Consider the following 56,227-nt stretch of genomic DNA (forward strand, 5'->3'; position numbering starts at 1 on the left):
ATCGTGGTGCTGTGCGCCATCGCGCCCGTGATGGCGCTGCTTCCGCCCCTGGCCATCCTGATCGTGGCGAATCTGATCCTGCTGCTCATCCTGGTCTGGGAGACGCTGCCCGCACACGCGCGGCTGGCCCGGGCCGCCGTGCCGACCGGGTGAGGGTCACTCGAGCGCCGGTGGCATCGGCGTACGGGCGTGCAGGTGGGTGCTCACCAGGTTCGCCGCAGCGATCAGAGCCAGGATGGTCATGGCGAGTAGCGCGACCACGACCGGCGGCAGCAAATCCGCAACCGGTGCCACGCCAGCCAGCAGGACCAGCCCGGCCAGCCGGGACCGGGAGATCCGACCGAACACCGTGTAGTCCAGCACTCCGCGACCGACCAGGAACATCGCCGGTCCGCCGAGGGTGACGGCAGCCCAGGCGGGCGGGGTCTCGCCAAGGGGACGCATCACGACGAGCCGGCTGGTGACCGCCATGCCGCCGATGCCGGCCACCATGATCAGATGGGTCACCGCGGCGGACTGGGTGAGCAGCGCCGGGTTCGTCGACCGCGCGATGGCGTCGGTCAGCAACTCGCCGGCGCGGTAGATGTAGATCCGCCAGGCCAGCACCACGATCGTGAACATCACCAGCAGCGCCCAGGCCCGGTCGATCGTGTACTCGCTCAGGCTGAAGGTCGTCCCGGTCACGAAGAGGGCCGCGCCGAGCGCGACGATGACGAACTGCCGGTACCGCTCGGCCACCCGCTCGCCGACCAGCTGCCACTCCTGCGGCTGTGACCGCCCCAGCCTCGGCGCCGGCCAGCCGAGCGAGGCGGCGACGTACTCCACGGCGATCGTCACCGCCCAGATCATCAGGCGGGCAGGGCCGGCAGCCAGCCCGCCACCGATCCAGCCGACCGCGGCGATGGCGTACCAGAAGACGATTCGGCCGCTGCGGCGCGGCTCGGACGCATCCCGCAGGAGCAGAAGATAGTAGATGCTCGACCCGAGGTGGACGGCCAGGTAGGTGCCCGCGAAGAGCAGGCCGCGCCCGCCGTACGCGTCCGGCGCCGCGGCGGCCAGCAGCAGGCTGGCGGCCGCCACCCCGATGAACTGCACCTGGACCGCGGGCCGGGCCAGGTCGAGGGTGTCGGCAGCCCACGTGGTCAGCGCCCAGACCAGGGTGAACGCGAGCAGCAGGACCAGCGTCTCCGCGACGCCGGTCCAGCTCAGATCGGCGGCGAGCGTCTTGACCAGGGAAACCAGCGCGAATACGTAGACCAGGTCGAAGAAGAGTTCCAGGAACGCCGGCCGCCCCGGGGGCCGCTGCACCGGGGCCGCCGCACCGGCACCGCCTTCCGTTACCATCGGCCTCCTCCGGGACCGTCGCACCGTCCTCGCCAGACGACATTACGGGCACCGGTACGGCGACAGCCGCACATCTCCTGCATGCCCCGCCATAGCGGGACCTTTCAGATCACGGCCTGAGTCACGGCACCGGCGGATCCGGGTGTTCGGCCCGGGCACCCTCCGCTGCTTCCTCGGCGATGAGGCGGTTGTCCGCCAGGAAGTCGATCGCACGCCGCAGCGCCCGAGCCTGGTGAAAGCCCTGCCAGACCGAAACGAGGTGCGGGTACTCCTCGTACAGCTCATTCCGGAACCGCCGGAAGGCGCCCCTGCCCTCGATCGCTCGGCGCAGCCTGCGGCCTGCCCGCTCGTCGCCGAGTCGATCGGCGAAGTCGGCCATGTCCCCGTGCCAGACATGGGACGGCACCGGATCGATGGGCACCAGGTCGAGTTCCTCGAGGTCGACGGGCGTCTGACCGTCGATACCCCCATCGACAGTCCAGAGCAGCACCTCTGCGGTGGCCGGGTCGATCAACCACCGATGCTCGTACGCGCTCTGGTCCTCCAGCGCAGTGGCAATCGCCTCGAGATCGAAGTCGTCTGGATCGCGCACCCGTCCCGCCTCGCCAGTGGTATGCCCTTCCCGGGCCATCGAGGATACGCCGCGCTCTCGGCGACCGGCCGACGTGCTGCCGGGCACGAAACTGGTACACCACGCAGAGCCACCGGTTGGTAACGTGGCGACGACATTCGCCGATCGGTGGCCTCTGGGGAGGGTGGCGCATGTGGTCGGACGAGGCTGCGCTGGACGCGGCGGCACGCCGGCTCGACGACTGGGAGTCGTCGATCAACGAGCGCGCGGCACAGGCCAAGGTGCTGTCGGCGCAGGTCCAGCAGCTGACCGGGACGGCGCAGAGCCCGGATCGGGCAGTGGAGGTGACAGTCGATTCCTCCAGCATGCTGGTCGGTCTGCGGCTGGACGAACGAACCCGCCGGCACGCCGCGGCGCAGACCGCCCAGCAGATCCTGGCGACCACCCGGGCCGCGCACGCCGACCTGCTGCGGCAGGTAACCGAGGCGACCACCCGGGCCCTCGGTGGCGACGATCCGACCGCCACCGCCGTCGTCGACTCGTACCGCCGCCGGCTGGACCCGGACCAGGGCGCGCCGGATGCCCACCGGTGACGGCATCCAGGTCGACCCCGACGACCTGACCCACCACGCCGGACGTCTCGACCGCAGCGCCGACAGCCTCGACACCGCCCGACAGGCCGGACAGCATGTCCGGCTGGGAGCTGACGCGTACGGGCAGCTGTGCGCCGTCATGCCGATGCTGCTCGACGGGCTGCAGCGCACCGTCGTGGACGGCATCGACGGTGCCGCCCGCTCGATCCGCGACACGGCCGGGAAGCTGCGCACCAGCGCCGACCGCTACCGGGCAACCGACACTCACGCCGAGCGGCTGCTCCGGCAGGCACGGGACGGCCGGTGACCGCAAACCCGCTCGTCGCCAACCCCGCCGACGACCCGCCGAGCGCGTGGGCTGGCCTCTGGATCTGCGAGGACATCGAACTCATCGCCCAGGGGGTGCACAACGGCAGCTGGATCGACGGCAGCCTCGGCGTGGTCAGCGCCGGCCTGGACGCCCTCGCGTTCGTCTCCGACCCGGTCAGTGCGCTGCTCCAGTACGGCATCGCCTGGCTCATCGAGCACGTCAAGCCGCTCAGCGAAGCACTGGACTGGCTCGCCGGCGACCCGGCCCAGATCACCGCCCACGCACAAACCTGGCGCAACGTCGCCGCCTCGCTCCGCGACGAGGCCGCCACGCTGTCGCGCGCCGTCCGCGCCGACGTGGCCGGGTGGGGCGGCACCGCCGGCCCCGCCTACCGGCGGTGGGCGAACGAGCAGCAGCAGGCCATCATGGGGCTCGCCCGGGGCGCCGACACCCTCGCCGCCGTCACCGAGGGCGCCGCCGCGCTGGTCGCCGCCGTCCGGCTGCTCGTCCGCGACGCCGTCGCCGCCTGCGTCTCCCGCCTGATCGTGTACGCGGGCGAACTCGTCCTCACCGCCGGGCTGGCCACGCCCCTGGTCGTCGAGCAGGTCACCACGACGGTGGCGGCGTGGGCCGCCCGGATCGCGCGACTGCTGCGCGGGCTGCTGGCGAGCCTGCGGCGGCTGATGCCGGAGATCCGCCGACTCGGCGACCTGATCGAGAAGCTGAAGCAGGCGCTGACGCGGTTGCACCGGCAAGCACCCGAGCCCTCGTCGTCGCGCGGCACAGAACCACCGCAGGTCCCGCGTGATCCGAACGCGCCCGATTTCAGCAACCCTGACATCGACTCTCGGAAGATCACGGCGTACGCCATGAACCCCGAGCATCCCGTGGGCAAGAACAAGTACCGCGTCATCAATGCCGCCACCGGCCTCGGGCCGGACGACGCCGCCACGATCGAGCAGCAGATCCGCGAGGGCGTGCGACAGGGTTCGCCGCTCCTCGGCAAGGCCGACCAGTACGGCCAGCGCTGGTCGGTCGACGTGCCGCTGACCGGACCCGCTGGAACTATCATGGTCCGTACCGCGTGGATGCTCGAAGAAGGTGCCGCCACTCCCCGCCTGGTCACTATCTCCTTCCCACCGAAACAAGGATGACCGTTGGACCTGTACGACCTGGTCGAACTCCGAGAGGCCTTGCCAGAGGAAAACCTCCCTGCGGGGGCGGTCGGCACCATCGTGCACGTGTTCCACCGCCCGGAACTCGCCTACGAAATCGAGTTCACCGACGAGGACGGTCGTACGCTCAGCAGCGTTGCCCTGACCCCCGACAGAATCCGTCGCGTCTGGACTGATCGCTCGTGACAAAGTCTCTGCCAGCACGGGCTGGTGAGTGATCGGATTGGATCGGGCCGCCATGGGAATGATGGTCGTCGCCCGTCGGATCCTGGAACTCCCCGGACGAGGTGCGATACGAGTTCGGGTTCGAGGATCGATTCGACCGGGTGCTGACCATCGATTCACGCACCCTTGAAGCGCGAGTCGAGGACGGCGACTTCAACGCCGCAGCGAGCGCCATCACCGCAAAGATCGTCAACGCATGGCGCTTCGCTGGAGGCTTCCCCGAGCGAATGATGTTTGCAAGTTAGGGAACGCAGACAACCGACCGAGGCGAGTCGATCTGGACCGCCCTCATGTTCGGCGAGGACACCGGCCCACCGCACGTGGACTTCTACACGCTCGCCCACCGGCTGCGCTCCGAGTACGAGAACATCGACGACGAGGCGCTATGGCAGAAGGAGGGCGAACGCCGCTACGCCGCCGCACGCTAATCGCACCTGCGTCAGCGCGCGTTGGCGAACGCCAGGAACGGGCTTGGCTGCGCGCTCCAGGACACGTGCAGCGCCTCCCGTGCCCGCGTACTCGCCACGAACAGCAGGCACCGCTCCCGGAGCAGGTCGCTCTCATGCTGCATCGGATCCACTTCGGCCGGCGTGACCTCCTTGGCGAACGGCACCGACCGCGCCGTGACACCGACCACGGCCACGCACCGGAACTCCAGCCCCTTCATCGCGTGCATCGTGGCGAGCCGCACCCCGTCGACGTCCGCGCCCGGCTGGTCCCGCACCCGCACAGCCGGGATCCCAGCCGCAGCCAACGCCTCCTGCACGGCGCTCAGAGTGGTGTTGAACCGGGCGCACACCGCGATCTCGCTCGCCGCCACGCCCTGCTCCCGCCACTCCCCCACCCGCTTCACGAGCGCCGCGATCTCGGCCTGGCTCGTCGGGTACCCGGCGGCGTGCGGCCGCTTGCCGTGCAGCAGTGACCGGTAGCCGGCGAGGCTGTCGTCGCCGTCGCCGCCGAGGTCCTCGATCCGCGTCCCGACCAGCACTCCGGTGGACCAGGACAGGATCTCCTCGGTGCTGCGGTAGTTGACCCGCAGCCGGCTGCTGCGCCCGGCGACGGCGATGCCGAGGGCGTTCAACGAGACGCGGGAGTCGTAGATCCGCTGGTGCGGGTCGCCGGTGATGAAGAGGTCATCGGGGCCGGGCGCCACCGCGGCCCGTAGCACCCGCCACTGCGCGGGATGCAGGTCCTGCGCCTCGTCGACCACGACGTGGTCGTACCCGTGCTCGGTGCGGTCGGCGAATTCGAGCAACTGTGCCGCCCGCGCGCAGATCTGCAGGTGGGTGGCGGTGCCGGCGGCCGAAAGCTCCTTCTGGAACATGTCCACGGCGTCCCACACCCGGTCGCGCTGCCGCGGGCCGAGCGCCGACCCTCTCCCCCGCCGGCTGGCCGCGCGGTACTCCTCCGGGCTCTGCACGTTGTGGGCGAGGATCACGTGCCGGAACTCCTGGGCGAGGAACTGCTCGGTCCAGGGCAGGTTCAGCCTGCGGCACACCCGCCGCCAGACCTGCCGCTCGTCCACGTCGCCGATCGGGGTCGGCACGCGCCCAGCGAGGGCCCGCACGGTGCGGTGCGCGAAGGCGTTCACCGTGGTGACCTCGACCCGCGCCAGCCGCTCCTCGTCGTCGAGGAGCAGCGCGAGGTTCTCCCGCAAGGTTGCGGCCAGGGCATTGGTGTACGTGGTGAGCAGCACCCGGCTGTCGGGCGTACGCGATAGCAGGTGCTTGACCCGGTGCAGCGCCACCACGGTCTTCCCGGTGCCAGGCCCACCCGTCACCTGGGCCGGCCCGTGGTAGGAGACCCGATACGCGACCCGCCGCTGCGACGGGTGCAGGAACACCCGCCAGGCGGCGAAGGGCTTGTCGAGGATCTCGGCGAGCTCATCCGGCCGGGTCACCAGGGTGATGCGGTTGGCGGTGTTGGCGATGGCCACGGCCAGGCTCTCGCTCGGCTCCGGCGTCGCGTCCACCGGACGGCGCTCGGCGACGAGGTCGCGGTAGACCTCGTCCGGCGAGAAGCCTTCGGCGAGGTACTGCAGCACCTCGAACTGGTCCTCGGGCAGCAGCGTGCCGAACGCCTCCAGCTGGCGCTTGTCGGTGATCGTCCGTACCGCCCGCAGCACCTGATCGTCGATGCCGAGGTGCCGCAGTGCCGTGTCGGAGTGGCGGGCGAACAGCAGGCTCGGCGCCTCCGCAGCCGCCTTCTCCAGCGCCGGGGTGAGCTGCTCAATGGCGACGACATTGCGGACCTCCAGCGCCCGGGTCGCCGTGTTGACCGTGTAGAGCCGCTTCGCGGCCCAGGTGTACGCGTCGTCGTGCGGCACGACGTTGAGCAGCAGGAAGGTGTCGCTGCCGTCGTCGGGCGCCAGCACCACGCCGCGCCAGAAGTCCGTGATCCGGATGGTCCGCATCCGGAGGTCCCGCGCGTTGTTCACCGACTCCAGATGCAGGCCCTTGTCGGCGTGCAGCTCGGCGATGCTGAGCCGCTGGAACTTGTCCATCGCCTTGCGCACGCCGGCCTTGATTGGCTTCTCCAGGACGTCGTAGCTCTGCCAGAAGCTGTTGGCCAGTGCGAGCTGAGGCACGTGGTGACCTTCCGGATGGGATGAGGGGCTATACCGTGGCGAGGGTGTCCTCGTCGGGTGCATGTGCCTGGTCGTAGAACCAGGCCAGGTGGTCGAGGAGCGCCTCCCTGTCGTCCGCGTCGGCAAGGACTGTCAGCGGGAAACCGGGCCGCAGGGCAATCTTCGCAGGCGCGATGTCGACATCCCGCAGCTGGTTGAGCCGCTGCCGCAGTTCCTCCCGCAGGGCGACGTCGGTGAACGGCGTACGCACGCTCAGGTGCTGGAAGACCACCTCGAACTTGCCACTCGGATAGATCACCGCCGGCCAGATGCTGCCGAGCACATGCTCCCTGCGGCGGGCCATGAGGAAGCAGGAGGTCTCCCCGCCGGTGCCATAGGACAGCGTGCCGCCCAACGTGGTCCATGCTTCGAGCAGGACGAATGTGGCCGTGGCGACCGTCGGGCCCTGTCGGGCCGTGAGCTGCTCGATGAACCTCTCGGCGTAGGTGCCGGCCTTGCCTGCCCGCTGTCGCGGCACCCGCTCCGGCACCTCCTCTGGCGTCAGGCCGGCGAGCTGCGCCAACTCCTCGGTGCTGATCCGTTGGGCCTGGTCCGCCCGCCCTTGCTCGTCGAACTTGACGCCCTCGGCGATCAGCAGGTCGCGCGGGTCGTCCTTCCGGTCGGGTTCGAGCCAGCGGAAGCCGGGCGCGATCTTGCCATCGACCTGCAGAACGCGGTGGGCGTTCGGCACCGGGTGGTTGGCGAGTCGGACGCCGAGCGGCATCGCCGCGGTGCCGATGAGGGCGGCCAGGTCGCCGTACGTGGTCCAGGAGCCTGCGGGCAGCTCGGCCAGTGCCTTGGTCATGATGTCCCACGGCACCTCGGATTGGTTGCCGGCCTGTTCCGTGGGGCCGGGCCAGGTGGCGAGAATCCGGTCGGCGAGGGAATCGGCCCGGGCGTAGATCTCCGGACGTCCCCACCGGTCCCGCGACGTGATCTCCCGGCTCAGCCGGACACCGCTCTTCTCCAGTCTGGCGCGCTTCGCCGCGAACGGCTTGTTGCCCAACTCCGGGTTGTAACCGGTGAGGGTAAGGTTACCCAGGGTGTGCAGCAGCGATTCGTGCAACTCATCGAGGTTTTCGTCCGGCCCGAGGTCGGCGGCGAGCATCTGCCTCCACTCGTCGGTGAGCGTCTGCGGCAGCACATGCTCGATGGTCGCCTTCTCCAGGGACACCGGCTCCTTGCTGTCATACGACTGCTCAAGCCACCGCAGGACCAGGGTGCGTTGGGATGCCCGGCCGTGGAGGTAGAACGGGGTGGACCGCACCGCGGAGCGCACGGCGGCGTCGGTGGCGTAGTGCTTGCGCCCGGTGGACAGGTAGGCCCGGACCGCCTCGTCCACCGGCAGTTCCGTGCTCATTTCGGTGACGACGGAGAGCAGGATGCGGTTGATGTTCATCGTGCTCCGCCCGATCACCAGGCGGCGGACGAAGAAGCTCTCCACGTACAGCATCGCCTGGGCGACCTGCTCGGACGTGGCCGTGCCGCGCTGACGGCGGTCGAGCAGGTGCAGAGCCAGCGGGTAGACGGTGGTGGTGCCCCAGGCGCTGAGCCGCTCCAGCCGCTGTCGCACGCCCGGGTCGTTCTCCTCGTCGGGGTGGAGGATGACCCGCAGCAGCGCGCCGAGGCGGGCGAAGCGCCGCACCTCCGCCTCGATCTCGTCCTCCGCGCGAAGCGCCTCGAGGCGCGTCTGCTGGCTCGCGTAGATGTCGGTCTGTTTGACGCGCGGATCGCGGTGGACCAGGTCGAGCCAGAAGAGCAGTTCAAGCTCCGCTGGTGCGAGCTGTTCTTGAAGCGGCCGCCAGAGGACGTCATACACGGTCGACCCCTGGGTGGGCAGCCGCATGAAGAGGTAGTTGCGCAGCAGGTCGGCCTGGGTGAGCTTGAGCCCGGTGTTGTTGAGCGACTCGAAGATCCGGTAGACGTTGTCTCCGGGTTGAGCGGTGACGGCCACCAGCCCCAGACCGGTGATGACCGCGCTTTCGATCCGTGCGATGTCCAGCGGGTTCTCCGGGTCGTCGACGGCCAGCGCGTCGACGAAGAACCGGTACGCCACACTCACCGCGTCGGTGGAGTCGGCCTTCATCGTCGACTTCACGCAGCCGACGTACGCGTCCCGGTCGTGCTGGGTGGGGACGAGTTTCAGCCAGCGTTCTTCCTCGAAGGGGTTGGTCAGATACTGGTGGTCGAGCCGGACGCGATGGTTGGCTCCCTCGTGTTTGGCGCGGTGATCGCGGATCGCGCAGAGCAGGATGGACAGGCTGGTAAGCCGCTGCTGCCCGTCCACCACCAGATATTCTGCGACGCCCGCCGGGCTGATCTTCGGGCTGGGCGCGAGCACGAGAGAGCCGATGAAGTGCGTGGCGGTGGGATTGTCCACCCGGTCCTCGGCGAGCTTGCGCACGTCGTCCCAGAGTCGCGCGAGCTGGATCTTGCTCCACGAGTAGGTGCGCTGATAGAGCGGCACCTGGTATTGCTTCGCGCCCTCCAGCAAGCGTTGCAGAGTGGTTTCTTCCGCCGCGACCATGCCCGAACCCCGTCCCTGATGGACCCGCACTTGAACGGGCAACACAACCAGACCACGGATAGCGGGAGCAACCTGGGAAGGGCGGAGAGGGACCGGTCGCCCTGTCGGTTTCCTGACAGGACGACCGATGCCTCACCGCGCGCCGGTCAGGTCAACGCGGCCCGGCGACGGCGTGCCAGGACCGAAACCGCTCAAGTGCCGTCAGCGCTACCGCCGCAGCGCACGGACGAAGCCGACCCAGGAGTCGGGGGTGAACGCGAGGACCGGCCCGCTGCGGTTCTTGCTGTCGCGTACGGCGACGACGCCGGGCAGGTTGTCGGCGACCTCGACGCAGTTGCCGCCGTTGTCGCCACTGCGGGTGCTCTTGCGCCAGTGAGCGCCGGTCAGGTCAGCCATGGTGGACCTCCTCGGAAATCTTGATGATCAACTGTCGGGACTGCCCCTCATCCAGGGCCAACGACTCGAGGCTCGCCCAGATCCGCTCGTAGGCGGCCAACTCCTCCTTCCGGTCGAGGTACAGCGCGCCGGTCAACGACTCGCTGTAGACGACCGACGGCTCGGGCTCGACGCGGCTGCCGAGCGGGAAGTCGAGGATCACGAAGGACCCGGCGACGGCACCGAAGTGCAGGCCGGCGGCCAGCGGCACGACCCGGATGGAGACGTGGGGCAGCCGGCCGATCTCCGCCAGGTGCCGTAGCTGTTCCGCCATCTCCGCTGGGCCGCCGACGACCCGCAGCAGCACCGCCTCGGAGAGCATGACGTCGAGCCGGGGCGGCGGGGGCAGCCGCCGCCGCAGGAGCATCTGGCGTCGCCGCCGCACCTCGGCCAGGCGCTCCCACTCGTCGTCGGTCATGCCGGACCGGTGCTGGTAGACGCCGGACGCGTAGCCAGGGGTTTGCAGGAGTCCGGGAATCAGCGTGTCGTCGTGCTCCCGTAGCCGGCCGGCGGCCGCCTCCAGGCCGACGTACAGCTCGAACCAGTCGGGGATGGTGTCGCCGTACGCGTGCCACCAGCCCTTCGCCTTCGTCTCGCGAGCCAGGCCGGTCAGCGCGGCGGTCAGCTCGGGGTTCGCGCCGTACAGCTCGCACATGGCCCGCACGTCGAGCCCGCGCACCGCGCCGATGCCCGTCTCGATCCGCCACATCTTCTGCCGGCTGCACTGCAACGCCTCCGCCGCGCCGTCCAACGTCATCCGCGCCTGGGTCCGCAACTCCCGCAGCGCCCGCCCGAGCTGCCGGCGCGGCACCGTCGACCCCATGTCTTCAGCCATCCGCTCCCCGCCCCTCGACCGGGCCGCTCCCCCGGCACTGCCCGGCGGTCCGCTCGCCGGACGGCCGCGGGTCGTAACGGTCCGCGCGCCCGTTCCGCGTCGGAGCCGCCCGCCACCGCTCGGGCCGCTCGTAGACGACCGCGCCGTCGCACCGCGAGGTCACCCGCCCATCGGGTACGCCGTCAGGTGCGCCCGGCCGACCGCCACGCCCCCGCACGTCGCCATCCGGTACGACCTGCCCGACCAGGTCAACTGCGACCTTCCCCGCCCGCAAAAACCACTTCCATCGCCTGCCCATATCGCCTCCCCGGCTGCCGTCCCGGTCGAGGCGAGCGTAGCAGACCTATAAAGCCTGTAAAGATAGGAAGGGGTTCCTTTACATGACCTCAGGACTGGCTGCTTCCCTGATCACATGCCGTACGCCCAGCCGCTTTGGCGCCAGATCAGGGAGGATCTCCGCGCCAAGATACGGGCTGGCATCTACCCCCCGGGAAGCAAGCTTCCCTCCGCGCGGCTCCTCGCCGAGGAGTACGACACGAGCCACGTGACGGTTCGACGCGCCCTGGACTCCATGATCGAGCTCGGCGAACTCGTCGGTCGCATGGGTATCGGCGTCTTCGTCGCTGATACCTCAAACCGGGACTCATAGGCGCGAAGCCCGCCCCAGGAAGTCGCTCCTGGGGCGGATCGCAGAGGCTATCCCGCTGTCTTTGCGGTCGAGGTCGCCGCGTGTCGAGGGCCATGCCCCGGCGGCGGGGTGAGAGTCGAGGTGTAGTTCTCTCCGTCAACCAGGGGGTTGGTCAGGCTTACGCCCGCAGCAGCCATCCGGTCATACTCGACGAGGATCAACGCCTTGGTTCGGTAGATGCCGTACTTCGCCTCGTCCTTGCGCTTAACAATCGGGAACGTTCCCATGACGTAATCCACGTCATCTCGCGAAATTCCGTAGAGATGGAAAAACAACGCGTCGAGTTCAGCTCGCATCACGACTCGCCGCTCGTCGTCCCAAACGAAGGGAGCGCCTAGGTCCCCTAGATCACTGGCAAAAGGCGCCATATCGTAAGCGGTAAACGAGAGTTCGAGAACCCGTGTCATGATGAAGTTGCCATGGGAGGCAAGATCGCGTGGAACCGGGACTGGCAACTGCTCCAAAATGTAGTCTGACACGTGCAGACCGCCTTGGCGCAGCCGCAGCAGGAAATCGACAGCGAAGGTGTTGAAGAGCGCCAGCAGAAGCGGTGCGTCAGCGGCATTTCCCGGGAACCCGACTCTCAATGTGAAGTCAGTCGCCGCGCGCGGCGCAGCTAAAGCTATCAGAGTTCGCTCATCGCTATTCCGCGCAACATCAGCCCAAAGCAGGAGCCACTGAGCGGACCATAGCTTAGACAGCTTTGCATCTACCTCAGATGCCGAAATAGATCGCCGCCCTCGATTAGCCCACGCCGCCTGCCTGAGTTCTGTTGGTGTTGCGTACCTAGTGGTGTCGGACACCTCGTTTTCGTATGTGGCGAATCGGTGATTATAGGCGTGCGTTAGCTTCGATTCCAACATCATAAGATTGCCCACTCGAGGGCTGATCTCCCTCGGGCACACGGCATCCACTTCAGGAATTCCCATGTTGAAGATTCGACGGATCGTGAGTTTGTAAGGACCGAGGGACTCCGCAGGTCGCAACGGATCGAACCTCCTCGCTGCATGTAGTGATATTTCGGCGTCGCGGCGGGAGCGGAAGACGGGGCAAGTGCCGGTGTTGGGGTTGAGTAGGGTTATCTCTTCGGGCGTAAGAGTGAATGCTTTGTCGACGTCGCCTAGTTCGGCCGGATCATGAAGGAAGAAGGCAAACTTCGCGGCAGGTTCATGCAGTGCCCGCCCAGTCAGAGAAACGATGCTGAACTTGAATGAACGATGGACGCCAGGGAATAGGGGCGCCGCGTTCTCGAAGTCGTAGAGCGCTGCGATCGAGCCGTTGACCACGAGATCCTTGAAGAAGAATTGGGTGGTGGCGTCCGTGGCAATGCCCGTCGGAAGGATCATTCCCATCCGGCCGTACGGGTCGGTCAACTTCCGGCCCTGTTCGGCGAAAACCGGATCCGTCTTGATCCGACCGCGTCCGCAGAGCGGAAAGACGCCCGAGTTGCTGGCAAAGTGGCGCGTTCCGTCGATCTGGCGCTTCGCGGCCTCGTATGCCTCGTGCAGCAACGGGTTATTTATGCGCAACCCGCCAATGAGCTTCTTGCGCCTCGCGCCCGCCGCGTCGGCGATCTCGGGTGCCCGCGCTGAGAAGAACTCCTGCTCCTTGAGCTCAAGGTGCTCCCATGGAGGGTTACCCAGGACGCAGTCGAAGCCGCCGGCCCAGCCCGTCGCCGGGTCGATGCCGGTGTCGTACTCCGGCACCTCGAAGACCTCGGGGAACTCCAAGTGCCAGTGGAAGAAGCGGTATTGCCTGCGCAGCCGGGTGATCTCGTCGTGGGTCGCTTGCGGCGCGGCCGAGGCGTCCGGGTCCTCCAGTGCGCGGAAGACATCGTGGGTAACGGCGGGCGGCGCGTCGGCAGCCTTCTTCCACATAAACGCGGCGCACCACGCGTCGGCGACGTGCAGGGCGCGGGCGTACTCCTCTGAGGTCTTCCAGCTCTGGTACGCGGACGCCTGCCTGCGTACGTCGCCAAGATTATTAGCGGGGGCCGCCGTGATCCGGCGCAGGTCCTGGGCGAAGACAGCGTTGGCGACTTTCGCCCCCTCGTCCAGGTCGAAGAGGCTGCCCTGTCCCTCCCGCTGTTTGACGTTCTGCTTCTCCAGGGCCCTAGCGTACTTCTTGTCGTCACCCTCGATGGGCTTGAACGCCTCGTCGGGGATGCCTTGCTTCAGCAGCGCGGGCGTGGCGCCGATCAGGGCGTTGCCGCACTTGATGTGGGCGTCGAGGAAGCTGAGCGGCTTGCCCGGCTCCAGGGCCTCCATCCAGAGCGACACTTTGGCCAGTTCCACGGCCATCGGGTTGAGGTCGACTCCGTAAATGCAGCGGGCGACGACCTCGTGCAGGGCGTGGCGAACGGCGTCGACGGTCGGCTCGGGGTTGCGTTCGCGGACGGCGGCGACCCGCTTGGCGATCCGGCGGGCCGCAGCGACGAGGAAGTGGCCGGAGCCGCAGGCCGGGTCGCAGACGGTGAGCGACAGCAGTTCGTCAACGATGGCGTCGCTCGGGTCGGGCTGCCCGGCCGCGGTGGCGGCCTGCTCACCGCGCTTGACCGCGTCCTCGATCACCGGGTCGAGCGCCGAGTCGAGCAGGCAGTCGATCAGCGAGGAGGGCGTGTAGTAGGAGCCGGTGGTCTTGCGGGTGTTGCCCGCCAGTTCGACCAGCTCGAAGGTGCGGTCCACCGCGCTGTGCTTCGGCACCAGTTCCAGCAGGGACTCGTAGATCGAGCCCAGCTCCTCCGCGTCCAGATTGCGGTAGTCGACGGACCGCCACCGGCGCGAGCCGGCGTCCCGCACCAGCGACAGGTGCCGGACCGCCGTCAACAGGTGGTCGTTCGACACCGAGAGGCCACGCAGCGGGGCGTCGGCGTCGCTGGCGTCGAAGAGGCCGCCGAGGCCGGGCAGGCCCAGCTCCGGGCGGCCGTTCTCGTCGCCGAGCGCGTCCAGGACGATCCGCAGCGCCTGGTAGAGGTCGGCGTGCGTCGTACCCCGGCGTCGGCGCGCCTGCGCCCGCAGCCGGGCGGACGAGAAGTACGCGGCATACCGGTCGCGGGCCTGCTCGTCGGCGTCGGGGTGGTGCAGCGCGTCGCGGTCCTCGGCGACGAAGAGAAAGAGCAGCCGGTAGACCAGGCGCAGCAGGGCGTTGTGCAGGGCCTGCGGGTCGATGTTCTCCCGCAGCGCGGCGTTGTCGGGGTGGCGCAGGAAGCCGGTGCCGAGCGCGGTGATCGCGTCCTGGACGCCCTTGCGGAGCTGGTCGAGCGCCCGGGTGCCGGCGGTGATCGCCTCGGTGCGCCACTTCTCCAGCCAGCACGTCGACGGCGCTGCCCCTTCGGCGACCTCGAACCGGGAGACGTGCAGCAGCCGATACAGCAGCACGAACTCGCTGAACAGCTCGCCGTCGAAGATCGCCTCCAGGTCAAACTCCACGTACGCGGCGGTGGCGAGCGCGCTGGAGTCGCGCAGCAGCCGCAGCTGCCGGCCGTTGGTGAGAACACCCCACAGGTGCGCCTCGGAGCGGTTCAGCAGCTCCTGCACCAGCGACTGCGGCGGCACGCCGCCCGCCCCGGCCGGCCGCTTGTCCAGCGCCGCGTTCCACGGGGCCAGGTGGATCGGCACGTGGTTCCAGCGGTGGCTGACCGTGAACGTCTTCGCGCCGTCGTCGGACGTGATGCCGGTGTCACCCAGCGCGGTCAGCCGTCCGAAGCCCAGCTCCGCGAAGAGCGGTTCCAGCCACTGGGTGACCGCCAGGCCGGTCGGGTCGGCGGGGGTTTCGGCCTCCGGGGCGACGGGGAGCCGGTCACGCAGCTCCTTCCAGACCGACTTGAGGTAGTCCCAGTGCCGCTCGGCGTCGTCGCGGACCGACCGGGAGCCGATCACCCGGTAGTCGGCGGGCTTTGCGCCACTGACGTCCTTACCCTCGGAAATCCGGACCAGCATGTCGGCGGGGATCAGCCCGCCGATGGTGTGGACGGCGGAGAAGACCTGGTTGCGGGCGGTGGCGGACATCAGGCGTTGCCTCCGGCGGCGGGGGTGGAAGCGGGCAGGTAGACGTAGGCGCCGAGGACGTCGGCGGGCTTCTGCGCGGTGACGGTGAGGCCGCGGACGATCTCACCGGCAGCGCTGCGCACCCGACGGTGCGAGGCGAGCAGGTCGGCGGCCAACTCCTCGCCGTACGCCTCAAGGTGGTCGGTGACCTCGGGCAGCCCGTCGAGGATCCGGCTCATCGTGCGCTCGCCGAAGTCGGGGTCGGTGTTCTCGTCGGCGGTCGCGTCGAGCAGCCGCAGCGCGTCCCCGGTGGGCAGCCAGGTGGCGTTCGCGGGCGCGCCGGCGAAGGCGAGCAGCCGGGCGTCCTCGGCGACGAGCTGCCGCATGCCGGTGCGGGAGGGCAGGGTGAGGTGGAATCGGTAGCGGACCAGCAGCAGGGTGGTGCGGCCGGTGACGGCGCGGGTGCGGATGACGCCGCAGCGGCGGGCCGGGCGCGGGCCGCTGACCTGGTCGTCGAGGGCGGCGTTGAGGACGTACCCGGCGAGGGCCACCACCGCCGGGTCGGTGCGGACCAGGGCGGCCTCGCCGCGCGCGACGGCCGCCGTGGCGCGGAACGGGACCGGGCGGCCCGACCCAACGGTGTCGCCGCCGAGCACGGGGAGGAGGGCGTCGCGGAGCCCGGCCGGGGTGCCGCTCACGTCGGCGGTGAAATCGCCAGAGCCGCCCGGCTCGTCGCGCAGTACGCCGTCGAGCGCGCGCAGCGCCTGGCGTACAAAATCGCGGATCTCGGCGGCCCGGCCGAGGGTGTCGCGGATCGCGGCGACCTCCCGGGCCACCTCGTCCGGTCGGATGGTGTGCTGGGCGAACCGGGACCGGGAGGTCTTCTCCTTCTCGGCGGCGGACTGCCACTCGGTCGCCAGGGCGGCGGCCTTCTTGTCGATGGCGCGGTACTCCTCGACGTCGAAGAGGCTGCCCTGCTCCTGCTCCTGGCCGCGCAGCAGCAGCCACTCGACGATCGCGTCGGTGACGCCCTGCGAGGCGGCGTCGGGGACGGAGACGGAGACGCCGAGATCCTTGCGAATCTGCCGGTGCTTCTTGATCAGGACGTCGAGGACCTTGCCGTCGATGCCGTTGTCGCTGCCCCAGAGGGTGATGACCCGGACCACGTCGCGCTTCTGGCCGTACCGGTCGACCCGGCCCTCCCGCTGGTCGTGGCGGGTGGGGTTCCAGGCGAGGTCGTAGTGGACGACGGCGTCGAAGTGGTGCTGGAGGTTGACGCCCTCGGAGAGGCAGTCGGTGGCGATGAGGACCCGACGGGCGGCGGGGTCGTCGCCGGCGGCTTCGGCGAGTTCCTCGATGCGCTGCAGGCGTTGCTGCGGTGAGAGGGTGCCGGTGACGGCGCGTACCACGGTCTTCTTGCCGAGGGCGCCGTCCAGATGCTCGGCGACGTACTCGGCGGTGGGGATGTAGCGGCAGAAGACGATCGGGTGGTAGCCCGCCTTGAGCAGGTCTTTGAGGTGCTTGACCAGCGCCGCCAGCTTCTTGTCCTCGGCCGGGCCCTCCAGCTCGGCCGCGCGGTTGGCCAGTTCGGCGAGCCGCGCGCCCGTGTCGACCTCCACGCCGCCGGCCTCTGCACCGGGCGCGACATCCAGCCCTTCCAGCGCATCGGTATCGGAGAAGTCGCTGGTCAGCGGGGCACCGAGCCGGTCGGCCTCTTCGGCGGTCACGGCGGTCGCAGTCGCCGAGCGGGTGCGCAGGGTCTGCGCGGCGGCGCGCGGCGAGGACACCAGGGACCGCAGCAGCGCGATCGCCGACCACCAGGCGATCCGGGCCTCCCGCCGGCCCTTGCTGTCCGCGGCGGTCACCCGCTCGCTGGCGTACGCGATGGCGTCGTTCAAGAGCGCCCGATAGGCCGGGGTGAGCTTGTACGTCTCGTCCTTGAACTCCCGGTCGGACGGGAACGCGGTCTCCTCGGCGAGGCTGTCGTTGGCGAGGCCGTCCTCCCTGGTGAGGTACTGCCGCACGTCGGCACGCTTGCGATGCACGAAGTGCTGGGCGAGCATCCTCCGGCCGGCCTCCGAGCCGAGCTCGACGGTGGCGAGTTCGGGCCGGACCAGGCTGAGAAGGTTGCGGAAGGCACTCTCCTTGCCGCTGTGCGGGGTCGCCGTGACCAGCAGCAGGTGGCGTTCGGTGTCGGCGGCGACGCGCTGCAGCAGCTCGAACCGGAGCTGGTTCTGAGTGGAGGTGTTGTCGTCGGCGGCCACGCAGGTGTGGGCCTCGTCGACGATCACCAGGTCCGGGCAGTGGCGGACGAAGTCGTCGCGGTGCCGGGTCGACTTGATGAAGTCCATGGACACGATGACGTGCGGGTGCCGGTCGAAGAGCGACTGGCCCAGGTCCAGCCCGCGCTCCAGCCGGGACACCGTAGAGGCGAGCACCAGCTCGGCGTCGATGCCGAACTTAGTGCGCAGCTCCGCCTGCCACTGCTCGGCCAGGGCCGGCGAGCAGAGCACGGCCAGCTTGGCCGCGCTCCCCTGGGCCAGCAGCTCGCTGGCGATCAGGCCCGCCTCGACGGTCTTGCCGATGCCTACGTCGTCAGAGATGAGCATGCGCACGGTCTTCTGCCGCAGCGCCATCAGCAGCGGCACGAGCTGGTAGGCGCGGGGCTCGACGGCGATCCCGGCGAGCGAGCGGAAGGGGCCGGCGCCGGACCGGAACCCGATGCGCAGCGCCGAGCGGAGCAGGCTCGCCGCGTACGCGTCACCGAGGTCGGAGGGCGTGGGCGGAGCGAACTCCGCGCTCTTGACCTGCTCGAAGGCGGGGAAGACGGCGGCGATGTCGTCGTCGGCGCCGCCCAGCGGTCGCAGGACCAGCATGTCGGGGGCGCTTTCGGGCAGCACGACCCAGTCGCGGCCCCGGGCGGAGACCAGCGTTCCGGCGCTGAAGGTGGTCATGAGGCTGTTCCTCGCGTCGTCGTGGTGAGGTGGCGGTCAGGGGATCAGGCGCCGGTGCCGAAGTAGCGCTTGTTCCTGGTGGCGATCGCGGACCAGTCGGCGTCGTGCGGGAACCGAACGACGTCCCAGCCCATGTCGAACAGTCGCTCCTCCGCCTCGCGGTCGCGATCGGCGACCGACTCGTGCTCGTGGACCGGCCCGTCGACGAACACGGCGACGTTCGCCCCGGGCAGGCGGTAGACGTAGTCCGGGCGGGCCAGCGCCTCGGTGACGAAGACCTGCGCGTCGTCCGGCAGCCGGAAGCCGCGCTCCTTCAACCAGGCGATCAGCTTCCCCTCCAGCTTGGTGTCCGACTGCGCGGTCAGGCGGGCCAACTGCTCCGTCCGGGACTCGCCCTCGCCGCTGGTTCGCGCTGCTGCCTGAGCGAACCGCAGCAGCAGATCGCGGATCGTGTGCCGGTTGATGGAGTGGTGGTTGAGCTGGTTGCCGTAGGTCAGCAGACACTCGTAGCAGCCCCAGGCGCACGGGCGGTCCTTGTGCGGGCCGCCGCGGTCGGTGCCGCCCGGGTCGAAGTGGCAGATGTCCAGCGCCGTGGCCGCGGCGCGGGCCAGCGCCCCCGGCTCCGACTGCATGAGCCGCAGTACGCCGGCGCCGCCCTCGGCCGCCTCGGTGAAGAGCATCCGGTCGCGGGGACCGTCGTCCGGCGGGAGCAGCTCGGTGGTGAGTTCCGAGTCCTCCAGTTCGAAGGCGGCTTCGATGCCGCGTTCGAGCGCATACATCAGGGTGAGCGCCACGTCGTGCTCCAGCGGCTCGTCGAGCTTGAGGACGAGGATGTTGCGGCGGTCCTCGACGTACGGGATGACCCGCTTCTTGCGGCGCTTCTCGTTGCCGTCGGCGTCGACCACCGGCATCTCGCTGGAGTCGCCGGACGCCTCGCCGGCATCGCGTTCGTTCATCCAGCGCCCGTCGGCGGGGTCGAGCCAGAAGCCCTCGGGCTCGTCCTGCTTGGCGCGGACCCGGCCGACGTTGGTGATCCGGACGGTCGCCGAGTCGCCGTAGGAAAGCGTGGCGAGCCGGTCGTCGCCGTCCGACACCACCGCGTCCTGCTGACCGGCCCGGGCGCCGTGGTCCTGGAAACGGTACGACGTCACCAGCCGGAAGCCCGCCCGGCGCCGCTCCTCCTCGTCGGAGGAGATCCGTTCCCGGCGCTTGGTGTAGACCGTGTGCAGGTGCAGCAGGCCGTAGGTGGTGTCGCCGAGCGGCTCGTCGCACATCTCGCAACGGACCGCGCCATTGCGGGCGTCGTGGTGGTATCCGCAACTCGTGCAGCGCCGGGCCTGGCTCGTCACCACCTCACCGGCCGCGTCCGGCGGCAGTTGGATGCGGGTGACCTGGTAGCGGGCACCCTCGTGGTAGATCAGCGCGCCCGGCCCGAACTCCCGGATCGCCAGGAAGCGGGGGCGCTGCAGGTAGTCACCGTCACCGGAGCGGCGGCCGGTGGTGGGCACGTACGCGGCCAGCGGCAGGCGCGGGAACGAGTAGCCCGGCAGGAAGCCCTCGCTGGCCAGGTAGCGGTACGGGTTGAAGTCGGAGAGGACCGACCGGTTCTCCACCGTCTCGTTCTTGAGCAGGTTGAGCTGTGTCTCGGCCTCCTTGCGTCGGCCCACGGCGATCCGCCGGTCACGCTCGGAGAGGGTGTGGTCGAGAACGCGGCGGTTCTGTTCGGCCTGGTCGACGAGCGCCGCCCGGAACAGGTCCCGCCAGCGATCGAACGCGTCGTTGAACCGCTTCGGTGTGGTCCGGACGGTGTCCTCGATCCAGTTGTCGTCCCACCACGTCGACTTCTCGAACTCGGGAACCAGCGCGGCGAACACCCGCTGGGCCGCCGCCACCGCCCGCTGCTGCGCGTGCGCGTCCTGCAACGCCGCAGTTATGTGATCATGCAGCGCTAGCGCCGGGTTCGGATTGCGGCTGTCCTCGAGGTAGCTGATGTCGATCGTCTCGGGGATCGCCCGGCCCAGCTTGAGGCCGGCCTCCGCCAACCAGATGGCGTGCACGTGCGAGCGGACCAGGTCCTCGTTGGCCAGGTCCAGCCGAGGGGGTGCCACCGCCCCGGCCACCATCCGCTCGGAGCGCCGGAAGTAGTACTGGTCGTGGCTGTTCCCGGTGGCGCAGTAGGTGGTGACCAGCGCCGGCTGCCCCGACCGTCCGGCCCGACCGCTGCGCTGGGCGTAGTTCGCCGGTGTCGGCGGGACGTTGCGCATCATGACGGCGTTGAGCTCGGAGATGTCGACGCCGAGCTCCATCGTCGGGGAGCAGTAGAGCAGCTTCAGCTCGGCCTTGCGGAAGGCCTCTTCCCGCCGTTCCCGCTCCATGGGGTCGACCTGCGCCGTGTGTTCCCGGGCGGTCAGGCCGGCGAGGGTTCCGGCCGCCGTCTTGTACAGCTCCCGGAAGAAGGTGTTGACTCGCGGCCCGTCGCCGCTGGCGTAGGTCCGCGTCAGCGGGTCGTGACTGCCGGTCTCACCCGTCCCGGCCCGCCAGATGAGAGCGGCTGCCGAGACCTGGTAGCCGGTGACCGGGGTGCCGGCCGAACGCCGGTACCGGGCGGCGCGTTCCGGAACCTGGATGACCTCGGTGACCTGGCCACCCCGCTTGAGCACCTCGAGCAGGTCGGCGATCAACTCCTGGGCGTCGTTCCACGACAGCTCGGGGAAGTGCACCCGGCGCAGGTACTTGCCGAACTTGCCCCGGCCGGAGAGGAACACGTTCGACCGGTCCAGGCCCCGCCCCGACGGCTGAGGGTAGGCAGCCCCGACCTTCGGCTTGTCGCCGGCGGACAGCACCCAGGGGTCGACGAGGCGTTCCTCGCTGGCCCGCTGAAGCGAGTCGAAGTCGTCGCGGAAGTACTGGACGTCGATCGCCAGCCCGCGGCGCATCTCGTCCAGGAGCGCCCGCATGATCTCCGCCCGCACATCGGGCTCCGCCTCGCGAAGCTTCTCGTGGGTGCCGGACCAGCGGTCCTGCTTCTCGGCGAGCCAGGCCAGGTCCTGATAGTCGATCTTCAGCAGGCCGGTCTGTTCGAGGTTCGGCATGGTGATCCGCCAACCCCGCTCCAGATCGAGGTAGAGCCGGAACGCGACGACGTCCCGGAGGGTCTTCGCCGCCAGGTTGGCCAGCGACGGCGGAAGGTCCGCCTCGCGCGCGTAGTCGCCGAGGCTCAGCCCGAGCGCGGCGGTGACCCGCGCGGCGAGGTTCTCGTGGGTGATGCCGTCGTCGCCCGCCTCGACGGCGGCCCGGTATAGGGCGCCGCGAAGCTGTGTGACCTGCACGAAGTCGTTGAAGTGGCCGGCCTGCAGCGAGGCGTCCTGGCGGTTGTCGACGAAGGTGAGCAGTTTGCGCGCCTTCTTGTTCAGCGCCTCCGGTGGCGCCTGCATCAGCGACCGGACGATCGACGCCGACACCAGCGAGGTCGCCGAGGAGCGGCCCTCCTGGTCCAGCGTGGCGAGCTTGGCGAAGTCCTTCCCCCGGGTCTGCTCGTAACTGACACCGCAGTGCAGGCAGAACAGGAACGGGGACGGAATGAACGCGGCCTTCAGGTCGCCGTGCCCCTCCCAGCCCTGCGCGTTGACCGTGATTGCCTGGGGCAACCGCTGCCGATACGAGCTACGGACCACCTCGCGCCCGCCGGCGTCAACCTCCAGCCACGACTCCGGAATCCGCCGGGCCTCGATCGCCTCTTCCTCTTCGGCTGGCCACGGGCGGTCCGAGTCGATGTAGAGGTAGCCGTCGTCGCCGCGGCCACCGGTCGCAGCGGTGTCTCGGCGCGGCGCGTAGACGACCTTGCCGTCCTTCTCGGACCGCCACACGGTCAGGTACTCCTGACCGCACTCACGACAGAAGGCCAGCGGCAGGAGGATCTTGCCGTCCGAGCCGGGCAGGACGAGCTGATACTCGCGGGTGAGGTGCCGGGTGAGCGCGTCCTCCAGGGTGACGTACACGGTGTCGCCCTTGGAGAGGAACTGGTGCAGCCGGAACGCGAAGAGCGGACGCTCGGTGACCGGATCCCGAGCTTCCGAGCCGGCCTTCAGAGTGGCCCGGATCGCCTGGGCGCAGTCGGCGGCGGTCAGGCCGCTCTGCCGCGCCAACTCCAGCGCGGCATCCTCGATCTTGGCCGGCTTCTGCCGCACGAGCTGGCCGCTGACTGGATCCGTGGCGAGCCCGAACCGGGTCTCGATCCAGCGGGCCAGCGGATCGTTCACCAGATCCGCGTACGCCCGGGGAGCGCCCGGCGCACGGAGCCGCTCCATCGGCACGGTGTCGGGCGCCTCGGCGGTGGCCCGGATCAGCGTCTCGCCGATGACGTTATCGCTGCTGACGTCGGTGCCGAAGAGAGTGGTGGCCACCCGCGCCACCGCATCGCGCTGGTCGTCGAGGGTGCCCTCGGTCGACATCGTGGCGGAGGTGCCGATGCACTGCAGGTCGGTCGCCTGGCAGGCCTCCCGGACCCGGCGGATCAGCAGGGCCACGTCGGCGCCCTGGCGGCCCCGATAGGTGTGCAGCTCGTCGAAGACGAGGAACTCCAGCCCACGGGCCATCTTGATGAGCGACCGGCGGTCGTCCGGCCGGGTCAGCATCAGCTCGAGCATGACGTAGTTGGTGAGCAGGATGTCCGGCGGGTTGTCGCGGATCTCCTTGCGCCGCTCGTCGCTCTCCTGGCCGGTGTACCGGGCGTACGTCACCGGCTCACGGCCCGGCCCGTACCCGTCGCAGAGGTACTTGTCGAGCTCCTTGAGCTGGCTGTTGGCCAGCGCGTTCATCGGGTAGACGATGATCGCCCGGACACGCTTCTGGGCCTTCGGGCCCTCCTGCTCGCGCGCCTTGAGCACCTTGTCCACGATCGGAACGATGTAGGACAGGGACTTGCCGGACCCGGTGCCCGTGGTGAGCACGTAGGAGACACCCGACTGGGCCTTCTCGATAGCCTCCCGCTGGTGCCGGTGCAGGGTGAGTGGTCGCCCGTCGCAGTCCGTGCCGCCCTCGGTCTTGTTCGCCTGGAAAATGCGCGCGCACTCCCGGTGCAGCACGGCCTCGCTGACAAGCTCGAGCATGTTGCCGCCGGAGGCGAAGAACGGGTTCAGCGACAGCCAGGGGTCGGGCCACTGCGACTTGGCGTCGAGGTCGCGCTCGACGAAGTCGGCGATCCGGTCGTCGCGGATGATCGTGCCGCCCTCGGTGAAGGCGCGGTAGTCGGTGAGCAACTGCCGGTGCACCCCGAACACGTCCATCCCCGACGTCGGGCCGGTCATCGCTGTTGGCTCCGAAGCCGTAGGTGGGGCGGTGCCCGCCCCGATGGTGTAGGCCGTGTGGAAACGGCTCACCGGGTTGGAGTCCTCCCAACCCGGGACCTTCTCCTCCCCCTTCACCAGCGGCAGCAGCGCCTCGCGGACGGCCACCGCGTCCGCCGGCCGCTCCGCCGGGTCCTTGGCAAGCAGACGTTCGACGAGCCGCTCCAGGCTCGCCGGAACATCCGAACGCAGCACGCGCACCGGCGGCGGCGGCTCTTCCAGGTGCTTCTGCCCTACCTCGTGCGCGGAGCCGCTGTGGAACGGCGGCACACCGGTCAGCAACTCGAACAGGACACAGCCGAGCGCGTACAGGTCGGCGGCCTGGGTCACCGACGAGGCCCGGAACTGCTCGGGGGCCATGTAGCGGGCGGTCCCCACCGTGACACCGGTGCTGGTGAGGCGCTCCGCCTCGTCGGCGTCGATGATCCGGCCCATGCCGAAGTCGAGAACCTTCACGAGCCCACCGCGCAGCAGCATCACGTTCGACGGCTTGAGGTCGCGGTGGATGACACCGGCGGCGTGCGTTGCGGTGAGGGCGTCGGCGATCTGGGTCCCGATCGCCGCGACCCACGAGATCGGCAGTTGCGGCTGCTCGGAGACTAGGTCGCGCAGCGTCGCGCCGTCGAGAAACTCCATGGCGATGTACGGCAGGCCCGACACGTCGACCCCGCCGGAGATCGACCGTGGCAGGTTCGGATGGCTCAGACGGCGCATCATGCGTGACTCACGCTCGAATCGCTGGACGGCCTTGCTGTCGGCGGTCGAGTCGAGGATCGCACCAGTCCGGCTTCGGAGGATCAGCTTGACCGCGACGACGCGGTCCAACGAGCCCTCCGGCGCCTGCATGTCCTCCGCGCGGTGGACCTCCCCCATGTTGCCCCTGCCCAGCGCACCCAGCAGACGGAACCTGTTCGCCACCAGTTCCACATCCACGGCCACTCCTACGTCCCCCACTACCGCCCTACCCGTACGTCAGAGTTCCTGCAACTCGGTCGATGTCGGCGGCCGCTTGCGCCGGCCACGCCTTCTAGCCGGATTCCTTTCGTTTTCCTTAAGGCACGCAGTATGCCCGCTGCTCTGCATCGTTGTAGTCCCCGCCCCGGCCGACTGGATCAACCAGCTGCCGGCCGGCGACACCCTCCCACCGAGTTCATACTTTGCTAGGCTCCGGAGTATGAGTCGGCGCGTGACGATCTCCGTTCCGGATGATGTGGCCGAGCAGCTGGATGCGCTGCCCGCCCGCCAGGTTTCCGCGTACGTCACCGAGGCGCTGCGCCGTCGTCGGATATCCGACGCCATGCGGGCCGCGTTGCGGGCAGCGGGCCACGGCGAGTTCCCGTACGACCCCGTCCGCTCCGCGCAGCGGCTGGCCGCCCACCAGGTCTCACTGGAGGCGCGTGAGGCAGCGATCGCCCGGACGGCGGAGCTGCTGGGCCGCCCTGCCGACGAGCTGCGGGCGGAGCTGGACCGGCGCTCGGCCGCGTGAGCCGGCCGTACTGGGTCCTCGACACCGGCGCGCTGCTGGCGTACGTGCACGGAGTGCCGGCCGTCGGGGAGGCGCTGGTCGAGGTCGCCGATACCGAAGGCACGGCGGCGCTGCCGCTGGCCTGCCTGCTCGAGGCGTACAGCCTGCTGGAGCCGGACGAGCACGAGCTGCTCCGGATGCTGCGCCGCAATCCCGCAGTCCGTACCGTGCTGCCCATGCTTGACCTGGACAACGATGACGAGGTGCCGACCATCGGCAGCATGGCCCGGCACACGGGTCGACTCGGTGCAGGTCATGCCGCCTGGGTGGCGCTGGTGAACCAGGCCGGCGTCATAACCTCGCGGCCCGACCAGATCCGGGTCGTACTCGGCGAAGGCTGGGAGATCCTGGAGGTCTGAACTCACCGCGACTCCCCCGCGGGGCGGACGACACCCCTAGCCAGCCCGTCGGCGGTGAGCTGCACCAGCTCCGCACCTAACGATGCCGCCTCTCGGATTGCCGACTCAAACGCCTCCAGCCGTCGGAACGCCTCGCCGTGCGCCTGCTGCTCGTCCATCGGCAACCGTCGGACCTGCGCCCGCCGGATGTCGAACCGCAGCGTGCCCGACAGACTCGACGCCTGCCTCTCGTTGGCGGTGGTGCGTAGCTGCCCGGCGAGAAACCACGGATCCAGCGCGGCCGGGTTGGGGCGCAGCAGATACATGTTCGGCCCGAGCAGCGCGTTCTCGTTGGTGATCACACGAGCGGTGAGCTGGCGGGCAGCCATTGGGACCACGACATCTCCCGACGCCAACGGAATCGCCTGACCCAGTGAGTGGTCGCCCCGCGGCGACGGCCCGGTTCCCTCAACCACATCCCGCGCGTACAAGACCGGCATCTCGACAAGACCGTCGACCTCAGCGGTCGAGCGAATCGTCGGCCGGATCGGGCCGAGCAGTTGCAGCGCACCGGCCCGGGCCAACTCCCCCACCGTCAGGAATTCCCCGTCCGGCCCCTCCGGCGCGGGCGTGACCTGCGGCATCAGCCCTGGCAGGTCGCCGACGATGGCGGCGAGCCGCTCCCTGGTGCGTACCAGATGCTCTCCAGTGGCCTCGCCCCCGACGGCGGGTTGGCGGCGCGCGGGCGTGAGGTCGACCTCCTCGTCAAGCAGCTCGATCACCGGGACGGCGCGGGCGAAGCCGGCCTCCTCGACGTCGCCGTCCGGTGCGGCGGTGAAGGCCCGCCAGGTGTCGAGGATCCGCCCGTAGTCGCCGGCGGCGGCGTCGATCAGCAAGGTCCGCGCGGGAGGCGGCGCGTCGGGCGCGGGCCGGCGCAGCACCCACAGGTGCAGCGGTACGCCGTGCGGCGCGGCCACCCCGGGCGGGAGCGCGATGACGGCGCGCAGGGCGCCGCGGCGGAGCAGTTCGGCGCGGATGCGGCGGCCGGCACGGCGGCTGGCCACGGTGGGCGGCATCAGCAGCACGGCGTGGCCGCCGGCGCGCAGGTGGGCGAGGGCGTGCTGGGCCCAGGCCAGCTCCGGTTCGGTACGCGGGGTGGTGCCGACGATCCAGCGGGGGTCGTGGCCGAGTTCCTCGTCACCCCAGTTGGTGGCGCCGAAGGGTGGATGGCAGACGACGGCGTCGAAGGTGCGGCCGGCGAAGGCGTCGGCGCGCAGCGAGTCGCCGGTGCTCACCTCCCCCGGCACCTCGCGCAGGGCCAGCCACAGGCCGGCGAGCCGGGCGAGGTCCTCGTCGATCTCCTGCCCGTACGCGGAGGTGCAGCCGGCGCGGACGGCGGCGCGCAGGGTGGCGCCGGAGCCGGCGGCGGGGTCGAGGACGGAGCCGCCGCCGACGCCGGCGAGCCCGGCCATGAGGTCGGCCAGGTCGTCGGGGGTGGCGAACGGGCGACCGGGGCCGGGGGCGGAGAACCGTTGCCACAGCGAGTCGAAGGCGTCCTGCGGTCCGAGTTCGCCGGCGAGCGCGTCGAGGTCGGGCAGCAGCGGCTTGAGCTGCGGTTCCGCTGATCGGCTGGGGCGTTGGCCGCGTTGCCGGGCGAGGAGCAGGGCGCCGACGGTGGCGAGGCCGGCGGCGGGTGACTGGCTGGCGGCGGCGAGGTGGCGCCAGAGCCGGTCGGCGGTGGCGAGCTCGGGAAGTTTGCCCTGCGCGCGGAGCCATTGCTCGACCTGGATGAGGTCGAACTCGGGGCTGGCCGGGGTGCCGCCTACCGGAGCGGGGAAGTCGGCGTGCCGTTTGCGCCAGTTGCTGACCGCGGCGCGACCGACCCCGGCGAGCCGGGCGATCTCCGCCGCCGTGATTGTCGGTGTCTCCTGCACGTTCGGAGTGTGTCACACCTGTCAAGCATCATGTGTGTTGACAGTGTTCACGGATGATGCTCTCATTGACGCCGCAACGTTCACAGCAGGAGGAAAACGATGCGCAAGACCACCACTCTCGCCCTGATCGCCACCGGCCTCGTCGCGTTGGGCTGCGGCGCCGGCAGCACCGACGAGGGCACCAGCAGCAAGGCCGACGCCGGAAGCGCCAAGGGCGACGACAAGCCGGCGAAGACCGCGAAGATCGGCCAGCCGGCCCGAGACGGGAAGTTCGAGTTCACCGTCAAGTCGTCCAAGTGCGGCGTCGCGAAGGTCGGCACGTCGATGATCGGCGACAAGGCCCAGGGCCAGTTCTGCCTGATCACCATCAACGTCAAGAACATCGGCAAGGAGCCGCAGACCCTCGACGGCAGCAGCCAGAAGGCCTACGCCGCGAACGGCACCGAGTACTCGTCCGACAGCGAGGCCGGCCTCTACGCCAATCAGGAGCAGAGCACCTTCTTCGAGGAGATCAACCCCGGCAACCAGGTGACTGGCGTGTTCGTCTTCGACATCCCCAAGAACGTGAAGCTCACGAAGCTCGAGCTGCACGACTCAATGTTCTCCGGCGGCGTGACCGTCTCCCTCACCTGATTCCACCGCTCGACCCGGGGCGGGCGCCGCCGCCCGCCCCGCACCTTCCCCGCACCCCTGTTCACAGAGGAGACCGCCATGACGGACCCGGCCATGCCGATGCCGCCCGACCAGCCCGCGAACCAGCCCGGCGTACCGCCGCAGCCGGCGCCGATCCCGGCCAGTGCTGCCAGTCCCCCGCCCACCGGGCAGCCTCAGGACGCCACGTTCGCCGGCGCGCCGGCCCCGGTCGTTCCCCCCAAGCGCGCCAACACTCGGGCATTGATCGTCGGCGGCGTCGCCCTCGTCATCGCCCTCTGCTGCGGCGGCGCTGTCATCGGTGCGCTTGGTGACGGCGATGGCAACAAGCCGGAGTCCATCGCCGCGACGTCGGCCGTTTCGAGCAGTTCCGCCCCTACCACCGCCGCTCCGACCACAGCTGCGCCCACCTCGGCCGCCCCTGCCACGACGGAACCGGCGCCGACCACCGCTCCGCCCACGCCCAAACCGAAGGTGATCAACGGTCGCGGTGACGACGTCGTGCGCATCAAGGAGCTGAGCGAGCTGTCGGTCGTGAAGTTCACCTGCAAGTGCTCGAGCAACACGGTGCTGAAGAGTGACGGAGACGGCCTTCTGGTCAACGAGATCGGCTCGTACAGCGGCAAGCACTGGATCAACCTGGAGGACGGCTCGCTGACCACGCAGTTCGAGGTCGAGGCCTCCGGATCCTGGACGCTGACGATCGGCACCGTCGAGCAGCTGGCCACCAAGTTCCCGACCGGCAAAGCGGCGGGCAAGGGCGACGACGTGCTGATGCTGGGTGGCGACGCCGCCGCCGCCAAGATCACCCACCGCCGCGGCGACTCCAACTTCGTCGTCTACGCCTACTCGCTCGACACCGGGGAGGGCGGTCTGCTGATCAACGAGATCGGTGCCTACACCGGAGTTCGCCCGCTGTCGGCGCCCGCGCTCGTACAGATCACCGCCGACGGCAACTGGACCATCGCGCCCGCCTGACCCCGGCCAACTCAAGCGCGCGGCCAGCCTGCCACAACCTATCCAGCCCGCAGAACCCGGTTCTCAACGTCAGGAGGCGCCGTGCGTCCCGATGAGTTCCTCCGCGCCCTGCACCTGCTCCCCGCTCCCCTGCACGCCCGCGCCCTCCCCCTGCGCCGCTACGTCCGCCGCACCACCTGCACGGACTGCCAGCGCATCGGCGACGCCGTGGCCCTGACCCTCACCGCCGTCCACTACGACCAGCTCGCCTCGGCCGAGCAACTCCTGGACACCGCGGAGGGCCTCGCCACCGCCCACGGCACGGCCTGCCGGCAGCAGCCGGACCGGGAGCGCGGCCGGGGTCGGGTCACCCGCTGGGCGGCGGCGGACGCGCCAGTCGTTGCCGCGACCGACGCCAGCTGGAAGGGCCGGGCCGGCGGCATCGCGTACGTGGTCAGCGACGGGCACTACGGCCTGCGCGGCCGGGGCACCGGCCGGCTCGACCCGACCGGCGCGTCCCGGGTGCTGATCAACGAGCTGCGCGCCGTCGACTTCCTGCTCTCGGCGTACGACGAGGCGCCGGCCGGGATGACCGTCCTTGTCGACAGCATGGTGGCGCTGCGCTGGCTGCATCGCTGGCAGGCCGGTGACCTGAGCACGATGCCGGCCGGCTACAGCCTCCGGCAGCGGCGGTGGGCCGCCCAGCCGACCCTGGTGCGCCTCGCCGAGCAGGTGAGCCGCCGGCCGGACCTGGCCTTCGCGCACGTGAAGGGGCACAGCGGGCACGCCCTCAACGAGGCCGCCGACGGGCTGTGCCACATGGCCCGCCGCCGGACCGAGGAGACCTTCGACGTACGGCCGCGGGCGCACGCCCTGGTCGACGCCTTCCTGCGGGACTGGCACGCCAGCCTGACCCGCTGACACCACGCGACTGGAGGCGACGATGACCGGACCGTTCCCTCACCTCACCCGCACCCCCTGGGCCGGCCCGACCGTGCGGCCCGGCACCTGCCGACGCCACCTGGCCGACCCCGCGCGCTGATCCGTCTCCACGCCGGCCCGACCGCCGCGTCACCCGGAAACGCCGCCCGCGCGCTGCCATCGCATCCCCACTGAGCACGACACGCTGCCGTACCCGCCTGAGCGGAGGTCACCTGATGAACCCCACCGAACCCCTGGTCGAGCTGATCTTCGACCGGCTCGCCGCCGACCGCGTACCCGATGACACCGCCGAGGTGGTCCTGGCCGCGCTCACCGGCGAGGCCGACCTGGACGCGGCGCTCTCCGGCGAGCCGACCACGCTGACGCCGCAACGTTCGAGGTCGGACGAGCCGCGGGAGCGGATCTGGCTCTCCTCGGTCACTGTTGCCGGTTTCCGCGGCGTCGGCCCGGAGCGCACCCTCGCCATCGAGCCCGGCCCGGGGCTCACCGTCGTCGTCGGCCGCAACGGCTCCGGCAAGTCCAGCTTCGCCGAGGCGGTGGAGCTGACCCTGACCGGGGACAGCGCCCGCTGGGCCGACCGCACCAGCGTGTGGCGTACCGGGTGGCGCAACCTGCACGCCGGCGACCCGTGCCGGATCGCCGTGGAGCTGCGGGTCGACGGGGTCACCACGCCCACCCGGGTGGGCCGCTCCTGGCGGTCCGGCGCGGAGCTGGGTGCCGCCGAGGTGACGGTCACCAGCGCGCGGGGCAGGCACCAGGATCTCGCCGAGCTGGGGCTGGCCCGCCCGCTGGAGCTGTACCGGCCGTTCCTCACCGCCGCCGAGCTGGGCCGGCTCACCGCCGGCACGCAGAGCCAGCTCTTCGACGCGCTCTCCGCGATCCTCGGCCTGGAGGCGATCACCGACGCCGACCGCCGCCTGATGGTCGCCGCGCGTCCGCTCGACGCCGCCATCAAGGAGGTACGCGCACAGCGCGCCACCCTGGCCGCCAGGCTCGCGGAGCTGCCCGACGACCGGGCGCGGCGGGCGGCGGAGCTGCTGAACGCCACTCGCCCGGACCTGGCGGCGCTGACCGCGATCCTCGACGAGCCGGCGGAGCCGACCGCCGATGAGGCGGTGCTGCTCTGCCGGCGGCTGGTGGCACTGCAGCTGCCCGACGCCGACGAGGTGACCCGGCTCGCCGGGCAGCTGCGGCAGGCCGCCGCCGAGGCGCGCCGGCACGACGGCGGGCGGTCCCGTGCCGCGCTGCGCACCGCCGAGCTGCTCCGCCTCGCCGTCGAGCACCACGACGATCGGGGTGACGGGCCGTGCCCGGTCTGCGCGACCGGCCGCCTCGACGGCGACTGGCGCACCGGTGCGACGGCGTCCCTGGCGGAGCTGCGGGACCGTACGCTCGCCGCGCAGGCGGCCGCGTCCCGGCTGACCGCGCTGCTGCAGCGGGCGCACTACCTGATCGACGACCTGGACGTGCCCGACGGCGACGTCGCCGACGTGCCGGTCGACGGGCTGCGTGCCGCCGTGACCGCGCTGCGGCAGGCGCCGGGCGGGCCGGAGGAGCTCGCCGACCACCTGGCCGCCCGCTACCCGGAGCTGCTCGCGGCGGTCCAGGCCGCGCAGGCGTACGCGTCGGATCTGCTGCGCCGGCGCGACACCGGCTGGCCGGCGGCGGCCGGCGAGCTGCGGGCCTGGCTGGCTCGGGCCGGGACGGTGCCCGAGCGGGAGGGCGGCCTGGCCCGGTTGACGGCCGCGCGGGCCTGGCTGAAGGCGACCGGGGCGGAGCTGCGCAACCAGCGGGTGGCGCCGTTCGCGGCGCACTCGCAGCGGATCTGGGCGCAGCTGCGGCAGGAGAGCAACGTGGAGCTCGGCACGATGACCCTGGCGGGTACGAACACCCGGCGGCGGGTGGTGATCCCGGTGAGCGTGGACGGGGCGGACAACGGCACCGCGCTGGGGGTGATGAGCCAGGGCGAGATGCACGCCCTCGGGCTGGCGACGTTCCTGCCGCGCGGCTGCGCGGCGGAGAGCCCGTTCCGGTTCATCGTGGTTGACGACCCGGTGCAGAGCATGGATCCGGCCAAGGTGGACGGGTTGGCCCGGGTGCTCGCCGAGCTGGCCGAGCAGCGGCAGGTGGTGGTCTTCACCCACGACACCCGGCTGCCGGACGCGCTGGCCCGCCTCGACCTCGGCCGGTCCCGCATCGTCGAGGTGACCCGCGCGGAACGGTCGGTGGTGACGCTGCGGCGCGGCTCCGACCCGGTGCGCCGCTACCTGGACGACGCCCACGCCCTGGCGCGCACCGAGGAGATCGCCGCCGAGGTACGCGGGCCGGTGGTGGCGGAGCTGTGCCGTTCGGCGATCGAGGCGGCCTGCCACCGGATCGTGTGGCAGCGACGGGCCGCGCGCGGCGTGCCGTACGACGAGATCGAGGCGGCCGTGGTGGGCGCGTCGCGCCGGCTGGCCACCACCGTCGCGTTGGCGCTCTTCGACGACGCCGGCCGGGGCGGTGACGTGCCCAGGTATCTGAGCCGTCGGCACGGGTCGCGGGCGGTGGACGCGTACCAGGCGTGCAAGGAGGGGGTGCACGGGGCGTACCTGTCTGATCTGCCGGACCTGGTGGCGGACGCCCGGCATCTCGCGGCGGCGCTGCGGGAGCACGTGGCCGCGGTGCCCGCGCCGCGCAACGGTGCGCAGGTCCGGTCGTGACCGCGCCGACGCCCGCGCGCTGCCTGGCGGCGGCCGACCAGATGCTGCGCGGCGCCGGCCCGCTCGGGGCGGCCGCGGTGACCGCCGGGTGGTGGCCGCGGGCGTGCGCCTGCCTGATCCGGCTCGCGCTCGAAGGCGGCATCGACGCCTACTGGCGGCGGACCCGGCCGGTGGTGGCCGCGTGCCGGCAGGGCCGGGCGAAGCAGCTGATGCTGCGCGGCCGGCTCGGGCCCGGTGGCACCGTGGCCCGGCGGATCGCCTTCGCGTGGGCGACGCTGTCGGCCGCCGCCCACCACCACTGCTACGAGGTGGCGCCGACGGCCGTCGAACTGCGTCGCCTGCACACCGAGGTGAGCGCCCTGCTCACCCACCTCAGCCGAGAAAGAACACCCGAACGATGATGCGGCCGGTGGGACATCCCCGGCCGAACGACCGATTCCGTCAGGACCGGGTCCCCGAACAGCCTGTTACGGCCGCCGCCCTTCGACATCCGTTGTGGACGCGGGGCGACGAAGTGACGCCGCCCGGCCGTACGGTGTGGACGGATTGTCGGACCTGGCGGCGACTCACCTTCCGCGTGACGACCAAGGAGTTCAACGCATGGCGACAGAGGCCCTCGACGGACCGGTTCCGGAGGCAGCCGTACCCGGGCAGCGCATCCTCGACCTGCTGGACAAGGCGATCGCCCTCCAGAGTCCACTGGTGCGCAAGAACATCGCCCGGGCCCGCCAGCGGAACCCCGAGGCGACACCGGCCGAGGCGATCCGCAGCCTGGAACGGATGTACGTCAGCGCCCTGACCGGCACGGGTGCCGCCGTGGGCGGAGCGGCCGCCGCGCCCGGCGTCGGCACGGGCGTCGCGCTGGCACTGTCGGCCGGCGAGGCGCTGTCGTCCCTGGAGCTGAGCGCCCTCTTCGCGCTCTCCCTCGCCGAGGTGCACGGAGTCCGCGTCGACGAGATCGAGCGCCGCCGCACGATCGTCATGGGCATCATGCTCGGCGGCTCCGGCTCCGCCACGATCTCCAAGGTCGCCGAGCGTACCGGGCAGCACTGGGGACGCCAGATCGTCGCCAAGGTGCCGACCGAGACGTTGCGTCAGATCAACAAGGTCCTGGGCAGGCACTTCATCACGAAGTACGGGACGAAGCAGGGCATCATCGTGCTCGGTCGGATAGCACCGTTCGGTATCGGCGCGGTGATCGGTGGTGGCGCCAACGCCGCCCTCGCCACGCTGGCGGTGCGGGCCGGCCGTCGCGCCTTCGGCCCAGCCCCGGCTGAGTGGCCCGGGCTGACCGCGCCAACTCCCGGGGACCCGGACGACTGACTCGCGGTGCCCTCGACGACGTCGCTCACGATCGAGGTGGGCCCAGGGGGTCGCGGAGGTGGTACAGATCCTCTCCGAGGCGGTCCCCCGGCCGGCTGGGAGGCGTTCCTGGACAGCGTCAAGGCGCGGTGAGGCCAACCTCCAAGGATCGCGGTCAGGCGACCATGGGATTCGGGGGATGATCGGATTGGCATCACAAAGGTCCCCGTCCGAACCTCCCGGACGGGGACGCCATCGCCGCTCGGTTCTCGACCACCCGAGCATCTCACTGTAAGTAGGCTGTCCATAATCCGACAGTTATTCATCACCCCTTGGATTCGGCCAGTCACAATATCCACACTGATGTATGGCCCGCTCAGACGGTACGCCCAACGCAAGTCGGAGCCGCCAATCACCACCCCGGCCGCAGGTGCGTGCGCCCGATGGCTTCCCCCCGTCGCTGCAGCCCCTGCTGGCGCGGATCGCCGACCGGCGTGCCGCCCGCAGCGAAGCAGCCCTGCAGGCCGACATCCGCCAGCTTCTGCTGGCGGCCGACGTTGGACTGCACGCGCTCTACTACTGCGCGATCGAAAGTCGTGCGGAAGGCAACTATCTCAGCGCGATCCTGAACAGCCCAGCCCTCACCGCGCTGGTCCGTCCACTGATGTCGTACAGCAAGGACGAGCGGCACATCGACAAGCACCTGTGGAAACTACCCATCCCCCGGTACGACGACGCGGACCCGACCCACCAACGGCTCGCAGAACTCGGCCAGGACCAGTGTCTGTTCGTGGCCGGACTCGACCTCGAGGAGGGGCGACACTTCGTGACATTGCGCCGGCGGGTCCGAGCCGAACTCGCGGCCCACCCGGCAAGGGCCGAGATCGAGGCCATCGTCATAGAGATGCTCGGCTGATGGGCACTTCTCGGGTCGCCGGGTCGGAGGAACGGCCGGTACTGCGCAGGGCACATCGGATCGTGAACGTCGGTGGTGGCGACTACGCCTTCACCGACCTACGCAAGACGGATCTCGGCGGCGTGCAGAGCCGACAGTTCCGCTTCTTCACGCCGGTGCGGCGGGACCGGATGCGCTTGCCCACCTCGTTGCCGGAGTTCGCGGGATTGCGGCATGTGGCCAATCTGTCCGACAGCCCGGTGACGGTCGCGGCGGAACTCGGAGGGCACTGGTCCGAGCACAACCTCGCGGCCATCACACACGTCGCCGCCTGCAACTTCCGCTGCTCCTACTGCTACGTCGACTACCGTCATCTGGCCGGCCGGGATGCCTTCGTCACAAACGCCGACGGTGTGGTCGACGAGTTCCTCGCGCTCAGGCGTACGGCTCAGGCCGCCGGCCGGCAGCTCAGCCTGTTGCGCGTCAGCGGCGGGGAGCCGCTACTCGCACCTTCCCTCGTGATCGAGGTCTATCGCGCGCTGGCGGCGCGCGACCTGCTCGGGTCCGTCGTCCTCAAGGTGGAGTCGAACCTCTCCGCTTTGCCGTACGCCTGGCAGCAGAGCGCCCTTCGGCTTTCCACGATCGAGGGCGAGGCGCTGCGGCGCGTCAAGGTCCACACCACGCTTCACCATCCGCCCGGCAGCGGCGACTGGCCCGCCATCCGCGACGGAATCGTCCTGGCCCTTGAACTTGGCTTCGATCTGTTTCCTGCGGTCGGTGCCCACGACTGGACCGCCGAACAACTCGACATGACTTTCCACGAGTTGTCCCGGATCAGCCCAGGGCTCCCGCGGCGACTCGCGGTGCGCCCGTTCCACCTGGACTATCCCGCACTGGCGAACCGCCGGAGGCTGCCTCGACCGGCAGACTCCGAAGCGCCTTCAGTGACGTGGGAGAAGATTCTGCGACGGCACGCCGATGTCGGGTATCTCGACGAACCCCGACATCTGGTACCGCTCACCTGAGCACCCCTACCGACCGAGCACCTGGAGGATCGATGCCGGAAGTCGAGGCAGTCACGATATGCAGCAGTTCCAAGTTCTACGACACGGCCCAACGTGCCGAGGCAGCGTTCCGCGACCTGGGCATGACCGTCTACACCCCGCGCTACGACTTCAACGAGCAGCATGTGAAGGTAGCCGAGCCGGACAAGATTCGGCTGACCCGCGATTTCCTCACCAAGATCGCGAAATCGGACGCGATCTTCGTCGTCGCCAACGGTGGGTATGCCGGCGTCAGTGTGTGCATCGAGGTCGGCTACGCCGTCGGGCAGGGCAAGCTGGTGTTGTTCTCTGAGCGGCCGGCAGAGTTCGCACTCCGCGCGCTGGTCGACGCGGTAGTCCCGGTCGAGGACATCGGCACCGGGGTGGTATCGATGACCAAGGTCGAAGCGGCGGGCAGGCTGCGGTGATCCTGGCGGTGCCCGGTCCCTCAAGCCGGCTGTACGGCCCAGTCGCGGAGCTCGTCGGCAGCCGCTTCACTGGACTGAGCGAGGCTCACCCGAGGTCGCTGTGGCACCGCCTCGGACCGGACATCGTTGTCGACCCGGTCCTGACCCCCGAGGCGACGGCCCGGGAGTTGACGCATCGCTACCGGGAGACGGTCGCGGAGTTCGCCCGACCGCGCATCGCGGGTCAGATCGCCCAAGAGGTGGTTTGGGACGTCCTGGGCGCCACCGTGCCGTCGACGGTCGTCTTCAAGTACGGCCTCCGCGCCCTTACCTGGCGTAAGGCAGCCCAGCGGGCCAAGCCTTTCCTGTTGTTGATGCATCTCGAACGGGCCGTCAGACGGCAGCCTCCGCACCTCGGGTGAACCACCCGCTCAGCCGACCCGGGCGTCCGTGTGGTCCGGCGGGTCGAACGGCGCGAAGGCGTACTCGATGTCGGCGAGCGCGCGGTGTGCCGAGCGCGGAAGAAGGTGGCGTAGGTGCCACATCGCGACGGACAGGCGGCTCCCGTTCGCCAGACCGTCGTCCCGTGTCCCGGCTGCGGTGAACGACCACACGAGGATCAGGGCCAGGGCGTATCCGGCATCCGGGATGTCGAAGCCCAGGTGGAACCAGCCTTGCGCCTCCTCGGGAATGAGGAACGTGCTGCCGTCCCGGCGGGCCGCGCGGAGGCCGTCGGCGAGCGCCGCTGGCCTCTGGCCCGGTGCGTTGTCCCCGACTTTCCACGTGATATTGAACATCGTGGCGAGTGTCGCCGCCGCCCCGATGATCGCTCGACACTCGCTGGCGTTGAGGTGCCGTCGCGCACGGAGCACCCTCATGCCGCAGGTCCTGCGACGTGTTGCTCCCGCATGAGGGGACCCTCCCATGCGGCTCGGGCTGATTCAAGAACCGCCGGCCCGCCCTGGTCACGGGGCGCGCTGGTGCTTCGGCCCAGGAGGCTCTCTTGACGGAACCGAGCGTCGCCGCCGGTCCGAGCCGGCTCAGGATCGTGGAGTGGGGGCGTCCCGGATGGCGAGGGCGGCCTGCACCAGCGCCGCGTGGGTCAACGTCTGGGGATAGTTGCCCCGGTACTCCCCCGTCGCCGGGTCCACCTCCTCCGGGTAGAGGCCGAGCGGGCCGACGTAGCCGAGCAGGGCCTCGAACAGCTCGACGGCCTCGGCGCGGCGCCCGGTACGGGCGAGGGCCTGCACGAGCCAGAACGAGCAGGGCAGGAACGCGCCCTCGGTGCCGGGGAAGCCGTCGCTGCCGGGCGGGTAGCGGTAGAGCAGCGGGCCGCCGGCCGACAGCCGTTCGCGGACGGCGTCGACGGTGCCGCGCACCCGGGGCGAGTCGGCGTCGTCCAGGTCGAGCAGCGGCAGGACGAGCAGGGCCGCGTCCAGGTGCGGGGAGCCGTAGCTGCGGACGTAGCAGCCGGCCGTGGCGTCGAAGCCGCGGCTGCGTACCTCGGCGGCGATGGCGTCGCGGGCCGTCTGCCAGCGGCGGCGCTGGCGGTCCGGCAGCGGGTGGGTGTCGGCGATGCGCAGCGCGCGGTCCAGAGCGAGCCAGCCCATGAGCTTGGAGTGGACGTGCTGGGCCGGTTCGCGGACCTCCCAGATGCCGGCGTCGGGCTCGGGCCAGCAGCGGGCGACCGTGTCGGCGAAGCCGCGCACCGCCCGCCACGTCTCCCGGTCGAGGCGGTGTCCGGACTGCGCGAACGCCCACGCGGCGTCGACCACCCAGCCGTAGCCGTCGAGCTGGTGCTGGTTGGCCGCGCCGTTGCCGACGCGCACCGGGACGCTGCCGAGGTAGCCGGGCCAGCCGGGCAGGTCCCGTTCCGCCGGCGCCGGACGGCCGTGCAGGGTGAGCAGCGCCGGCAGCCGGGGGCGCTGCAACCGGCTGGCGTGCAGCAGCCAGGCGAGGAAGCCGTGGGCCTCGCGGGACTTGCCGACGGCGAGGAAGGCGCTGACGCCGATGCTGGCGTCGCGGGGCCAGACGTAGCGGTAGTCCCAGTTCCGGATCCCACCGGGATCCTCGGGCAGTGACGTGGTGGGTGCGGCCACCGGCGCCTGGCAGGGCGAGTAGGTCAGCAGCCGGATGGTCAGCAGGCTCCGTACCACGTGCTCGCGGAACGGCAGCGACCGGTCGATCTCGGCGGTCCAGTCCCGCCAGCGGTGCTCGTCGCCGAGCAGCAGCTCCCAGGCGGCGTCCGGCGGGACGTGGATCAGCGGTTCGCCGTGCGCCACGGACAGCACGAGGGTGACCGGCCGGCCGGGCCGGACCGTGGTCACGGTGACCCGGCCGGGCTCGACGGCGAGCGCGGGGGCGGAGTTCAGCGCGACGGCGACCGCGCCCCAGGCGCAGACCAGACCCGCCCGGCGGTGCAGCACCCGGGGCCGGGCGTGCCGTACGCCGAGGCGGGGGTCGAACTCCACGGCGACGTCGACCGCTGCCTGTTCGGCGGAGAGCCGGCGCACCAGCAGGGTCGTCGGCAGCAGGCGGCCACTGACCTCGGTCACCATGCCCTCGGCGAGGGTCAGCCGGCCGCCGCCGACCGCCCAGGTGGTCTCCAGGGTGGCGGTGTGTTCGCGGTAGCGGCGTGCGACGACCGTGGCGGGCCCGGCCGGGCCGACCCGGAACGTGCCCGCGTCCGGGCCGCCGACCAGCCGGCCGAAGATCGGCTCACCGTCGAAGCGCGGCACGCACAGCCAGTCGATCCCGCCGTCGGCGGCGACCAGGGCGGCCGTGCGGGTGTCCCCCAGCAGCCCGTAGTCGCGCAGGGGCGCGGGGGGTCGCCGGGACGCCGGGCCGGATTCAACGGTCATCGAGGATGCTCCGGGACATGTCGCGACCGCGGCTCAGCCGGGCCGCAGGAGCAGCCCGAGGACGATGCCGTAGACGGCGTGGACGGCGACCGCCACCGTGGGGGTCTGCACGCCGTAGTTGAGGCCGAGCAGGCCGGGCGGCTCCAGCACGGCGGTGCGGGCCAGGCCCGCCCGCTCCGAGGCCATCCGCGGGTGGACCCCCGGCAGCAGCGGCAGCAGCACGGTCAGCGCGATCCCGACGTGCAGCAGCCCGAGCAGCCCGCCGATCCACCAGGCGGCCCGGTGCAGCAGGGTGAACGTGGCCGCGTACCCGAGGGCGAAGCCCTGGCCGGCGGCGAGGTGCAGGAAGAATCCGACGACCCGGGCCCGGTCGGGATCCGCGGTGAAGATCGTCCCGAGGACCAGAGGGAAGTCGAGGCGGGTGAGGCCGGCCAGCTGCGCGCTGATCAACGCCGCGGTGAGCGCGGCGGTGGCGACCAGCCCGAACAGGCCCCATCCGGCCCAGTCCATCTCAGGGACGGCCCACGTGGTGCACGTCCGTAGGCGGCACGGCGGGGGTTCGCTCTGTCATGGCCCATCCTCGGCGGGGGAACGTGAAGGCCTTGCGGCTCCGACCGGGGCGCGCCGCGCGCCCGCACGCGCCGGCACGGCCACCCCGGCCCCACCATAAGCCACCCACCCCGGGCCACCGGGCCGCTTGCCCAGGTACGACCGGCCGGAACCGCCGGTCGGGTGGGGCCGGCTCCGTCCGGAGCCGGCCCCACCCGACGCGGGAGATGCGGTCAGCTGACCGACTTGTTGTAGCTGTCGATCGCGCCCTTGACGCTCGCCGCGGCGTCCTTCATGGCCTGGTCGGCGGGCTTGCCGCCGACGATCGCGGCCTCCAGGCCGTCCTCGGACGCCTTGCGGGCCTGCGGCATCACGCCGAGCAGGCAGCCGGCCGAGGCGACCGACGGCGGCAGCGCGTGCAGCTGGTCCACGGCGGTCTTGAACTGCGGGTACTGCGCCACCCAGTCCTTGTCGATCTGCTCGTCGAGCGCCTTGGCGTTGACCGGCACGTACCCGGTGCCGGTGTGCCACTTGGCCTGCTGCTGCGGGCTCGAGGCGAACTTCACGAACTCCCAGGCGGCCCGCTTCTCCTTGTCGCTGTGCCCGACCCCGTCGATCCACAGCGACGCGCCGCCGATGATCGGGCCGCCGGTCGCCGAGCTGCTCGCCTTCGGGTACGGCGCGGTCAGCACGGTGAACTTGCCCTTGGCCGCGTCGATGTAGCCGCGCATGGCGCCGGTGGACTCCAGGTGCATCGCCACCGTGCCGGCCTTGAAGGCGGCCTGGGCGTCGTCGGTCTTGCGGCCGGTGTTCGCCGCGTAGCCGCCCTTCACCAGGTCCGCCCACCACTGCGCGACGCGTACGCCGGTCTCCTGGTCGAACTGCACCTTGGTGGCCAGGCCCTTGCGGCCGTTGCCGTTGTCGCAGTACTCCTTGCCGTCGGTGGCGATCAACTGCTCGATCAGCCAGCCGTAGATGGCGGCGCCGAAGCCGTACCGGACGGTCTTGCCGCCGGCGTCCTTGACGGTCAGCTTCTTCGCCATCTCCCCGATCTCGTCCAGGTTCTTCGGCGGCTTCATCGGGTCGAGGCCGGCCTTCTCGAACGCCTCCTTGTTCAGGTACAGCAGCGGCGTGGAGGTGTTGAACGGCATCGACTGGAGCTTGCCGTCGATCGAGTAGTAGTTGGCGATGTTCGGTTCGATGTCGCCCGCGTTGAACTTGTCCTTGTCGATGAACTTGTACATCGGCACGGTCTGCTTGGAGTCGACCATGAACCGGGAACCGATGTCGTAGATCTGCACCAGCGCGGGGGTGTTCTTCTGCTGCACCGACGCCTTGTACTTGGCGATCGTCTCGTCGTAGTTGCCCTGGTAGACGGGCTTGACCTCGACCTTGCCACCGCTCTGGGCGTTGAAGTCGGCGACCAGCTTGTCGATCGCCGCGGCGTTGGCGCCCTTCATGCCGTGCCAGAACTCGATGGTGGTCTTGTCGGTGGCCTTCTCGAGCACCTCCGCGCCCGGCGCCTCCAGCGCGTCCTTGCCGGAGTCGGTGCCGGACCCGGAACCACCGCACGCCGTCAGCGCGGCGGCGGCGATCAGGGCGACGAAGGCGCTCATGCTCCGGCGGAGCCTAGGTTGTCTCACGGTTTCTCCTCTTTGAGAATTAACGCAGCGCGCCGGCGGTGAGGCCGCGGACGATGTAGCGCTGGCCGAAGAGCACGACGGCCAGGGTGGGCAGCAGGGACAGCGCGACGCCGGCGAGGACGAGGCCCGGCTGGGCCACCTCGGAGTCGTTGAGCTGCGAGATGCCGATCTGCAGCGTCTGGAACTTGGAGTCGCGGATCAGGATCAACGGCCAGAAGTACTGGTTCCACGCGGACAGGAAGACGTAGACCCCGACCGCCGCGATCGACGGCTTGGACAGCGGCACGATGACCCGCCACAGCAGGCGCCAGTGACCGCAGCCGTCGATCACCGCGGCGTCGCGCAGCTCGGTGGGGAACTGCAGGAAGGCCTGACGCAGCAGGAAGGTGCCGAACGCCGAGGCCAGGAAGGGCAGCACGAGACCGAGGTAGGTCAGGCCGCCCCGGGCCAGGCCCCAGCCGGAGATGGCCAGGTAATTGGGGATGATGATGGCTTCCCAGGGCACCATGAGGGTGGCCAGGAACAACCCGAACGTCGCCGCCTTCGCCGGCATGCGCAGGAACGCGAAGGCGTACGCGGCCAGGATGCTGGTGACGACCTGCGCCAGCGTGATGGCCCCGGCCTGGACGGCGGAGTTGACGTAGAAGCGGCCGAGCGGCACGGAGCGGAAGACGTCGCCGAGGTTCTGCCAGTGCAGCTCGTGCGGCACCAGCGCGGGCGGGTAGGTGGCCAGGTCACCGGGGCCCATCACGGCGCCGACGAAGCCGTAGTAGATGGGGAACAGGACGGGGATCGCGGCCAGACCCAGCACGACGTAGACGGCGATCTGCCCGAGGCTGAGTTTCTTCATCGATAGTGGACCCGCCGCTCGAGGATGCCGAACTGGACGGCCGTGCAGCCGAGCATGACGACCAGCAGCACCACGGCCTGCGCGCTGGCTGATCCGAAGTCGGAGGACCCGAAGGCGAACGCCTTCTCGTAGATCGAGTAGACCAGGGTGGTGGTGGCCTGGTCCGGGCCGCCCTTGGTCAGGATGTGGATCTGCCCGAAGCTCTGCAACGCGTGGATGGTGGAGACCACGATGAGGAAGAACAGCTGCGGCGAGAGCAGCGGGATGGTGATCCGGGAGGCCAGCCGCCAGCCGGTCGCGCCGTCCAGCCGGGCCGCCTCGACCACCTCGGGCGAGATCGCCGCGACGCCGGCGGAGAGCACCAGGACGTTGTAGCCGAAGTTCATCCACACCGTCGCGGCGGCCACCGCGGGCAGCGCGATCGACGGGTCGGTGAGCCAGTTGACCCGGTCGATCCCGAAGGAGCCGAGCAGGCCGTTGGCCACGCCGATCGCCGGGTTGTAGATGATCGCGAAGATGACCGAGGCGGTCGCCACGGAGAAGGCGAACGGCAGCGCGAACGCGGTGCGCAGCACGCGTACGCCGCGGATCCGGGCCTCCAGCAGCAGCACCACGACCAGCGCGCCCAGCACGGCCGGCAGCACGGAGAAGAGGGTGAACAGGCCCGTGGTCATCAGCACCCGGCCGAAGTCGGCGGAGAGCATCTCCCGGTAGTGCTCGGCGCCGACGTAGACCGACGGGGCGCCGAACAGGTCGTTGCCGTGCACGGACAGGTAGAGCGTGCGGCCCAGCGGCCAGAAGACGAAGAGCCCGAAGACGACCACGGACGGCAGCAGCAGCAGCCAGCCGAGGCCGGTCTCGATGCGGCGTGAGGAGTCACGCCGGACGGTGGGGCGGACGGAATCGGCGGTGGGGGTGCGGTCGTCAGGTGGGGCATTGACGACGGTCGGAGGGGGTGGCACGGCAGCACAGTACCGAAAGAAATCCTCCCGCGCAGGATCCGGACCTGGAAGTTCTTTCCACCGACGGCGGCGCGTCGCCGGGGCGACCGCCCGCGTTCGTCGTCGGCCGCCGGCGGCCCCGTGACCGCCGGCGGGCGCGACCTGGTCTCAGAAGCCGACGGCCTCGCGTAGCAGCAGCACGACGGCGCGTCCGGGATGCGGTTCGGCGTTGAGCACGAGCAGCCGGTTGATGGCGCTCGGCTGCCCGTACGCCACCTGGGCCCGGGCGCTCTCCAGCGGGAGGGCGTGTTCCTCGACGCGGCGCAGCGCGGTGGCCAGGTCCGGCACCACCTTCTGCGCCCCGACGATCCAGATGGCACGGCCGGCGCCGCCGGCGTAGGCCGGCAGTTGGCTTCCGCTGGCCGAGGCGGCCACCAGGGAGCCGGTTTCGGTGACCGCGTTGACGCTGCCCACGACGACGTCGGGACCCGCGGCCAGCCGCCGGATGTCGTCGGCCGCGGTGGCCCGGTCCATGGCGAGCAGGCGTGGCCGCACCGCGTCGTACCGCCCGCCGTCGTTGATGTCCTGGTCGATGCCGGACCGGCGGAGGGTCTCGCTGGCCGCGGTGAAGACGCTGGCGCCCGCGGGGATCAGGTCCCGGACGCGGGCACGCGCGGCGGCGACGTCGTCGAGGATCTCGACGGTGAAGCCGTGCGCGGCCAGCGCGGCGGCGGCCGACTCGAGGCGCTGCGCGGAGGCCGGTTCGGTGAAAGGTGTGGCCGGAGCCGAGGTGGTCATGGTTCCTCCTGGGTCGAACGGGTGGGTGGCGGTTCGCGGGGTCAGCTGGTGGCGGATCCTTCGGGGGCGGCCTCCCCCGGGCGGGGAGCCGAGCCGGCCAGCGGAGTGGTGTCGAGGTAGCGGACCTCGTAGACCCGCTCGGTGAACCGCCAACCGTCCGGGGTGCGCTGGTAGCGGTCGTGGTAGATGGCGAAGTTCTGCCCCTGGCGGCCGTCGAGGGTGCGGGCCAGCTCGTGCATGTAGGTGCGGCCGGTGGCCGTGTCGCCGTCGAGTTGGATGACGCCGGGGTGGCTGTTCTGCACGAAGAAGTCCCACTGCGCCTGCAGCCGCTCGCCACCGACGCGGATCTCCTCCCGGCCGACCAGCTCGGCGGGGATGTTCGGCATGCGCAGCACACCGTCCGGGGTGAACAGCGAGGCGAGGCGGGCGCGGTCGCGCATCATCGCCGCGTCGGTGAACTCGCCGCGCAGCGCCTCGATCTCGACGCGGTCGGCGATGGCCCGGAAGTCGTTCATCGGTTTCTCCCTTGCATCGGGTGTTCCTCGAGTCGTCCGACGACGCAGCTCCCCGGGGTGTCAGGCGACGTGCCCGCCCTCACACTCCGGTGCGCTGTCTCGTCGGACCCGTGAGGATCAACGCGAGCAAGGGAGCCGACGGCGCGATGACCACCCGACCCGAGCCGGAACAGAGCCGGCCCGATCCGCACCTGGGCGCGATGGTGCGCGAGCGGCGGCAGCTGATCAATCTCGCGTACCGGCTGCTCGGCTCGCTGGCCGAGGCGGAGGACGCGGTTCAGGAGACCTACACCCGCTGGTACGCGCTGTCCGAGGCGCAGCGGGCGACCATCGCCTCCCCCGGCGCCTGGCTCAGCACGGTCGCGAGCCGGGTCTGCCTGGACGTGCTGGGCTCGGCGCGGGCCCGGCGCGAGCGGTACGTGGGCCAGTGGCTCCCGGAGCCGCTGCCCGAGCCGGCCGAGTGGAGCAGCGGCGGCACCGCGGACCCGGCTGACCGGGTCACCCTGGACGAGTCGGTCAGCATGGCCTTCCTGGTGGTGCTGGAGGCGATGACCCCGGCCGAGCGCGTCGCGTTCGTCCTGCACGACGTCTTCCGCTACTCCTTCGCCGAGGTGGCCGGGATCGTCGGGCGCACCCCGGCGGCGTGCCGCCAGCTGGCCTCCTCGGCCCGCCGTCGCCTGCGCGGCGGGCCGCCGGACGCCGCTTTCCCGCCGGCCCGGCAGGCCGCCGTCGTCCGGGACTTCAAGCGCGCCTGGGAGGCCGGGGACATCGGCGCGCTCATCGGTCTGCTCGACCCCGACGTCACGGCGACCGGCGACGGTGGCGGCCTGGTCACCGCCGCGCCGCGCCCGGTCGTGGGCGGCGAGCAGGTCGCGCGTTTCTTCGCCGGTCTGGGCGTCCGGGCGGCCGACGTGACGCTGCTGGAGCGCACCGTCAACGGTCAGCCCGGCCTGGTCGCGCAGCGGGACGGGGCCACCGTGGGGGTGTACGCGTTCCACGTCGTGGGCGAGCGGATCACGCGCATCTGGGCGGTCCTCAATCCCGAGAAGATCCGACCGTGGATCGGATGAGCGCCGGGCGACGTGCCGAGCCGCCGAAGCCGCGCGGTGCGGGACGCGGCGAGGGAGAGCCGGCCCGGCGGCCCGGGGGCCGCCGGGCGGTGCGGCGGCGGCTCAGTCCTGCTTGTCGAGGAAGGCGAGCGTGACCGCGGCGAACAGCGGCGAGTCGGCGATGTCGTAGTGGGTCAGGCCGGGCAGGATGGCCAGGGCGTGGCCGCCCTTCGGCCGGTTCTCCCCCATCCAGCCGCCGTCGCGCAGGCCCCCGTCGAGCAGCTTGAACACCTCGACGTAGTGGCTCGGCGGGGCCATGTCCGCGTCGGCGGCCATGATCAGCGTCGGCACCTGCAGGCCGCGGACCTGCTCGGTGTAGTCGTAGTCCTTCGCCATCGCCACGCCGATCTTGTCCAGCAGCCGCGGGAAGTCCTCCGGGCGCGGGGCCACCCGCTGGTAGAGCTCGTACATCGGGGTGTCCTTCATGAATTCGGCGGCGGCCGCGTTCACCTGGCCCTGCTGCTGGAGCAGCTCGGCGTGGATCGCGTCGCGGCGCACGTGCGCCGACGCCGCGACCAGGCGGCCGACCAGGTGCGGGTACCGGATCCCGACCTGCAGCGCGACGCCGCCGCCGAGGGAGAAGCCGACCACGTCCGGCTTCTGCAGTCCGAGATGTTCGATGAGCGCGGCGACGTCGCCGGCCATCAGGGTGACGTCGAGCGGCCGGTCGATGTCGGCGGTGCGGCCGTGGCCCTGCAGGTCGACCAGGATGACCTGGTGGTGGTCGGCGAAGGCGGGCAGGACCGGCGTGAACATCTCCCCCGCGCCGAGCCCGCCGTGCAGCAGGATCAGCGGCCGGCCGGCGCCGTGGGTCTCGTAGTAGAGGCGGATGCCGTTGACGTCGGCGTACTGCCCGGTGCCGGCGGGTCGCTCGGTCGTGGTCATGGTGGGTTCCTCCGGTCGTCTGGTACGGACGGACGCCGGTGCTGACCAGCCGGGCGCCCGGAACTCATCGGTGCCGGCGGGGCGAGTTTCGTGACCCCCGGTCGGGCGGGGGGTCGATTAGATTGGTGCCGTGGCTGACGTGGCGACCAGCGAATCCGTGGCATCGCAGCTCGAGACGTACCGGTCGGAGCTGACCGGTTACTGCTACCGCATGCTGGGCTCGGTCTTCGAGGCCGAGGACGCCGTGCAGGAGACCTTCATCCGGGCCTGGCGCGGCTTCGACCGGTTCGAGGGGCGGGCCGCGCTGCGGTCCTGGCTCTACCGGATCGCGACCAACGTCTGCCTGACCATGCTCGGCAGCGCCCAGCGGCGGATCCTGCCGATGGATCTCGGCCCCGCCGGCTCCGGCCGCGCCACCGACCCGGGCGAGCCGCGCCCCGAGGAGATCTGGGTCGGCCCGGCGCCCGACGGCCGGATCCTGCCGGAGCGCAGCGACCCCGCCGAGGTGGTCGCCGCACGGGAGTCGGTCCGGCTGGCGTTCGTCGCCGCGCTGCAGCACCTGCCGGCGCGGCAGCGGGCCGTGCTGATCCTGCGCGAGGTGCTGGCCTGGTCGGCCCAGGAGGTCGCCGAACTGCTCGACACCTCGGTGGCGAGCGTCAACAGCGCCCTGCAACGGGCCCGCGCCACCCTCGCGACCGCCGACACCGGCGCGGACGTGTACCAGCCGATGGACGACGAGCAGCAGGCGCTGCTCGCCCGCTACGTGCGGGCCTTCGAGGCGTACGACCTGGCGGCGCTGACCACGCTGCTGCACGAGGACGTGACCCTGTCCATGCCGCCGGTGCCGCTGTGGCTGCGCGGCGCCGACGACATCCTGGCCTGGATGACCGGCACCGGCAGTGGCTGCCGGGGGTCCCGCCTGGTGCCGGTGGCGGCCAACGGCATGCCGGCGTTCGCGCAGTACCGGCCCAGCGCGACCGGCGTCGGACACGAGCCGTGGGGGCTGACCGTGCTGCGGCTGTCAGGCGGGCGGATCGCCGAGATCACCAACTTCCTGGACACCGACCGGCTCTTCCCGCTGTTCGGGCTGCCGGCCCGGCTCGGCTAACACCTCGGCCAGCCCGAGCAGGGCCAGCAGCCGCAGCAGCGGCGGGCCGGCGTCCCGCACGACGAACCGCCAGCCGTGCCGGCGGGCGGTCAACCGGAGCCGAGCCAGCGCCTCGACGGTCACCAGGTCGGGCGACGCCACGGCGGCCACCTCGCACGCGACGGTCCCGGGCGGGCGCCCGCGCAGCAGGTCGGCCAGGTCGGCGCAGAGGACGGGGATGTCGGCGCGGGCCACCGCCGCGCCGACCGTGAAGGAGATCCCGGCAGCCGCCACACCGATAGGACCGGCTGGGCGGGCGGAACTCATCGCCGCCGGCACCGATGAGTCCGCCGAGGGCCGCGGGTCTGACCGGCATGAGCATCCGACAGACGCTGCGCACCAGCGGACCCATCTTCCTGCCCGGCGACGACGGCTACGACGCGTACCGCCGGCCCCTCGACCCGGCCCTCGACCCGCACCCCGCCGTGGTGGTCCGGGCCGCCGACGCCACCGACGTACGCCAGGCGGTGCTGGCCGCACGCCGGCACGACCTGCCGTTCGCCGTCCAGGCCACCGGCCACGGCACCCACCGCGCGCACGACGGCGCGCTGCTGCTGCACACCGGCGCGATGGCCGCGGTCCTGGTCGACCCGGTCCGGCGGGTCGCCCGGGTCGGCCCGGGCGCCCGGTGGGGCGACGTGCTGCGGGCGGCCGCGCCGTTCGGGCTGGCCGGGCTCTCCGGCTCCGCGCCCGACGTGGGCGTGGTCGGCTACACGCTCGGCGGCGGGCTGGGCTGGCTGTCCCGCCGGCACGGCCTGGCCGCCGACAGCGTGCTGCGGGCCCGGGTGGTCACCGCCGACGGCCGGCTGGTGACCGCCGACGCCGACCGCAATCCCGACCTGTTCTGGGCGCTGCGCGGCGGCGGTGGCTCGTACGGCGTGGTCACCGCCCTGGACATCCGCCTGCACCCGGTCTCGACGGTGTACGCCGGCGCGGTCACCTTCGGCCGGGAACGGGCCGCCGAGGCCCTCGCCTACTACCGGCGGTGGATCGAGCGGGTGCCGGACGAGCTCAGCACGGCGGTGCTGCTGACCCGCGACGGTTCGCTCGTGGTCAAGGCCATGTACGCCGGTGACCCCGACCGTGGCCGGGCGCTGCTGGCGCCGCTGTGGCGGGTCGCCGGGCCCGCCGTGGCCGACGGCATGCGGGTCGTCGACTACCCGGACGCGGCCATGGGCGGCGTCTCTCCCCGCACCTTCGACCAGGTCCGCTCCCTCGACGACGACCTCGTCGCCGCCCTGGTGGCCGAGCCGGACGCCACGGTCGAGATCCGGCACTGGGGTGGGCGCATCGCGCGCGACCGCGGGGCCGCCGCGCACCGGGACGCGCCGCTGTCGGTCATCCTCGACACGGTTCCGTCGCCGCGCACCGCGACCGCGCTGGACCGGTGCGGCCTGGGCAGCGCCTTCCTCAACTTCCTGTCCGACCCGGCCCGGACCGCATCGGCGTTCACCGCGGCGAACTGGGCGGCGCTGCGCCGGGTCAAGGCGGCCCACGACCCGGACAACGTCTTCGGCGCCGGCCTCGCCGTGCCGCCCGCCGCCGTGCCGCCCGCCGCCGTGACGGCGTCCGCCTAGTTGCCGGGCAGGGCACCCATGAACTCCTCTTTCAACCAAACGGTTGACGGGCGGCGACACGGGGGCATATGCTGTTTTCAACCATCAGGTTGAAAGGGGGGGCGATGACCACGGACGTGCTGTCCCGAGTCTTCGCCGCCCTCGCGGATCCGACCCGGCGCGACATGGTCGCCCGGCTCTCCGGGGGCGACGCGACCGTCAGCCAGCTGGCCGCGCCGTACGGGATCTCCCTGCAGGCCATCTACAAACACCTGCGGGTGCTCGAGGACGCCGGACTGGTCAGCCGGCCGCGCGGGCCGCAGCCCCGGCGGGTACGCCTCGAGGTCGAGGCCCTGGACCTGATGGACACCTGGATCGAACGCCACCGGGACCGCGTCGAGCAGCGCTACCGCCGCCTCGACGCCGTCCTGGCCGAGATGAAGGGACAAGAGCATGGACAAGACCACGGAGACCGTGATCGAGGCGGACCCGAAGCTGCCGGTCATCCGAATGACGCGTGACTTCGCGGCAACGCCCGAGCAGCTGTTCCGGGCCCACACCGATCCCGGGTTGTTCGCCCGCTGGGTCGGCCCGGACGCCGTGACCACCCGGATCGAGCACTGGGACGCGTCCACCGGCGGCAGCTGGCGGTACGTCTCGGCGCACGACGGCGCGGAGTTCGCGTTCCACGGCTCGTTCCACGAGGTGCGGCCGGACCGGATCGTGCAGACGTTCACCTTCGACGGCGAGCCGGACGGCGTCGCGCTGGAGACCCTGTGGTTCGAGGACCTGGGCGACGGCCGGACCCGGCTGCACGCCCAGTCGCTGGTCGACAGCTTCGAGAGCCGCGACGCGTGGCTGCGCAGCGGCATGGAGGTCGGTGTCGACGAGGGCTACGCGAAGCTGGACAGGATGCTGGCCGATGGCACTGTCTGAGCAGCCGGCCGAGCGGCACCGGCAGGTGGCCGGGCTGTTCGCCGACCGGGTCCGGGGCACCTCCGGGTGGGACGCGCCGGCCCCGGTCGCCGGCTGGACCGCCCGGGACGTCGTGCGTCACCTCGTCGAATGGTCTCACGGGTTCATCGCCGCCGGCGCCGGCATCACGCTGCCCCAGGGGCCGTCGGTGGACGACGACCCGCTCGCCGCGTGGCAGGTGCACCGCGACGGGGTGCAGACGGTGCTGGACGACCCGGCGACGGCGGGCCGGGAATTCACCAACCCGCACCTGGGCAGCCTGCCGCTGGCGGTCGCGATCGACCGGTTCTACACCACCGACGTGTTCATGCACACCTGGGACCTGGCCCGGGCCACCGGCCAGGACGACCGGCTGGACGCCGACTTCTGCGCCGAACTGCTCGGTGGAATGACGCAGATGGAGGAGGTCATCCGCTCCTCCGGCCAGTTCGGCAGCCGGGTCGAGGTGCCCGACGGCGCGGACGCCCAGACCAGACTGCTCGGCTTCATCGGCCGGGACCCGTCCTGGTCGCCGGGGCTCGTCCGTGACCGATGAGTTCGGGCGGCGGATCGGGTCTACCCTGACATGACTCGCATCATCGCGGACATCTCGATGTCTCTCGACGGCTTCGTCACCGGGCCCGACCCGGGTCCGGCCAACGGTCTGGGCACCGGCGGCGAGGCCCTGCACACCTGGGCGTTCTCCGACGACCCCGACGACCGCCGGGTCCTGCGCGAGGGGACCGCCCGCTCGGGCGCCGTCGTCCTCGGCCGCCACCTCTTCGACGTGGTCGACGGGCCGGCAGGCTGGGACGACACCTCCGGCTACGGCGCCGGTGAGGTCGCCAGGCCGGCGTTCGTCGTGGTGACCAGCTCACCGCCGGAATCGGTGCGGACAACCGACCTCGACTGGACGTTCGTCACCACCGGTCTGGCCGACGCCGTCACCGCCGCGCGCGAGCGAGCCGAGGCGGCATCGGCGGAGAGCGGCCGGGACCTCGACGTCATCCTCATGGGCGGCGGCGCCACGATCGCCTCGGCGCTCGACGCCGGGCTGGTCGACGCGCTGACGCTGCACCTCGCGCCGGTCGTGCTGGGCGCCGGGACACCGCTGTTCACCGGCGCGGCGCCGCGCACGCTGGTGCAGCGCAGCGTGGTCCCGACATCGACCGCAACCCACCTGACCTACGACATCGCCCGGTGATCCGATGACCACGATCAACGCCAACGGGACCGTGCTGGGCATCGAGTCGTTCGGTGCCCGGGACGCGCCACTCGTCCTGCTCGCCGGCGGCACGACGATGCTCTCCTGGCCCGACGCGCTCTGTGCCCGCCTCGCCGCCGGTGGACGTCGGGTGGTGCGCTACGACCTGCGCGACAGCGGGGAGTCGACCACGACCGATCCGGAGGCGCCCGCGTACACCCTGCGCAGCCTCGCCGCCGACGCGGCGGCCCTCGTCGACGCGCTCGGCGGGGGCCCCGCGCACCTCGCCGGCATCGGCGTCGGCGGGATGGTCGCCCAGGTGGCCGTGCTCGACCATCCGGGCGCCTTCTCGGCGCTCACCCTGGCCAGCACCCGCGCGGTCGCCCCCGGCCCGCCCGACGACGACCTCCCCGACCATGACCGGGCGACGATGGGCCGGCTGTTCGCGCGTCCGATGCCCGACTGGACCGACCGCGAGGCGGTGGCGGAGTTCGCCGCCGCCGGCGCGGAGATCCTCGGCGACGACCCCGTCGCCGCGCGCGCCGTCGCCGCGCGCGTCTGGGACCGTACCCCCGGCACCACGCCATCGGTGCAGCTGGCCAACCAGCTGGGCCTGGTCTTCTCCCGGCTCGACTGCACACCGCGCTGGCGTGAGCGCCTGCCCGGGATCGCGGTCCCCACGCTCGTCGTGCACGGCCGCCGGAACCGCTTCTTCCCCGTCGGCAACGGCGAGGCGATCGCGCGGGAGATCCCCGGGGCACGGCTGCTCGTGCTGGAGAAGGCGGCCACCGCGATCCCCGATGCGGCGGTCGCCGAGGTCGCCGAGGCGATGCTCGCCCTCGGATAGCGGGCCTCGTCAGCCCAGCTTGGCGGTGCTGGCCCGGATGACCACCTCGCCGCCGAGGCGCACGACGCGCCGCCGCCGGCCGGTGTTCTCGGTGAGCGCCATCCGCATCGCCTGCTCGCCGAGCTGCTGCAGCGGCAGGGCGACCGTGGTCAGCGGCGGGGTGAGGTCGCGGACGATGGGGATGTCGTCGAAGCCGGCGACGGAGACGTCGTCGGGCACGGACAGCCCGTGGTCGCGCAGGGCGGCGCAGGCGCCGATGGCCATCACGTCGGTCAGCGCGAACACGCAGGTGGCGGTGAGCCCCCGCGTGAGCAGCTCGGTCATGGCCTGGTAGCCGCCGTCGCGGGTGAACGGCGCCGCCACGACGTTCGCCGCCGGCAGCGGCACGCCGGCCCGGGTGAGTTCGTCGCGGAAGCCGCCGAGCCGGTCGGTGACGGTGGTCAGGGCGGGCGGCCCGGCCAGCACGGCGAAGCGGCGGTGGCCGAGGTCGAGCAGCGCGCGGGCCATCGCGGCGGCCCCGGCCCGGTTCTCCGGCAGGACGCTGTCCACCTTGAGGCTGCGGTGCCGGCTGACCGCGGCGACCCGCCCGCCGCCGTCCAGGTAGGGCCGCAGCTCCGCCTCCAGGGCCCGCTCCCAGCGGGGGTCCTCGAAGCCGGAGCCGGTGAGCAGGATGGCCGGGGCGCGTTCGGCGCGCAGCATCGACACGTACGCGATCTCCCGCTCCGGGTCGCGGAAGGTGCTGGCCAGCATGACCAGCAGGTCGTTGTCGCCGGCCACCCGCATGACGCCACCGGCGATCGCGGAGAAGTACGGGTCGGTGACGTCGTGGCAGATCACGCCGACGGTGCGGTGCGCGGCGCCGGCCAGCGCCCGGGCGTGCGCGTTCGGGGTGTAGGCCAGCTTCTCGGCGGCAGCGAGGACCCGGTCGCGCAGCTGCGGGGTGACCCGCGTGCCGTTGAGCGCCCGGGAGGCCGTGGCCAGCGAGACGTCCGCGGCCCGCGCCACGTCTTCCAGCGTCACGTGGGGCCGTGGCTGCATGGCTGTCCCCCTGTGGAACGTCTTGACCGGACGAATTCGCCGTGGTTACCGTAACACTCCTGAAAGCGCTTTCTGATAGCGCTTTCAGGAGTGCCGCCGGGTTCACCGGGGCCGACCGGGGAGGGACGGACACGTGGAGCGCACGTCAATCGGGATCATCCTCAACGGGGTGACCGGCCGGATGGGCTACCGGCAGCACCTCGTCCGGTCCCTGCTCGCCATCCGCGAGCAGGGCGGGCTGCCCGCCCGCGACGGCAGCCGGATCTGGCCGGAGCTGACCCTGGTGGGGCGCAACGAGGCCAAGCTCGCCGAGATCGCCACCCGGCACGGGCTGACCTCGTACACGACCGACCTGGACGCCGCGCTCGCCGACGACTCCCACCAGATCTACTTCGACGCCCAGGTCACCGCGCAGCGGGAGAAGGCCATCCGGGCCGCCATCGAGGCCGGCCGGCACGTCTACACCGAGAAGCCGCTCGCCGAAGGGCTCGCCGGCTCGCTGGAGCTGGCCCGGCTCGCCGCCGCCCGGGGCGTCAAGAACGGCGTCGTACAGGACAAGCTCTTCCTGCCCGGCCTGCGCAAGCTCAAGCGGCTGGTCGACGGCGGCTTCTTCGGCCGGATCCTGTCGGTACGCGGCGAGTTCGGCTACTGGGTGTTCGAGGGCGACTGGCAGGACGCCCAACGGCCGAGCTGGAACTACCGGGCCGAGGACGGCGGCGGCATCACCGTCGACATGTTCCCGCACTGGCACTACGTGCTGGAGCAGATCTTCGCCCCGGTCACCGCGGTGACCGCGCACATCGCCACGCACATCCCCGACCGGGTCGACGAGGCCGGGCGGGCCTACCGGGCCACCGCCGACGACGCCGCGTACGGCATCTTCGAACTCGCCGGCGGCATCGTCGCCCAGATCAACTCCTCCTGGGCGGTCCGGGTGTACCGGAACGAGCTGGTCGAGTTCCAGGTCGACGGCACGCACGGCAGCGCGGTTGCCGGGCTGCGCGAGTGCCGCATCCAGCACCGGGGCGCCACCCCGATGCCGGTGTGGAACCCGGACCTGCCGGCCACCGAGGACTTCCGCGGCCAGTGGCAGACCGTGCCGGACAACGAGGACTTCGACAACGGGTTCAAGGTCCAGTGGGAGGCGTTCCTGCGGCACGTCGTCGACGGCGTGCCGTTCCCGTGGGACTTCCTGGCCGGCGCCCGCGGCGTCCAGCTCGCCGAGGCCGGGCTCCGCTCGGCCCGCGAGGGGCGGCGCGTCGAGATCGAGGAGATCACCCGGTGACCGCCCGGATCAGGCTCCCCGGCCCGCACGGCGGCACCGCGACGCTGACGCTGCGCGAACCGCCCGGCTGGCGGCGGCCGACCGCCCCGCCGGCCGCCCGGATCGCGTACGCGGCGGCGCACGTGGTCGCCGACCCGTACGCCGACAACGCGCCCGGCTGCCCGGCGCGCCTGGACTGGGACGCGACGCTGGCGGTGCGGCGCGACCTGTGGTCGTGGGGCCTCGGCGTGGCCGAGGCGATGGACACCGCGCAGCGCGGCATGGGGCTGGACTGGGCGGCCACCCGGGAGCTGATCCGGCGCAGTGCCGCCGAGGCCGCCGCCTGCGGCGGGCGCATCGTCGCCGGTGCGGGCACCGACCAGCTCCCCGGCGTGCCCGGCACGCTCGACGAGGTGGTCGCCGCGTACGCCGAGCAGGTCACGTTCGTGCGGGAGTGCGGCGCCACGCCGGTGCTGATGGCCAGCCGGCACCTCGCCGCGCTCGCCGCCGGGCCCGAGGACTACCTGCGCGTCTACGAGCGGGTGCTGCGCGAGGCCGGCGCGCCGGTGGTGCTGCACTGGCTCGGCGACATGTTCGACCCGGCGCTGTCCGGCTACTGGGGCTCGACCGACCTGGACCAGGCCACCGCCACGTTCGCCGCGCTGGTGCACGCCCACGCCGACCTGGTCGACGGCGTGAAGGTGTCCCTGCTCGACGCCGGCCGGGAGGTACGGCTGCGGGAGCTGCTGCCGCCGACGGTGAAGGTCTACACGGGCGACGACTACCACTATCCAGAGCTGATCGAGGGCGACGGGAAACGGTTCAGCCACGCCCTGCTCGGCGCGTTCGCGGCGATCGCCCCGGCCGCGTCGGCCGCGCTGGCGCGCCTCGACGCGGACGACCCGGCCGGGTTCCGGGCGGTCCTCGACCCGACGGTGCCGCTGTCCCGGCACCTGTTCGCCCCGCCCACGCCGTACTACAAGACCGGCGTCGCGTTCCTGTCCTGGCTGAACGGGCGGCAGCCCGGCTTCACCATGGTCGGCGGTCTGCACGGCGGGCGCGGCGTCCCGCACCTGGTCGAGGCGTTCCGGCTGGCCGACGCCGCCGGGCTGCTCCTCGACCCGGAGCTGGCGGCGCGGCGGATGCGCACGTACCTGGACGTCGCGGGCGTGCCCGGATGACCGCCGACCCGCGGCTGGCGCGGCTGTCGCTCAACCAGCGCACCACGCAACGCTGGTCGGTGGCCGAGGCGGTCGGCGGCTGCGTGCGCGCCGGCATCCCCGCGATCGGGCTGTGGCGCAAGCCGGTGGCCGAGATCGGCGTGGCGGCGGCCGCGCGGCTCGTCGCCGACGCCGGGCTGCGGGTGTCGTCGCTGTGCCGGGGCGGGTTCCTCACCGCCACCGACGACGCCGGCCGGGCCGAGGCGCTGGCGGACAACCGGCGGGCGATCGACGAGGCCGCCACGCTCGGCGCCGCCTGCCTGGTGCTGGTCGTCGGCGGCCTGCCGCCGGGCTCCCGCGACCTGACCGGCGCGCGGCGGCGGGTCGCGGACGCGCTGACCGAGCTGGCGCCGTACGCGGCCGAACGCGGGGTACGGCTCGCGCTGGAGCCGCTGCACCCGATGTACTGCGCCGACCGGGCGGTGCTGTCCACGCTCGGGCAGGCCCTGGACCTGGCCGAGGCGTTCCCGGTCGAGCGGGTCGGCGTCGTGGTGGACACGTTCCACGTCTGGTGGGACCCGGACGTGTGGCGGCAG

The 56,227-nt window shown here is 71.4% G+C and carries 52 protein-coding genes (2 of these 52 only partly in view); 31 read left to right on the forward strand and 21 right to left on the reverse strand.

Going from position 1 to position 56,227, the window contains the following annotated elements; all coding sequences use genetic code 11:
• On the forward strand, window positions 1-153 hold the final stretch of the coding sequence (locus tag AB0I11_RS18465) for a low temperature requirement protein A (RefSeq protein WP_357321352.1). It extends 1,035 nt beyond the left edge of the window; the window shows 153 of its 1,188 coding nt (coding positions 1,036-1,188); its start codon lies beyond the left edge, outside the window; it ends in the stop codon at window positions 151-153.
• Window positions 154-156: 3 nt separating this feature from the next.
• Here the strand turns inward: AB0I11_RS18465 and AB0I11_RS18470 are convergent, their stop codons facing one another.
• Both AB0I11_RS18470 and AB0I11_RS18475 read right to left on the reverse strand, forming a co-directional pair.
• Complete coding sequence (locus tag AB0I11_RS18470; RefSeq protein WP_357321355.1) at window positions 157-1,344, reverse strand: low temperature requirement protein A; 1,188 nt, start codon at window positions 1,342-1,344, stop codon at window positions 157-159.
• Window positions 1,345-1,465: 121 nt separating this feature from the next.
• Complete coding sequence (locus AB0I11_RS18475) at window positions 1,466-1,936, reverse strand: UPF0158 family protein (protein WP_357321358.1); 471 nt, start codon at window positions 1,934-1,936, stop codon at window positions 1,466-1,468.
• Window positions 1,937-2,106: 170 nt separating this feature from the next.
• Here AB0I11_RS18475 and AB0I11_RS18480 point away from each other — a divergent pair, with 170 nt between their 5' ends.
• From AB0I11_RS18480 to AB0I11_RS18505, 6 genes are all read left to right on the forward strand, one after another.
• Complete coding sequence (locus tag AB0I11_RS18480; RefSeq protein ID WP_357321360.1) at window positions 2,107-2,508, forward strand: YbaB/EbfC family nucleoid-associated protein; 402 nt, start codon at window positions 2,107-2,109, stop codon at window positions 2,506-2,508.
• Window positions 2,495-2,815, forward strand: coding sequence for a type VII secretion target (locus AB0I11_RS18485; RefSeq protein WP_357321363.1), 321 nt, complete (start codon window positions 2,495-2,497; stop codon window positions 2,813-2,815). Before AB0I11_RS18480 ends, AB0I11_RS18485 begins: the two co-directional genes overlap by 14 nt.
• Complete coding sequence (locus tag AB0I11_RS18490) at window positions 2,812-3,972, forward strand: WXG100 family type VII secretion target (protein ID WP_357321366.1); 1,161 nt, start codon at window positions 2,812-2,814, stop codon at window positions 3,970-3,972. The genes AB0I11_RS18485 and AB0I11_RS18490 overlap by 4 nt, the downstream gene beginning before the upstream one ends.
• Window positions 3,973-3,975: 3 nt before the next feature.
• Window positions 3,976-4,179, forward strand: a complete 204-nt coding sequence (locus AB0I11_RS18495; RefSeq protein ID WP_357321369.1) for a DUF4926 domain-containing protein — start codon at window positions 3,976-3,978, stop codon at window positions 4,177-4,179.
• Between the two features lie 101 nt (window positions 4,180-4,280).
• Window positions 4,281-4,463: a hypothetical protein gene (locus tag AB0I11_RS18500; RefSeq protein ID WP_357321372.1), complete on the forward strand. Its 183-nt coding sequence runs from the start codon at window positions 4,281-4,283 to the stop codon at window positions 4,461-4,463.
• 45 nt (window positions 4,464-4,508) lie between these two features.
• Window positions 4,509-4,646, forward strand: a complete 138-nt coding sequence (locus AB0I11_RS18505; protein ID WP_357321375.1) for a hypothetical protein — start codon at window positions 4,509-4,511, stop codon at window positions 4,644-4,646.
• Between the two features lie 11 nt (window positions 4,647-4,657).
• On the opposite strand, the gene AB0I11_RS18510 is transcribed toward AB0I11_RS18505, so the two are convergent.
• From AB0I11_RS18510 to AB0I11_RS18525, 4 genes are all read right to left on the reverse strand, one after another.
• Window positions 4,658-6,805, reverse strand: a complete 2,148-nt coding sequence (locus tag AB0I11_RS18510) for a UvrD-helicase domain-containing protein (protein WP_357321378.1) — start codon at window positions 6,803-6,805, stop codon at window positions 4,658-4,660.
• Window positions 6,806-6,833: 28 nt separating this feature from the next.
• Window positions 6,834-9,371: a DUF262 domain-containing protein gene (locus AB0I11_RS18515; RefSeq protein ID WP_357321381.1), complete on the reverse strand. Its 2,538-nt coding sequence runs from the start codon at window positions 9,369-9,371 to the stop codon at window positions 6,834-6,836.
• A gap of 207 nt (window positions 9,372-9,578) precedes the next feature.
• Window positions 9,579-9,767 (reverse strand): DUF397 domain-containing protein, encoded by a 189-nt coding sequence (locus AB0I11_RS18520; RefSeq protein ID WP_357321384.1) that lies wholly within the window; start codon window positions 9,765-9,767, stop codon window positions 9,579-9,581.
• A complete protein-coding gene (locus AB0I11_RS18525; protein WP_357321387.1) occupies window positions 9,760-10,641 on the reverse strand; it encodes a helix-turn-helix transcriptional regulator in 882 nt (293 codons plus the stop codon). The genes AB0I11_RS18520 and AB0I11_RS18525 overlap by 8 nt, the downstream gene beginning before the upstream one ends.
• A 412-nt stretch (window positions 10,642-11,053) precedes the next feature.
• Here AB0I11_RS18525 and AB0I11_RS18530 point away from each other — a divergent pair, with 412 nt between their 5' ends.
• Window positions 11,054-11,290, forward strand: a complete 237-nt coding sequence (locus AB0I11_RS18530) for a GntR family transcriptional regulator (protein ID WP_357321390.1) — start codon at window positions 11,054-11,056, stop codon at window positions 11,288-11,290.
• A gap of 47 nt (window positions 11,291-11,337) precedes the next feature.
• Here the strand turns inward: AB0I11_RS18530 and AB0I11_RS18535 are convergent, their stop codons facing one another.
• The 3 genes from AB0I11_RS18535 to AB0I11_RS18545 are packed head-to-tail and all read right to left on the reverse strand — an operon-like array spanning window position 11,338 to window position 24,547.
• On the reverse strand, window positions 11,338-15,336 hold the full coding sequence (locus AB0I11_RS18535) for a DNA methyltransferase (RefSeq protein WP_357321393.1): 3,999 nt from the start codon (window positions 15,334-15,336) through the stop codon (window positions 11,338-11,340).
• Window positions 15,336-18,269 carry a DEAD/DEAH box helicase gene (locus AB0I11_RS18540; protein ID WP_357321396.1) on the reverse strand — a complete coding sequence of 978 codons (2,934 nt, stop codon included), beginning with the start codon at window positions 18,267-18,269 and terminating at the stop codon, window positions 15,336-15,338. The genes AB0I11_RS18535 and AB0I11_RS18540 overlap by 1 nt, the downstream gene beginning before the upstream one ends.
• A 44-nt stretch (window positions 18,270-18,313) precedes the next feature.
• A complete protein-coding gene (locus tag AB0I11_RS18545) occupies window positions 18,314-24,547 on the reverse strand; it encodes a protein kinase (RefSeq protein ID WP_357321399.1) in 6,234 nt (2,077 codons plus the stop codon).
• Window positions 24,548-24,788: 241 nt separating this feature from the next.
• Between AB0I11_RS18545 and AB0I11_RS18550 the strand changes: the two genes are divergently transcribed.
• The gene (locus AB0I11_RS18550; RefSeq protein WP_357321402.1) at window positions 24,789-25,100 is read left to right on the forward strand and encodes a hypothetical protein; all 312 of its coding nucleotides are present in this window, start codon (window positions 24,789-24,791) and stop codon (window positions 25,098-25,100) included.
• Window positions 25,097-25,498, forward strand: a complete 402-nt coding sequence (locus AB0I11_RS18555; protein WP_357321405.1) for a hypothetical protein — start codon at window positions 25,097-25,099, stop codon at window positions 25,496-25,498. Before AB0I11_RS18550 ends, AB0I11_RS18555 begins: the two co-directional genes overlap by 4 nt.
• Window positions 25,499-25,500: 2 nt before the next feature.
• Here the strand turns inward: AB0I11_RS18555 and AB0I11_RS18560 are convergent, their stop codons facing one another.
• Window positions 25,501-27,411: an N-6 DNA methylase gene (locus AB0I11_RS18560; RefSeq protein ID WP_357321408.1), complete on the reverse strand. Its 1,911-nt coding sequence runs from the start codon at window positions 27,409-27,411 to the stop codon at window positions 25,501-25,503.
• 99 nt (window positions 27,412-27,510) lie between these two features.
• Between AB0I11_RS18560 and AB0I11_RS18565 the strand changes: the two genes are divergently transcribed.
• The 10 genes from AB0I11_RS18565 to AB0I11_RS18610 all read left to right on the forward strand — a co-directional run bounded on the left by AB0I11_RS18565 (window position 27,511) and on the right by AB0I11_RS18610 (window position 36,732).
• Entirely contained in the window at window positions 27,511-28,044 is a 534-nt protein-coding gene (locus tag AB0I11_RS18565; protein WP_357321411.1) for a DUF4352 domain-containing protein, read from the forward strand.
• A 78-nt stretch (window positions 28,045-28,122) separates the two neighbouring features.
• Entirely contained in the window at window positions 28,123-29,040 is a 918-nt protein-coding gene (locus tag AB0I11_RS18570; protein WP_357321414.1) for a hypothetical protein, read from the forward strand.
• 81 nt (window positions 29,041-29,121) lie between these two features.
• Window positions 29,122-29,940 carry an RNase H family protein gene (locus tag AB0I11_RS18575; RefSeq protein ID WP_357321417.1) on the forward strand — a complete coding sequence of 273 codons (819 nt, stop codon included), beginning with the start codon at window positions 29,122-29,124 and terminating at the stop codon, window positions 29,938-29,940.
• A gap of 236 nt (window positions 29,941-30,176) precedes the next feature.
• Window positions 30,177-32,663: an AAA family ATPase gene (locus AB0I11_RS18580; protein WP_357321420.1), complete on the forward strand. Its 2,487-nt coding sequence runs from the start codon at window positions 30,177-30,179 to the stop codon at window positions 32,661-32,663.
• Window positions 32,660-33,064 carry a hypothetical protein gene (locus tag AB0I11_RS18585; protein WP_357321423.1) on the forward strand — a complete coding sequence of 135 codons (405 nt, stop codon included), beginning with the start codon at window positions 32,660-32,662 and terminating at the stop codon, window positions 33,062-33,064. Before AB0I11_RS18580 ends, AB0I11_RS18585 begins: the two co-directional genes overlap by 4 nt.
• 199 nt (window positions 33,065-33,263) lie before the next feature.
• Window positions 33,264-33,986 carry a hypothetical protein gene (locus AB0I11_RS18590; protein ID WP_357321426.1) on the forward strand — a complete coding sequence of 241 codons (723 nt, stop codon included), beginning with the start codon at window positions 33,264-33,266 and terminating at the stop codon, window positions 33,984-33,986.
• Between the two features lie 409 nt (window positions 33,987-34,395).
• Window positions 34,396-34,881: a hypothetical protein gene (locus AB0I11_RS18595; protein ID WP_357321429.1), complete on the forward strand. Its 486-nt coding sequence runs from the start codon at window positions 34,396-34,398 to the stop codon at window positions 34,879-34,881.
• Complete coding sequence (locus AB0I11_RS18600; protein ID WP_357321432.1) at window positions 34,881-35,885, forward strand: radical SAM protein; 1,005 nt, start codon at window positions 34,881-34,883, stop codon at window positions 35,883-35,885. The genes AB0I11_RS18595 and AB0I11_RS18600 overlap by 1 nt, the downstream gene beginning before the upstream one ends.
• 32 nt (window positions 35,886-35,917) lie before the next feature.
• Window positions 35,918-36,331, forward strand: a complete 414-nt coding sequence (locus AB0I11_RS18605) for a hypothetical protein (RefSeq protein WP_357321435.1) — start codon at window positions 35,918-35,920, stop codon at window positions 36,329-36,331.
• Window positions 36,328-36,732, forward strand: coding sequence for a hypothetical protein (locus tag AB0I11_RS18610; RefSeq protein WP_357321438.1), 405 nt, complete (start codon window positions 36,328-36,330; stop codon window positions 36,730-36,732). Before AB0I11_RS18605 ends, AB0I11_RS18610 begins: the two co-directional genes overlap by 4 nt.
• Window positions 36,733-36,741: 9 nt before the next feature.
• On the opposite strand, the gene AB0I11_RS18615 is transcribed toward AB0I11_RS18610, so the two are convergent.
• From AB0I11_RS18615 to AB0I11_RS18650, 8 genes are all read right to left on the reverse strand, one after another.
• Window positions 36,742-37,107, reverse strand: coding sequence for a hypothetical protein (locus AB0I11_RS18615; RefSeq protein WP_357321441.1), 366 nt, complete (start codon window positions 37,105-37,107; stop codon window positions 36,742-36,744).
• A gap of 243 nt (window positions 37,108-37,350) precedes the next feature.
• Window positions 37,351-39,171, reverse strand: a complete 1,821-nt coding sequence (locus tag AB0I11_RS18620) for a glycoside hydrolase family 15 protein (protein WP_357321444.1) — start codon at window positions 39,169-39,171, stop codon at window positions 37,351-37,353.
• Between the two features lie 33 nt (window positions 39,172-39,204).
• Window positions 39,205-39,681, reverse strand: coding sequence for a hypothetical protein (locus AB0I11_RS18625; RefSeq protein ID WP_357321446.1), 477 nt, complete (start codon window positions 39,679-39,681; stop codon window positions 39,205-39,207).
• Between the two features lie 272 nt (window positions 39,682-39,953).
• Window positions 39,954-41,336, reverse strand: coding sequence for an ABC transporter substrate-binding protein (locus AB0I11_RS18630; RefSeq protein ID WP_357321449.1), 1,383 nt, complete (start codon window positions 41,334-41,336; stop codon window positions 39,954-39,956).
• Between the two features lie 46 nt (window positions 41,337-41,382).
• On the reverse strand, window positions 41,383-42,213 hold the full coding sequence (locus AB0I11_RS18635) for a carbohydrate ABC transporter permease (RefSeq protein ID WP_357321451.1): 831 nt from the start codon (window positions 42,211-42,213) through the stop codon (window positions 41,383-41,385).
• Entirely contained in the window at window positions 42,210-43,175 is a 966-nt protein-coding gene (locus AB0I11_RS18640; RefSeq protein ID WP_357321454.1) for a sugar ABC transporter permease, read from the reverse strand. The genes AB0I11_RS18635 and AB0I11_RS18640 overlap by 4 nt, the downstream gene beginning before the upstream one ends.
• A 147-nt stretch (window positions 43,176-43,322) precedes the next feature.
• Entirely contained in the window at window positions 43,323-43,952 is a 630-nt protein-coding gene (locus AB0I11_RS18645; protein WP_357321457.1) for an LUD domain-containing protein, read from the reverse strand.
• A 41-nt stretch (window positions 43,953-43,993) separates the two neighbouring features.
• Window positions 43,994-44,467 (reverse strand): nuclear transport factor 2 family protein, encoded by a 474-nt coding sequence (locus AB0I11_RS18650; protein ID WP_357321460.1) that lies wholly within the window; start codon window positions 44,465-44,467, stop codon window positions 43,994-43,996.
• Between the two features lie 110 nt (window positions 44,468-44,577).
• Between AB0I11_RS18650 and sigJ the strand changes: the two genes are divergently transcribed.
• Window positions 44,578-45,537 carry an RNA polymerase sigma factor SigJ gene (sigJ, locus tag AB0I11_RS18655; RefSeq protein WP_357321463.1) on the forward strand — a complete coding sequence of 320 codons (960 nt, stop codon included), beginning with the start codon at window positions 44,578-44,580 and terminating at the stop codon, window positions 45,535-45,537.
• Between the two features lie 102 nt (window positions 45,538-45,639).
• Here sigJ and AB0I11_RS18660 read toward each other — a convergent pair whose 3' ends face one another.
• On the reverse strand, window positions 45,640-46,461 hold the full coding sequence (locus AB0I11_RS18660; protein WP_357321466.1) for an alpha/beta hydrolase: 822 nt from the start codon (window positions 46,459-46,461) through the stop codon (window positions 45,640-45,642).
• Window positions 46,462-46,591: 130 nt separating this feature from the next.
• Between AB0I11_RS18660 and AB0I11_RS18665 the strand changes: the two genes are divergently transcribed.
• Window positions 46,592-47,569, forward strand: a complete 978-nt coding sequence (locus tag AB0I11_RS18665; RefSeq protein ID WP_357321469.1) for a sigma-70 family RNA polymerase sigma factor — start codon at window positions 46,592-46,594, stop codon at window positions 47,567-47,569.
• Here AB0I11_RS18665 and AB0I11_RS18670 read toward each other — a convergent pair.
• Window positions 47,483-47,842, reverse strand: a complete 360-nt coding sequence (locus tag AB0I11_RS18670) for an STAS domain-containing protein (RefSeq protein WP_357321472.1) — start codon at window positions 47,840-47,842, stop codon at window positions 47,483-47,485. The two genes, AB0I11_RS18665 and AB0I11_RS18670, sit on opposite strands and share 87 nt — an antisense overlap.
• 80 nt (window positions 47,843-47,922) lie before the next feature.
• Between AB0I11_RS18670 and AB0I11_RS18675 the strand changes: the two genes are divergently transcribed.
• The 6 genes from AB0I11_RS18675 (at window position 47,923) to AB0I11_RS18700 (ending at window position 52,169) form a co-directional block, all read left to right on the forward strand.
• Complete coding sequence (locus tag AB0I11_RS18675) at window positions 47,923-49,185, forward strand: FAD-binding protein (RefSeq protein ID WP_357321475.1); 1,263 nt, start codon at window positions 47,923-47,925, stop codon at window positions 49,183-49,185.
• Between the two features lie 104 nt (window positions 49,186-49,289).
• Window positions 49,290-49,685, forward strand: a complete 396-nt coding sequence (locus AB0I11_RS18680; protein WP_357321478.1) for a metalloregulator ArsR/SmtB family transcription factor — start codon at window positions 49,290-49,292, stop codon at window positions 49,683-49,685.
• Complete coding sequence (locus AB0I11_RS18685) at window positions 49,618-50,100, forward strand: SRPBCC family protein (RefSeq protein ID WP_357321482.1); 483 nt, start codon at window positions 49,618-49,620, stop codon at window positions 50,098-50,100. Before AB0I11_RS18680 ends, AB0I11_RS18685 begins: the two co-directional genes overlap by 68 nt.
• Window positions 50,087-50,674, forward strand: coding sequence for a TIGR03086 family metal-binding protein (locus AB0I11_RS18690; RefSeq protein ID WP_357321485.1), 588 nt, complete (start codon window positions 50,087-50,089; stop codon window positions 50,672-50,674). Before AB0I11_RS18685 ends, AB0I11_RS18690 begins: the two co-directional genes overlap by 14 nt.
• Before the next feature lie 30 nt (window positions 50,675-50,704).
• Entirely contained in the window at window positions 50,705-51,322 is a 618-nt protein-coding gene (locus tag AB0I11_RS18695) for a dihydrofolate reductase family protein (RefSeq protein ID WP_357321487.1), read from the forward strand.
• A 4-nt stretch (window positions 51,323-51,326) separates the two neighbouring features.
• A complete protein-coding gene (locus AB0I11_RS18700) occupies window positions 51,327-52,169 on the forward strand; it encodes an alpha/beta hydrolase (protein WP_357321490.1) in 843 nt (280 codons plus the stop codon).
• A gap of 9 nt (window positions 52,170-52,178) precedes the next feature.
• Here AB0I11_RS18700 and AB0I11_RS18705 read toward each other — a convergent pair whose 3' ends face one another.
• Window positions 52,179-53,207: a LacI family DNA-binding transcriptional regulator gene (locus AB0I11_RS18705; protein ID WP_357321493.1), complete on the reverse strand. Its 1,029-nt coding sequence runs from the start codon at window positions 53,205-53,207 to the stop codon at window positions 52,179-52,181.
• A gap of 133 nt (window positions 53,208-53,340) precedes the next feature.
• Here AB0I11_RS18705 and AB0I11_RS18710 point away from each other — a divergent pair, with 133 nt between their 5' ends.
• The 3 genes in view from AB0I11_RS18710 to AB0I11_RS18720 are tightly spaced (each overlapping or abutting the next) and all read left to right on the forward strand, a layout consistent with a single transcriptional unit that may run on beyond the window.
• The gene (locus AB0I11_RS18710; RefSeq protein ID WP_357321496.1) at window positions 53,341-54,492 is read left to right on the forward strand and encodes a Gfo/Idh/MocA family oxidoreductase; all 1,152 of its coding nucleotides are present in this window, start codon (window positions 53,341-53,343) and stop codon (window positions 54,490-54,492) included.
• On the forward strand, window positions 54,489-55,652 hold the full coding sequence (locus AB0I11_RS18715; protein WP_357321499.1) for a dihydrodipicolinate synthase family protein: 1,164 nt from the start codon (window positions 54,489-54,491) through the stop codon (window positions 55,650-55,652). Before AB0I11_RS18710 ends, AB0I11_RS18715 begins: the two co-directional genes overlap by 4 nt.
• On the forward strand, window positions 55,649-56,227 hold the 5' portion of the coding sequence (locus tag AB0I11_RS18720; RefSeq protein WP_357321502.1) for a sugar phosphate isomerase/epimerase family protein. It continues 261 nt past the right edge of the window; the window shows 579 of its 840 coding nt (coding positions 1-579); the start codon lies at window positions 55,649-55,651; its stop codon lies beyond the right edge, outside the window. The genes AB0I11_RS18715 and AB0I11_RS18720 overlap by 4 nt, the downstream gene beginning before the upstream one ends.

It is taken from the genome of Micromonospora sp. NPDC050495 (assembly GCF_040655175.1).
In the GTDB taxonomy this organism is placed as follows: domain Bacteria; phylum Actinomycetota; class Actinomycetes; order Mycobacteriales; family Micromonosporaceae; genus Micromonospora.

Excerpts from the sequence above, each read along its gene's own strand:
- AB0I11_RS18525 (WP_357321387.1), bottom strand. The coding sequence starts at position 10,641 with ATGGCTGAAGACATGGGGTCGACGGTGCCGCGCCGGCAGCTCGGGCGG.
- AB0I11_RS18590 (WP_357321426.1), top strand. The coding sequence starts at position 33,264 with ATGGCGACAGAGGCCCTCGACGGACCGGTTCCGGAGGCAGCCGTACCC.
- AB0I11_RS18680 (WP_357321478.1), top strand. The coding sequence starts at position 49,290 with ATGACCACGGACGTGCTGTCCCGAGTCTTCGCCGCCCTCGCGGATCCG.
- AB0I11_RS18570 (WP_357321414.1), top strand. The coding sequence starts at position 28,123 with ATGACGGACCCGGCCATGCCGATGCCGCCCGACCAGCCCGCGAACCAG.
- AB0I11_RS18530 (WP_357321390.1), top strand. The coding sequence starts at position 11,054 with ATGCCGTACGCCCAGCCGCTTTGGCGCCAGATCAGGGAGGATCTCCGC.
- AB0I11_RS18660 (WP_357321466.1), bottom strand. The coding sequence starts at position 46,461 with ATGACCACGACCGAGCGACCCGCCGGCACCGGGCAGTACGCCGACGTC.
- AB0I11_RS18565 (WP_357321411.1), top strand. The coding sequence starts at position 27,511 with ATGCGCAAGACCACCACTCTCGCCCTGATCGCCACCGGCCTCGTCGCG.
- AB0I11_RS18550 (WP_357321402.1), top strand. The coding sequence starts at position 24,789 with ATGAGTCGGCGCGTGACGATCTCCGTTCCGGATGATGTGGCCGAGCAG.
- AB0I11_RS18520 (WP_357321384.1), bottom strand. The coding sequence starts at position 9,767 with ATGGCTGACCTGACCGGCGCTCACTGGCGCAAGAGCACCCGCAGTGGC.
- AB0I11_RS18650 (WP_357321460.1), bottom strand. The coding sequence starts at position 44,467 with ATGAACGACTTCCGGGCCATCGCCGACCGCGTCGAGATCGAGGCGCTG.
- AB0I11_RS18485 (WP_357321363.1), top strand. The coding sequence starts at position 2,495 with ATGCCCACCGGTGACGGCATCCAGGTCGACCCCGACGACCTGACCCAC.
- AB0I11_RS18635 (WP_357321451.1), bottom strand. The coding sequence starts at position 42,213 with ATGAAGAAACTCAGCCTCGGGCAGATCGCCGTCTACGTCGTGCTGGGT.
- AB0I11_RS18630 (WP_357321449.1), bottom strand. The coding sequence starts at position 41,336 with ATGAGCGCCTTCGTCGCCCTGATCGCCGCCGCCGCGCTGACGGCGTGC.
- AB0I11_RS18535 (WP_357321393.1), bottom strand. The coding sequence starts at position 15,336 with ATGTCCGCCACCGCCCGCAACCAGGTCTTCTCCGCCGTCCACACCATC.
- AB0I11_RS18470 (WP_357321355.1), bottom strand. The coding sequence starts at position 1,344 with ATGGTAACGGAAGGCGGTGCCGGTGCGGCGGCCCCGGTGCAGCGGCCC.
- AB0I11_RS18675 (WP_357321475.1), top strand. The coding sequence starts at position 47,923 with ATGAGCATCCGACAGACGCTGCGCACCAGCGGACCCATCTTCCTGCCC.
- AB0I11_RS18505 (WP_357321375.1), top strand. The coding sequence starts at position 4,509 with ATGTTCGGCGAGGACACCGGCCCACCGCACGTGGACTTCTACACGCTC.
- AB0I11_RS18690 (WP_357321485.1), top strand. The coding sequence starts at position 50,087 with ATGGCACTGTCTGAGCAGCCGGCCGAGCGGCACCGGCAGGTGGCCGGG.
- AB0I11_RS18600 (WP_357321432.1), top strand. The coding sequence starts at position 34,881 with ATGGGCACTTCTCGGGTCGCCGGGTCGGAGGAACGGCCGGTACTGCGC.
- AB0I11_RS18645 (WP_357321457.1), bottom strand. The coding sequence starts at position 43,952 with ATGACCACCTCGGCTCCGGCCACACCTTTCACCGAACCGGCCTCCGCG.
- AB0I11_RS18480 (WP_357321360.1), top strand. The coding sequence starts at position 2,107 with ATGTGGTCGGACGAGGCTGCGCTGGACGCGGCGGCACGCCGGCTCGAC.
- AB0I11_RS18625 (WP_357321446.1), bottom strand. The coding sequence starts at position 39,681 with ATGGACTGGGCCGGATGGGGCCTGTTCGGGCTGGTCGCCACCGCCGCG.
- AB0I11_RS18700 (WP_357321490.1), top strand. The coding sequence starts at position 51,327 with ATGACCACGATCAACGCCAACGGGACCGTGCTGGGCATCGAGTCGTTC.
- AB0I11_RS18615 (WP_357321441.1), bottom strand. The coding sequence starts at position 37,107 with ATGTTCAATATCACGTGGAAAGTCGGGGACAACGCACCGGGCCAGAGG.
- AB0I11_RS18705 (WP_357321493.1), bottom strand. The coding sequence starts at position 53,207 with ATGCAGCCACGGCCCCACGTGACGCTGGAAGACGTGGCGCGGGCCGCG.
- AB0I11_RS18695 (WP_357321487.1), top strand. The coding sequence starts at position 50,705 with ATGACTCGCATCATCGCGGACATCTCGATGTCTCTCGACGGCTTCGTC.
- AB0I11_RS18620 (WP_357321444.1), bottom strand. The coding sequence starts at position 39,171 with ATGACCGTTGAATCCGGCCCGGCGTCCCGGCGACCCCCCGCGCCCCTG.
- AB0I11_RS18540 (WP_357321396.1), bottom strand. The coding sequence starts at position 18,269 with ATGACCACCTTCAGCGCCGGAACGCTGGTCTCCGCCCGGGGCCGCGAC.
- AB0I11_RS18580 (WP_357321420.1), top strand. The coding sequence starts at position 30,177 with ATGAACCCCACCGAACCCCTGGTCGAGCTGATCTTCGACCGGCTCGCC.
- AB0I11_RS18605 (WP_357321435.1), top strand. The coding sequence starts at position 35,918 with ATGCCGGAAGTCGAGGCAGTCACGATATGCAGCAGTTCCAAGTTCTAC.
- AB0I11_RS18515 (WP_357321381.1), bottom strand. The coding sequence starts at position 9,371 with ATGGTCGCGGCGGAAGAAACCACTCTGCAACGCTTGCTGGAGGGCGCG.
- AB0I11_RS18685 (WP_357321482.1), top strand. The coding sequence starts at position 49,618 with ATGGACAAGACCACGGAGACCGTGATCGAGGCGGACCCGAAGCTGCCG.